The organism is Pseudomonas sp. GD03903, from assembly GCF_029840045.1.
Classification (GTDB): Bacteria; Pseudomonadota; Gammaproteobacteria; order Pseudomonadales; family Pseudomonadaceae; genus Pseudomonas; species Pseudomonas pseudonitroreducens.
In genome coordinates, this window is record NZ_JAOCBT010000010.1 from 169,115 (window position 1) to 226,323 (window position 57,209).

At 63.5% G+C, this 57,209-nt stretch carries 50 protein-coding genes and 1 tRNA gene (1 of these 51 cut by a window edge); 25 read left to right on the forward strand and 26 right to left on the reverse strand.

Annotation, left to right across the window (positions count from 1 at the left end; all coding sequences use genetic code 11):
• Positions 1-75 precede the first annotated feature (75 nt).
• A complete protein-coding gene (locus N5C91_RS18010; protein ID WP_236175606.1) occupies positions 76-1,659 on the forward strand; it encodes a peptide chain release factor 3 in 1,584 nt (527 codons plus the stop codon).
• Between the two features lie 143 nt (positions 1,660-1,802).
• Here N5C91_RS18010 and N5C91_RS18015 read toward each other — a convergent pair whose 3' ends face one another.
• Complete coding sequence (locus N5C91_RS18015; protein WP_279830984.1) at positions 1,803-2,816, reverse strand: succinylglutamate desuccinylase/aspartoacylase family protein; 1,014 nt, start codon at positions 2,814-2,816, stop codon at positions 1,803-1,805.
• A 105-nt stretch (positions 2,817-2,921) separates the two neighbouring features.
• Here N5C91_RS18015 and N5C91_RS18020 point away from each other — a divergent pair, with 105 nt between their 5' ends.
• Positions 2,922-3,545, forward strand: a complete 624-nt coding sequence (locus N5C91_RS18020) for a TetR family transcriptional regulator C-terminal domain-containing protein (RefSeq protein ID WP_279830985.1) — start codon at positions 2,922-2,924, stop codon at positions 3,543-3,545.
• Between the two features lie 136 nt (positions 3,546-3,681).
• Here the strand turns inward: N5C91_RS18020 and N5C91_RS18025 are convergent, their stop codons facing one another.
• The 4 genes from N5C91_RS18025 to N5C91_RS18040 all read right to left on the reverse strand — a co-directional run bounded on the left by N5C91_RS18025 (position 3,682) and on the right by N5C91_RS18040 (position 8,161).
• Entirely contained in the window at positions 3,682-4,431 is a 750-nt protein-coding gene (locus N5C91_RS18025; protein WP_279830986.1) for an ABC transporter permease subunit, read from the reverse strand.
• Between the two features lie 13 nt (positions 4,432-4,444).
• A complete protein-coding gene (locus N5C91_RS18030) occupies positions 4,445-5,155 on the reverse strand; it encodes an ABC transporter permease subunit (RefSeq protein WP_236175601.1) in 711 nt (236 codons plus the stop codon).
• A gap of 81 nt (positions 5,156-5,236) precedes the next feature.
• A complete protein-coding gene (locus N5C91_RS18035) occupies positions 5,237-6,022 on the reverse strand; it encodes a transporter substrate-binding domain-containing protein (protein WP_279830988.1) in 786 nt (261 codons plus the stop codon).
• A gap of 69 nt (positions 6,023-6,091) precedes the next feature.
• Positions 6,092-8,161 carry an aminotransferase class I/II-fold pyridoxal phosphate-dependent enzyme gene (locus N5C91_RS18040; RefSeq protein WP_279830989.1) on the reverse strand — a complete coding sequence of 690 codons (2,070 nt, stop codon included), beginning with the start codon at positions 8,159-8,161 and terminating at the stop codon, positions 6,092-6,094.
• A gap of 279 nt (positions 8,162-8,440) precedes the next feature.
• On the opposite strand from N5C91_RS18040, the gene arnB reads away from it, so the two are divergent.
• From arnB to N5C91_RS18080, 8 genes are read left to right on the forward strand one after another with little or no spacing between them, the layout of a single operon-like run.
• Complete coding sequence (gene arnB, locus N5C91_RS18045; RefSeq protein WP_236175599.1) at positions 8,441-9,580, forward strand: UDP-4-amino-4-deoxy-L-arabinose aminotransferase; 1,140 nt, start codon at positions 8,441-8,443, stop codon at positions 9,578-9,580.
• A gap of 7 nt (positions 9,581-9,587) precedes the next feature.
• On the forward strand, positions 9,588-10,592 hold the full coding sequence (gene arnC / locus N5C91_RS18050; RefSeq protein WP_279830992.1) for an undecaprenyl-phosphate 4-deoxy-4-formamido-L-arabinose transferase: 1,005 nt from the start codon (positions 9,588-9,590) through the stop codon (positions 10,590-10,592).
• Positions 10,589-12,610 (forward strand): bifunctional UDP-4-amino-4-deoxy-L-arabinose formyltransferase/UDP-glucuronic acid oxidase ArnA, encoded by a 2,022-nt coding sequence (gene arnA / locus N5C91_RS18055; protein ID WP_279830993.1) that lies wholly within the window; start codon positions 10,589-10,591, stop codon positions 12,608-12,610. The genes arnC and arnA overlap by 4 nt, the downstream gene beginning before the upstream one ends.
• The gene (arnD, locus tag N5C91_RS18060; RefSeq protein WP_279831052.1) at positions 12,607-13,494 is read left to right on the forward strand and encodes a 4-deoxy-4-formamido-L-arabinose-phosphoundecaprenol deformylase; all 888 of its coding nucleotides are present in this window, start codon (positions 12,607-12,609) and stop codon (positions 13,492-13,494) included. Before arnA ends, arnD begins: the two co-directional genes overlap by 4 nt.
• Entirely contained in the window at positions 13,491-15,137 is a 1,647-nt protein-coding gene (gene arnT / locus N5C91_RS18065; protein ID WP_279830994.1) for a lipid IV(A) 4-amino-4-deoxy-L-arabinosyltransferase, read from the forward strand. Before arnD ends, arnT begins: the two co-directional genes overlap by 4 nt.
• The gene (gene arnE, locus N5C91_RS18070; protein ID WP_279830996.1) at positions 15,134-15,478 is read left to right on the forward strand and encodes a 4-amino-4-deoxy-L-arabinose-phosphoundecaprenol flippase subunit ArnE; all 345 of its coding nucleotides are present in this window, start codon (positions 15,134-15,136) and stop codon (positions 15,476-15,478) included. The genes arnT and arnE overlap by 4 nt, the downstream gene beginning before the upstream one ends.
• Positions 15,475-15,903, forward strand: a complete 429-nt coding sequence (gene arnF, locus N5C91_RS18075) for a 4-amino-4-deoxy-L-arabinose-phosphoundecaprenol flippase subunit ArnF (protein ID WP_279830998.1) — start codon at positions 15,475-15,477, stop codon at positions 15,901-15,903. The genes arnE and arnF overlap by 4 nt, the downstream gene beginning before the upstream one ends.
• A gap of 40 nt (positions 15,904-15,943) precedes the next feature.
• Complete coding sequence (locus tag N5C91_RS18080) at positions 15,944-17,326, forward strand: UDP-glucose/GDP-mannose dehydrogenase family protein (protein ID WP_279831000.1); 1,383 nt, start codon at positions 15,944-15,946, stop codon at positions 17,324-17,326.
• Between the two features lie 118 nt (positions 17,327-17,444).
• On the opposite strand, the gene N5C91_RS18085 is transcribed toward N5C91_RS18080, so the two are convergent.
• The 3 genes from N5C91_RS18085 to ptsP are packed head-to-tail and all read right to left on the reverse strand — an operon-like array spanning position 17,445 to position 23,067.
• Entirely contained in the window at positions 17,445-19,199 is a 1,755-nt protein-coding gene (locus tag N5C91_RS18085) for a PTS fructose-like transporter subunit IIB (RefSeq protein ID WP_279831001.1), read from the reverse strand.
• 26 nt (positions 19,200-19,225) lie between these two features.
• A complete protein-coding gene (pfkB, locus tag N5C91_RS18090; RefSeq protein WP_279831002.1) occupies positions 19,226-20,173 on the reverse strand; it encodes a 1-phosphofructokinase in 948 nt (315 codons plus the stop codon).
• Positions 20,173-23,067 (reverse strand): phosphoenolpyruvate--protein phosphotransferase, encoded by a 2,895-nt coding sequence (gene ptsP, locus N5C91_RS18095; RefSeq protein ID WP_279831003.1) that lies wholly within the window; start codon positions 23,065-23,067, stop codon positions 20,173-20,175. Before ptsP ends, pfkB begins: the two co-directional genes overlap by 1 nt.
• Positions 23,068-23,270: 203 nt before the next feature.
• On the opposite strand from ptsP, the gene cra reads away from it, so the two are divergent.
• Both cra and N5C91_RS18105 read left to right on the forward strand, forming a co-directional pair.
• The gene (gene cra / locus N5C91_RS18100; RefSeq protein WP_236175590.1) at positions 23,271-24,263 is read left to right on the forward strand and encodes a catabolite repressor/activator; all 993 of its coding nucleotides are present in this window, start codon (positions 23,271-23,273) and stop codon (positions 24,261-24,263) included.
• A gap of 4 nt (positions 24,264-24,267) precedes the next feature.
• Positions 24,268-25,047, forward strand: a complete 780-nt coding sequence (locus N5C91_RS18105; RefSeq protein WP_279831006.1) for a TatD family hydrolase — start codon at positions 24,268-24,270, stop codon at positions 25,045-25,047.
• Between the two features lie 227 nt (positions 25,048-25,274).
• Here the strand turns inward: N5C91_RS18105 and N5C91_RS18110 are convergent, their stop codons facing one another.
• The 4 genes from N5C91_RS18110 to N5C91_RS18125 all read right to left on the reverse strand — a co-directional run bounded on the left by N5C91_RS18110 (position 25,275) and on the right by N5C91_RS18125 (position 31,301).
• Positions 25,275-27,305, reverse strand: a complete 2,031-nt coding sequence (locus N5C91_RS18110) for a methyl-accepting chemotaxis protein (RefSeq protein ID WP_279831008.1) — start codon at positions 27,303-27,305, stop codon at positions 25,275-25,277.
• A gap of 226 nt (positions 27,306-27,531) precedes the next feature.
• Positions 27,532-28,374 carry a regulatory signaling modulator protein AmpE gene (gene ampE / locus N5C91_RS18115; RefSeq protein ID WP_279831010.1) on the reverse strand — a complete coding sequence of 281 codons (843 nt, stop codon included), beginning with the start codon at positions 28,372-28,374 and terminating at the stop codon, positions 27,532-27,534.
• On the reverse strand, positions 28,371-28,937 hold the full coding sequence (gene ampD / locus N5C91_RS18120) for a 1,6-anhydro-N-acetylmuramyl-L-alanine amidase AmpD (RefSeq protein ID WP_279831012.1): 567 nt from the start codon (positions 28,935-28,937) through the stop codon (positions 28,371-28,373). Before ampD ends, ampE begins: the two co-directional genes overlap by 4 nt.
• A gap of 75 nt (positions 28,938-29,012) precedes the next feature.
• Entirely contained in the window at positions 29,013-31,301 is a 2,289-nt protein-coding gene (locus N5C91_RS18125) for a DUF1631 domain-containing protein (protein ID WP_279831013.1), read from the reverse strand.
• A 278-nt stretch (positions 31,302-31,579) separates the two neighbouring features.
• Between N5C91_RS18125 and nadC the strand changes: the two genes are divergently transcribed.
• Both nadC and galE read left to right on the forward strand, forming a co-directional pair.
• Positions 31,580-32,428 carry a carboxylating nicotinate-nucleotide diphosphorylase gene (gene nadC / locus N5C91_RS18130; RefSeq protein WP_279831015.1) on the forward strand — a complete coding sequence of 283 codons (849 nt, stop codon included), beginning with the start codon at positions 31,580-31,582 and terminating at the stop codon, positions 32,426-32,428.
• A gap of 126 nt (positions 32,429-32,554) precedes the next feature.
• Positions 32,555-33,571, forward strand: coding sequence for a UDP-glucose 4-epimerase GalE (gene galE, locus N5C91_RS18135; protein WP_279831016.1), 1,017 nt, complete (start codon positions 32,555-32,557; stop codon positions 33,569-33,571).
• Positions 33,572-33,629: 58 nt separating this feature from the next.
• Here the strand turns inward: galE and N5C91_RS18140 are convergent.
• Positions 33,630-33,705: transfer RNA gene (locus N5C91_RS18140), tRNA-Thr, on the reverse strand.
• 180 nt (positions 33,706-33,885) lie between these two features.
• Here N5C91_RS18140 and N5C91_RS18145 point away from each other — a divergent pair.
• Genes N5C91_RS18145 through N5C91_RS18155 form a run of 3 tightly spaced genes read left to right on the forward strand, consistent with a single transcriptional unit; the run spans position 33,886 to position 35,797 of the window.
• Positions 33,886-34,818, forward strand: coding sequence for a glycosyltransferase family 2 protein (locus N5C91_RS18145; protein WP_279831017.1), 933 nt, complete (start codon positions 33,886-33,888; stop codon positions 34,816-34,818).
• Positions 34,819-34,828: 10 nt separating this feature from the next.
• Positions 34,829-35,392 carry an acyltransferase gene (locus N5C91_RS18150; protein WP_279831019.1) on the forward strand — a complete coding sequence of 188 codons (564 nt, stop codon included), beginning with the start codon at positions 34,829-34,831 and terminating at the stop codon, positions 35,390-35,392.
• Positions 35,393-35,413: 21 nt separating this feature from the next.
• The gene (locus tag N5C91_RS18155) at positions 35,414-35,797 is read left to right on the forward strand and encodes a GtrA family protein (protein WP_279831020.1); all 384 of its coding nucleotides are present in this window, start codon (positions 35,414-35,416) and stop codon (positions 35,795-35,797) included.
• Here N5C91_RS18155 and N5C91_RS18160 read toward each other — a convergent pair.
• The 4 genes from N5C91_RS18160 to N5C91_RS18175 form a co-directional block, all read right to left on the reverse strand.
• Entirely contained in the window at positions 35,794-37,269 is a 1,476-nt protein-coding gene (locus N5C91_RS18160; RefSeq protein WP_279831023.1) for a hypothetical protein, read from the reverse strand. The two genes, N5C91_RS18155 and N5C91_RS18160, sit on opposite strands and share 4 nt — an antisense overlap.
• Positions 37,270-37,293: 24 nt before the next feature.
• Positions 37,294-38,442 carry a dTDP-4-amino-4,6-dideoxygalactose transaminase gene (gene rffA / locus N5C91_RS18165; protein ID WP_279831024.1) on the reverse strand — a complete coding sequence of 383 codons (1,149 nt, stop codon included), beginning with the start codon at positions 38,440-38,442 and terminating at the stop codon, positions 37,294-37,296.
• A gap of 35 nt (positions 38,443-38,477) precedes the next feature.
• The gene (locus tag N5C91_RS18170; RefSeq protein ID WP_279831025.1) at positions 38,478-40,358 is read right to left on the reverse strand and encodes a hypothetical protein; all 1,881 of its coding nucleotides are present in this window, start codon (positions 40,356-40,358) and stop codon (positions 38,478-38,480) included.
• Positions 40,359-40,443: 85 nt separating this feature from the next.
• A complete protein-coding gene (locus N5C91_RS18175; RefSeq protein ID WP_279831027.1) occupies positions 40,444-40,869 on the reverse strand; it encodes a pilin in 426 nt (141 codons plus the stop codon).
• A gap of 226 nt (positions 40,870-41,095) precedes the next feature.
• Here N5C91_RS18175 and pilB point away from each other — a divergent pair, with 226 nt between their 5' ends.
• From pilB to yacG, 5 genes are all read left to right on the forward strand, one after another.
• Positions 41,096-42,799, forward strand: a complete 1,704-nt coding sequence (pilB, locus tag N5C91_RS18180) for a type IV-A pilus assembly ATPase PilB (RefSeq protein ID WP_279831028.1) — start codon at positions 41,096-41,098, stop codon at positions 42,797-42,799.
• A gap of 3 nt (positions 42,800-42,802) precedes the next feature.
• The gene (locus tag N5C91_RS18185) at positions 42,803-44,020 is read left to right on the forward strand and encodes a type II secretion system F family protein (RefSeq protein WP_279831030.1); all 1,218 of its coding nucleotides are present in this window, start codon (positions 42,803-42,805) and stop codon (positions 44,018-44,020) included.
• A 3-nt stretch (positions 44,021-44,023) separates the two neighbouring features.
• Positions 44,024-44,896 (forward strand): A24 family peptidase, encoded by an 873-nt coding sequence (locus N5C91_RS18190; RefSeq protein ID WP_279831031.1) that lies wholly within the window; start codon positions 44,024-44,026, stop codon positions 44,894-44,896.
• Positions 44,897-44,961: 65 nt separating this feature from the next.
• Positions 44,962-45,570: a dephospho-CoA kinase gene (coaE, locus tag N5C91_RS18195; RefSeq protein ID WP_236175757.1), complete on the forward strand. Its 609-nt coding sequence runs from the start codon at positions 44,962-44,964 to the stop codon at positions 45,568-45,570.
• Positions 45,567-45,773: a DNA gyrase inhibitor YacG gene (gene yacG / locus N5C91_RS18200; protein ID WP_279831032.1), complete on the forward strand. Its 207-nt coding sequence runs from the start codon at positions 45,567-45,569 to the stop codon at positions 45,771-45,773. Before coaE ends, yacG begins: the two co-directional genes overlap by 4 nt.
• A 186-nt stretch (positions 45,774-45,959) precedes the next feature.
• Here yacG and N5C91_RS18205 read toward each other — a convergent pair whose 3' ends face one another.
• The 3 genes from N5C91_RS18205 to N5C91_RS18215 form a co-directional block, all read right to left on the reverse strand.
• The gene (locus N5C91_RS18205; RefSeq protein WP_279831033.1) at positions 45,960-46,175 is read right to left on the reverse strand and encodes a hypothetical protein; all 216 of its coding nucleotides are present in this window, start codon (positions 46,173-46,175) and stop codon (positions 45,960-45,962) included.
• A 107-nt stretch (positions 46,176-46,282) separates the two neighbouring features.
• A complete protein-coding gene (locus tag N5C91_RS18210; protein ID WP_279831034.1) occupies positions 46,283-46,972 on the reverse strand; it encodes an energy-coupling factor ABC transporter permease in 690 nt (229 codons plus the stop codon).
• Positions 46,969-47,403 carry an FAD/FMN-containing dehydrogenase gene (locus N5C91_RS18215; RefSeq protein WP_236200630.1) on the reverse strand — a complete coding sequence of 145 codons (435 nt, stop codon included), beginning with the start codon at positions 47,401-47,403 and terminating at the stop codon, positions 46,969-46,971. The genes N5C91_RS18210 and N5C91_RS18215 overlap by 4 nt, the downstream gene beginning before the upstream one ends.
• 121 nt (positions 47,404-47,524) lie before the next feature.
• On the opposite strand from N5C91_RS18215, the gene N5C91_RS18220 reads away from it, so the two are divergent.
• From N5C91_RS18220 to N5C91_RS18230, 3 genes are all read left to right on the forward strand, one after another.
• On the forward strand, positions 47,525-48,154 hold the full coding sequence (locus tag N5C91_RS18220) for a DUF1780 domain-containing protein (RefSeq protein ID WP_169941845.1): 630 nt from the start codon (positions 47,525-47,527) through the stop codon (positions 48,152-48,154).
• Positions 48,155-48,248: 94 nt separating this feature from the next.
• Positions 48,249-48,419: a DUF3094 domain-containing protein gene (locus tag N5C91_RS18225; protein ID WP_017516731.1), complete on the forward strand. Its 171-nt coding sequence runs from the start codon at positions 48,249-48,251 to the stop codon at positions 48,417-48,419.
• A gap of 53 nt (positions 48,420-48,472) precedes the next feature.
• Positions 48,473-49,771: an NAD(P)/FAD-dependent oxidoreductase gene (locus tag N5C91_RS18230; protein WP_279831036.1), complete on the forward strand. Its 1,299-nt coding sequence runs from the start codon at positions 48,473-48,475 to the stop codon at positions 49,769-49,771.
• A 446-nt stretch (positions 49,772-50,217) separates the two neighbouring features.
• Here the strand turns inward: N5C91_RS18230 and cyoE are convergent, their stop codons facing one another.
• The 6 genes from cyoE to N5C91_RS18260 form a co-directional block, all read right to left on the reverse strand.
• A complete protein-coding gene (gene cyoE / locus N5C91_RS18235; RefSeq protein ID WP_081517366.1) occupies positions 50,218-51,105 on the reverse strand; it encodes a heme o synthase in 888 nt (295 codons plus the stop codon).
• 11 nt (positions 51,106-51,116) lie between these two features.
• On the reverse strand, positions 51,117-51,482 hold the full coding sequence (gene cyoD, locus N5C91_RS18240) for a cytochrome o ubiquinol oxidase subunit IV (protein WP_024765643.1): 366 nt from the start codon (positions 51,480-51,482) through the stop codon (positions 51,117-51,119).
• Entirely contained in the window at positions 51,482-52,111 is a 630-nt protein-coding gene (gene cyoC / locus N5C91_RS18245) for a cytochrome o ubiquinol oxidase subunit III (protein WP_015475724.1), read from the reverse strand. The genes cyoD and cyoC overlap by 1 nt, the downstream gene beginning before the upstream one ends.
• Positions 52,112-52,115: 4 nt before the next feature.
• Positions 52,116-54,098, reverse strand: coding sequence for a cytochrome o ubiquinol oxidase subunit I (gene cyoB, locus N5C91_RS18250; protein ID WP_236175762.1), 1,983 nt, complete (start codon positions 54,096-54,098; stop codon positions 52,116-52,118).
• Between the two features lie 6 nt (positions 54,099-54,104).
• Entirely contained in the window at positions 54,105-55,097 is a 993-nt protein-coding gene (gene cyoA / locus N5C91_RS18255) for a ubiquinol oxidase subunit II (RefSeq protein WP_236175763.1), read from the reverse strand.
• Positions 55,098-56,022: 925 nt separating this feature from the next.
• Positions 56,023-57,209: the 3' portion of a TolC family protein gene (locus N5C91_RS18260; protein WP_279831039.1), read on the reverse strand. Its footprint extends 358 nt past the window's final position; only the last 1,187 of its 1,545 coding nucleotides appear in the window; its start codon lies off the right edge, out of view; its stop codon occupies positions 56,023-56,025.

The following is a 57,209-nucleotide window of genomic DNA, read 5'->3' on the forward strand; positions in this document are numbered from 1 at the left end:
TCGATTCAGGCTATAATCCCGCGCTTTTCGGGCCGCTTGCCGCCCGTCTTCACCGAATCGACCAGGCACCCATCCATGAGCATCCAAGCCGCCGAAGTCGCGAAGCGCCGCACGTTCGCGATCATTTCCCACCCCGACGCCGGTAAGACCACCATTACCGAGAAGCTCCTGCTGATGGGCAAGGCGATTGCCGTCGCCGGTACCGTGAAGTCGCGCAAGTCCGACCGCCACGCCACCTCCGACTGGATGGAGATGGAGAAGCAGCGCGGCATCTCCATCACCACCTCGGTGATGCAGTTCCCCTACCGCGAGCACATGATCAACCTGCTCGATACCCCCGGCCACGAAGACTTCTCCGAAGACACCTACCGCACCCTGACCGCGGTGGACTCGGCGCTGATGGTCCTCGACGGCGGCAAGGGTGTCGAACCGCGCACCATCGCCCTGATGGAAGTCTGCCGGCTGCGCGACACGCCCATCGTCAGCTTCATCAACAAACTCGACCGCGACATCCGCGACCCCATCGAGCTGCTCGACGAGATCGAAGCGGTGCTGAAGATCAAGGCCGCGCCGATCACCTGGCCGATCGGCTGCTACAAGGACTTCAAGGGCGTGTACCACCTCGCCCAGGACAAGATCATCGTCTACGTGCCGGGCCACGGCCACGAGCGCATCGAGACCAGGGTCATCGACAAGCTCGACTCGGACGAAGCCCGCGCGCACCTGGGCGACCTCTACGACAACTTCCTCGAAGAGCTGGAACTGGTGCAGGGTGCCTGCCACGAGTTCGACAAGGACGCCTTCCTCAAGGGCGAAATGACCCCGGTGTTCTTCGGTACCGCGCTGGGCAACTTCGGTGTCGACCAGGTTCTGGACTGCATCGTCGACTGGGCCCCGCAACCGCTGGAGCGTGGCGCCCACGAGCGCACCGTGGCGCCGACCGAGGAGAAGTTCTCCGGCTTCGTGTTCAAGATCCAGGCGAACATGGACCCGAAACACCGCGACCGCATCGCCTTCATGCGCATCTGCTCGGGCAAGTACGAGAAGGGCATGAAGATGCGCCACGTGCGCCTGGGCAAGGACGTGAAGATCGCTGACGCGCTGACCTTCTTCTCCAGCGAGCGTGAGCAGCTGGAAGAAGCCTTCGCCGGCGACATCATCGGCCTGCACAACCACGGCACCATCCAGATCGGCGACACCTTCACCGAAGGCGAGGCGCTGGGCTTCACCGGCATCCCGCACTTCGCCCCGGAACTGTTCCGCCGCGTACGCCTGAAGGACCCGCTGAAATCCAAGCAGCTGCGCCAGGGCCTGCAGGAACTGGCCGAGGAAGGTGCCACTCAGGTGTTCTTCCCCGAGCGCAACAACGACATCATCCTCGGCGCCGTCGGTGTGCTGCAGTTCGACGTCGTCGCCAGCCGCCTGAAGGAGGAATACAAGGTCGAGTGCGCCTACGAGCAGATCAACGTCTGGTCCGCGCGCTGGATCGAGTGCAAGGACGAGAAGAAGCTCAAGGAGTTCAAGGACAAGGCCTTCGAGAACCTCTCCGTGGACGGCGGCGGCCACCTAACCTACCTGGCCCCGACCCGCGTCAACCTGAGCCTGATGGAAGAGCGCTGGCCGGACGTCACCTTCCGCGCCACCCGCGAACACCACTGAGTTCGCCGCTCACGAAAACGCCCGCCTTGCGCGGGCGTTTTTGTTTTTGCCGTTTGTTTTCTGTAGGAGCGAGCTTGCTCGCGAACCCAGGACCCGCAGCGGGGTTCGTTCGCGAGCAAGCTCGCTCCTACGAAGAGCAGCCCTTACGGGTCGAGCGCCCCGGAGCTCCAGGTGCTGGACGGCGCGGTACCGGTGAACTTGCCCGCGATGGCGCCCAGGGGAATCAGGCGGTCACGGTAACGGGTGGCGAACAGTCCGCTCTGCGGCGCCCGCAGGATATGTTCGCTACTGGCATCGCCGGGGCGCGAAATGATGCGCGCGAAGCGCTCGCCCGCCTCGATGAACTCGCCCAGTTCACGCTCGAAAACCAGCACCCCAGCGGCCGGTGCAAACACCGTTTCCATGAAGCCCATAGGCGTCGCGACGCCCTTCCATTCCGGCAACGGACCTGCATCGCCCAGCACACCGCGCGCGCCGAGGAAACGGTAGATTCCCTCGGCATCCTGCCGCGCCAGCGCGTCGCTGACGTCGCCCTGGCCACGCAGTTCGACGGTTGCAACCAGCCGCCCCGCGAAGCGCTGTTCAGCCAGCCAGGGTGCGATCACTACCTCTTCGAAAGCACCGTCGCCATCGCCTTCCCAGATGATCGCCAGCTCCGCGCGCAACGCCGCAGCGAGGTCGTGCGCGGCGGGCCAGAAGCACTCGTGGACATACACATACTGCAGCGCCTCGTCGTCGGTGTGCAGGTCGAGCACGATGTCCGCCGGCGCGGCCAGTTCGGCCAGGCGCTTCTGCCACAGCGTGAGGTTGTCCAGGGTCCCGCTGGCCGCTGCCGAGGCGATGAAGCCGCGGTTGAAATTGCGCGAGGTCGCGTCATGGTTGCGACCGAGAATTCGCCCCTGGCGGAACTGCCCGATGCCGATGGGATTGGCTTGCGGCACGACCGTCACGCTGCCGTTGAGCACACCGCGCTCGGCCGCCTCGCGCAGGCGCGGCAACAGTTCGTGAAGCACCAGCATCCCGGCGATCTCATCGGCGTGCACGCCGGCCTGCAGGTGCACCCTGGGGCCCGGCCTGCTGCCATCGATACGCCACGCCAGAACGCGCAACTCCGCGCCCGAGTCCCCTGCCACGCTGAAGGACACATCCTCGATCATCAAGCCCTCTCCTCTGTCCGAATCGCCCATGGAAATCTTCGGCGGCGCCTCCTAGTATCGGAACCACTTGCCGATTTCAGCGACGCCGCAAAAGGACGCCAGCCCTTGGATATCCCCCGCCAGAAAGCCCAGCGCGTCACACCCGAGGAACGCCGCGACCATCTCGTCCGCGCCTGCCTCAAGTGCCTGGTCGCCGATGGCCACGCGGGCATCTCGGTGCGCCGCATCGCCAGGGAAGCCGGGGTCGCCGTGGGTCTGGTCAATCACCACTTCGGCAGCATCGATGCGCTGGTCGCCCAGGCTTATGAAACCCTCGCCAGCGAGGTTACCCAGGCGCTCTACCAGCAGGTCGACGCCGTCGGTGGCGACCCCGCTGCGCGCATGGAAGCCTTCCTCACCGGCTCCTTCTCACCGCAAGTGCTGGACCCCAACCTGCTCAGCCCCTGGGTGGTGTTCTGGAGCCTGATCCGCCACTCGCCGCCAGTGAACGAGGCGCACGAGCGCGGCTATCAGAGCTACCTTGCCATCCTCGAAACACTCATCAGCGAGCTCGCCCACGCCGAAAACTTCAGCGTGGCGCGCCCGCGCCTGGCCGCCATCGGCCTTTCTGCCATGCTCGACGGATTGTGGCTGGAGTGGTGCCTGAACCCGACCAACTTCAGCGCCGCCGATGGCCTCGAACTCAGCCGCTGCTGGGTAGAGGGCCTGCGTCGCGGCGCCTATGCCTGACGATCTGCTGCGCGTCGGCTGGATGTCGCTGGGCGCCGCCCTCGGATACTCATTTACTGGCGCAGACTCCGCTCTTCGAGCGCTGCCCGCCTGATCCAGCGCTAGCTCGCAAGATCGTCAGGCGAGCCGTGAATGCTCAAACCGCCGTTCTTGCACGACGCTTGCCCAACCAGGAGCGCTGCGCCGGCTTCTGGGTTTCGCGGCGGACCGGCGTGGTGCGCTCCAGCACGGCAAACAACGCCTCGATGATGAACGTCAGGCAGACGTAGATCGCCGCCACCAGCAGCAGCGGCTCATACACCTGGAAGGTTTGCGCGCGCACCACGTTGGCCGCGCCGAGCAGGTCGACCACGGCGATGGTGGACGCCAGCGCGGTGGACTTGAGCAGCATCACGCTCTCCCCCGCCAGCGTCGGCAGCAGCAGGCGGATCGCCCGTGGCAGCCAGACGCGATAGAGCACCAGCGAGCGGTTCATGCCAAACGCCGAAGCGGCCTCCAGCTCGCCGCGCGGCACCGCCTTCAGGCCGCCGCGCACCACCTCACCGACGTAGGCGCCGACCGAGAGGATCAGCGCGATCACGATGTACCAGAAGCCGTCGCGCAGGTAGGGCCAGAGGAAACTGCCGCGGATCAGCGGGAACTGCGCGAACAGGCTGCCCAGGCCGTAGTAGAAGATGTAGATCTGCACCAGCAGCGGCGTGCCACGGATCACGCTGGTGTAGGCCAGCGCTAGGCGCGAGACCAGGAAGTTGCGCGACATCCGCGCCAGCGCCACGACCAGCGCCAGGGCGAAGCCGAGAATGGCGGAGATCAGCAGGATCACCAGGGTGGTGCCCAGGCCCTTGAGCAGCAGGGCACCGTAGACGAATAGCCAGTGTTCGTTCATCGCCGCGCCTCGCTCAGACCGCCGGAATCCAGCGACGGAAACGTCGCTCCAGGTAGCCCGCGAACAGGTTGGAAAGCACAGTGAGCACGTAGTACAGCGCCGCCGCGGTTAGGTAGAAGGTCAGGTAATGGCGGGTCGAGCCGGCGGCCTGCTTGGCCGTGTAGAGCAGCTCGTTGGTGCCCACCACGCTGATCAGCGCACTGTCCTTGATCAGGTTGACCCACAGGTTGGCCATGCCGGCCAGCGCGTTGGGCGCCATCATCGGCAGGGTCACCCGGCGGAACAGGCCGAAGCCGTGCATGCCATAGGCGCGCGCCGCTTCGATCTGGCCGAATGGAATCGACTGGATGGCGCCACGGAAGATTTCCGAGGCGTAGGCGCCCTGCACCAGGCCGAGCACGACGATGGCCACCATCATGCCGTTGAGTTTCACCTGGCCGTAGCCGAGCCACTCGAAGAACTGGTTCAGGCCCATGGAGCCGACGTAGAACAGCAGCAGGATCAGCAGCAGCTCCGGCACCGCCCGGCACAGTGTGGTGTAGCCGCGCGCGAGTATCGCCAGCGGGCGCGGGCCGCCGATCTTGGCGCTGGCCGCGGCCAGGCCGATGAGCAGGCCGACCAGGAAGGCGCCGACGGAAATCTGCAGGGTGACCAGCAACCCCTTGAGCAGGGCCGGGCCCCAGCCGCTGGGACCAAAGCCGATCAGGTCGAAGATGCTTTGCATGGCCGTCTCCAAGGGGGGAGGCTCAGGTTCGTGCCCGCGCGCCGGATCGGTGCGCGGGCGCGGAAGCGGCTCGCGCCGCGGTCACTGCTTGGGCGCGACGCTCATGCCGAAGTACTTGTCCGACAGCGCCTTGTAGTCGTCGCTGGCGAGCAGTTTGCCGATGGCCTCGTCCATCTTCGACTTCAGCTCGGTATCGCCCTTGCGCATGCCCGCGCCCACGCCACGGCCGAACAGCGGGTCGTACTTCACCTCGCCCTTGTTGACGATGCCGGCGGCCTGGGCGTCCGGCGATTTGACGAAGGACGCCACGGCAATGCCATCGGCCATCATCAGGTCGATGCGCCCGGCCACCAGGTCGGCGTTCACCGAGTCCTGGGTGTCGTAGTAGCGCACGTCGGCGATCTTCTCGTAGTACTTCTTCAGGTAGTTGGAGCTGACCGTGGAAATCTGCACGCCGATGGCCTTGCCCTTCAGGCCCTCGGGGCTGACCTGCACGTCCACCGCCTGGGGCGCTGCGACGGCCACCGGGGTGTCGTAGTAGGGACGGCTGAAGGCGATCTGCTTCTCACGCTCCTCGGTGATCGACAGCGAGTTGAAGATCACGTCGATCTTCTTCGCCAGCAGCGCCGGGATGATGCCGTCCCAGGCCACTTCGTCGATCTCGCAGGTGGCCTTCATCTCGGCGCAGACCTTGTGGATCAGGTCCGGCTCGAAGCCGACCCAGCTGCCATCGGGCTGCTTCTGCGAGAACGGCGGATAGGGTTCGGCGGCCAGGGCGAAGCGGATCGTCTCGGCCTGGGCGCTCGCCACGCCGGCCACCAGCATCGCCGCACCCACCATCAGATTGCACAGACCTTTCTTGTTCATCGTGATCCCCTGCATTGTTGTACTTAGTGTTGGGTCACGCTCATCGATGCGCCGACAGCGCGGCATCGGTCAGCGATTCTGGTGCGCGTTGACGAACTGCCGGCAGCGCTCGCTGCCCGGGCGCGAGAAGACTTCCTCGGGCGTGCCCTGCTCCTCGATCAGGCCCTTGTGCAGGAACGCCACATGGCTCGACACGTCGCGGGCGAAGGCCATCTCGTGGGTGACCAGGATCATGGTGCGCCCCTCCTCGGCCAGCGAGCGGATCACCCGCAGCACTTCACCCACCAGCTCCGGGTCCAGCGCCGAGGTCGGTTCGTCGAACAGCATCACTTTCGGCCGCACGGCCAGCGCGCGGGCGATGGCCACGCGCTGCTGCTGGCCGCCGGAAAGGAAGGCCGGGTATTCGTGGCGCTTCTCCGCCAGGCCAACACGTTCCAGCAACGCCTCGGCACGCTCGCGGGCCTCGGCCTTGCTCTCGTGGAGGACGAAGGTCGGTGCTTCGATCAGATTCTCCAGCACGGTGCGGTGCGGCCACAGGTTGAAGCTCTGGAACACCATGCCCAGTTGCGAGCGGATGCGCGTGAGCTGCTTCTGATCGGCCACCTGCGGCTCGCCGTGGCGGTTCTGTGTCAGGCTGATGGTCTCGCCGTTGACGGTGACCGAGCCCTGGTTGGGAATCTCCAGCATGTTGATGCAGCGCAGCAGGGTGCTCTTGCCCGAGCCGCTGGCGCCGATCAGCGAGATCACCTCGCCTTCGCGGGCCGACAGCGATACGCCCTTGAGCACCTCGAAGTCGCCGAAGCGCTTGTGGATATCGCGCACTTCGATCACCGGCTTCGCCGTTGACGGACCTGCTTTCTGTAGGAGCGAGCTTGCTCGCGAACCAGCCACATCCGCAGAAGCATCAGGAGCGTTCGCGAGCAATAACGATGGCGTCCCCCTCGCTCCTACAGTTGATTCGGCACGTGCGGGAAGGGATTCGACGAAGCGGATGATCCGCGCACAGGCCTCAGCCATGCTCTCGTCGCTCAAGCCGAAGGACAGCCGCACGAAGCCCTCCGCCTGCGGACCGAAGGCCGCCGCGTCGAGCACCGAAACGCCCGTGGCGTGGAACAGCTGCCAGGAGAAATCCAGCGAGCTGAGGCCGGTGTCGCGCACGTCGACCATGACGAACATCCCGGCCTCGGGCGACAGCACCTTCAGCCGCGGGCAATCGCTCAACGCGGCGACTACCAGGTCGCGGCGGCGGCGGTAGATCTCGCGCATCGCCGATACCACCTCGTCGTGGCGCTGCACTGCCACCAGCGCGGCCTCCTGCACGAAGCCCGGCAGGCCGTAGAACATGTTCAGCGCGAGGTTTTCCAGGTGCCCGACCAGGACCTCGTTGGCGACTATCCAGCCGGCGCGCCAGCCAGTCATGGCGTGGGACTTCGACAGGCTGCCGATGCTCAGGGTGCGCTCGGCCATGCCGGGTAGCGCGGCGAAGCTCTGGTGCTCGCGTTCGAAGGTCAACCCTTCGTAGACCTCGTCCACCACCACCCAGAGGTCGTGAGCCTCGGCCAGTTCGGCGATCGCCAGCAGCTCGTTGCGGTCCAGCACGACGCCGGTGGGGTTGCTCGGGTTGGCGAGGAAGATCGCCTTGGTGCGCGGCGTGATCGCTGTGGCGATATCCGCAGCCAGCGGGCGGAAGCCGTTTTCCGGGCGGGTCGGCACCCCCACCAGCACGGCACCGGTGGACTTCAGCGTGGCCTCGTAGGTGACGTAGACCGGATCGAAGGTGATGACCTCGTCGCCCGCTTCCAGCAGGCACATCGCGGCGGCGAACAGGCCGTTCTGCGCGCCGGCGACCACGATGATGTTCTCGGCGGCCACTGTTTGGCCGAATCGCCGTCCATGTAGTTCGGCAATCGCCTGGCGAAGTGCCGGGCGGCCAGCTACATCACTGTAATGGGTGTCGCCGTCGCGCAAGGCGGAAACGGCGGCATCGGTGATGAAGTCCGGGGTAGCGAAATCGGGGTCGCCGACGCTGAGCACTATCACGTCGCGGCCGGCTCGCTGGGCAGCGATGGCGGCGTAATGAATGTCCCAGGCGGCTACGCCGGGTCCGACCATCCTGTCCACAAGCGACGAATAACGCATGCAAGGGCCTCATCCGAATGACGGAATGTCCTGCGGGAGGGTCCGCAGGAGCGTTGGGCCACCATAGCCAAGGATGAACGAGTGTTCAACAGCGTTTTCCGACATCAGATATGTCGTTTTCAGACCGTTCACTCCCCTCCCTTCCAATCTTCGGGTGCTGCTTATCGCAAGTTCGACCGACGAACGGAATAACGACATCCACTTAACGGCTTCTTAACGATCTCCCCCGTAGCGTTCTCTCACCCCCTGACAGAGCCGTCGCGGCCTTTGGAACACCACATGGAAACGCCCTTCCTCCCCTTCTCGCGCCCCAGCATCGGCGAAGAAGAGATCCAGGCAGTCAACGAAGTCCTGCGCTCGGGCTGGATCACCACCGGGCCGAAGAACCAGGAACTGGAACAACGCTTCGCCGACTCCATCGGCTGCCGCCATGCCGTGGCACTCTCCTCGGCCACCGGCGGCATGCACCTGGCCCTGCTGGCCCTGGGCATCGGCCCGGGCGATGAGGTGATCACCCCGTCGCAGACCTGGGTGTCCACTGCCAACATGATCTGCCTGCTGGGCGCCACCCCCGTCTTCGTCGATGTCGACCGCGACACCCTGATGACCGACGCCGCACGCATCGAAGCGGCGATCACCCCGCGCACCCGCGCCATCATCCCGGTGCACTACGCCGGCGCGGCCTGCGACATGGACCCGATCAACGAATTGGCCCTGCGCCACGCGATTCCGGTGATCGAGGATGCTGCCCATGCCGCCGGCACCTTCTACCGTGGCCGGCCGGTGGGTCAGCGCGGCACCGCGATCTTCTCCTTCCACGCGATCAAGAACCTGACCTGCGCCGAGGGCGCCATGTTCGTCACCGACGACGAGGCCCTGGCCAACCGCGTGCGCACCCTGAAGTTCCACGGCCTGGGCGTCGACGCCTACGACCGCCTGACCCACGGCCGCAAGCCGCAGGCGCAGGTGGTGGAGCCGGGCTTCAAGTACAACCTCACCGACATCAACGCCGCCATCGCCCTGGTGCAACTGCCCAGGCTCGAAGCGATCAACGCCCGCCGCGCCGAACTGGCCGCCGGCTACGCCGAGCGCCTGGCGCACCTGCCCGTGCAACCGCTGGCGCTGCCGGACTACCCGCAGCAGCACGCCTGGCACCTGTATGTCCTGCGCATCGACCAGGAGCGCTGCGGCATCGACCGCGACGCCTTCATGCAGGGCCTGCAGCAGCGCGGCATCGGCAGCGGCATCCACTTCATCGGCAGTCACCTGCACAGCTACTACCGCCAGCGCTACCCGCACGTGCAGTTGCCCAACACCGAATGGAACTCCTCGCGGATCGTCTCCATTCCGCTGTTCCCCGACATGACCCAAGCCGACCAGGACCGCGTGGTCGACGCCATCGAAACCCTGCTCCGGTAACGCCACCGTGAAAGCCTATCCGATCAACCGTGTGTCCATCGTCATCCCGGTGTACAACGAAGAGGCCAGCCTGCCCGAGCTGCTGCGCCGCACCACTGCCGCCTGCGAACAGCTGGGCCGCGACTACGAGATCGTGCTGATCGACGACGGCAGTCGCGACAGCTCCGCCGATCTGCTCCAGGAAGCCGCCGAGGCTCCCGGCAGCCATGTGGTGGCGGTGATCCTCAACCGCAATTACGGCCAGCACGCGGCGATCATGGCCGGCTTCGAGCAGTGCCAGGGCGACCTGGTGATCACCCTCGACGCCGACCTGCAGAACCCGCCGGAAGAAATCCCGCGCCTGGTCGCAGAAGCCGCCAAGGGCTACGACGTGGTCGGCAGCGTGCGCCAGCAACGCCAGGACTCCGCCCTGCGCCGCTGGCCGTCGAAGCTGATCAACCTCGCCGTGCAGCGCTCCACCGGCGTGGCAATGAACGACTACGGCTGCATGCTGCGCGCCTACCGCGCGAGCATCGTCAAGGCGATGCTCGCCTGCCGCGAACGCAGCACCTTCATCCCGATCCTGGCCAACAGCTTCGCCCGCCAGACCAGCGAAATCCACGTCGCCCACGCCGAGCGCGAGCACGGCGAATCGAAGTACGACTTCCTGCGCCTGATCAACCTGATGTTCGACCTGGTCACCTGCATGACCACCTCGCCGCTGCGCCTGCTGTCCTTCGTCGGCGGCGGCATGGCGGTGGCCGGCTTCGCCTTCGCCCTGCTGCTGCTGGTGCTGCGCCTGCTGTTCGGCGCCGCCTGGGCCGGCCACGGTGTGTTCGTGCTGTTCGCCGTGCTGTTCATGTTCACCGGCGTGCAGCTGGTCGGCATGGGCCTGCTCGGCGAGTACCTGGGCCGCATGTACAACGACGTGCGGGCACGCCCGCGCTTCTTCATCGAACGCATCGTCCGCGCCGACGCGCCGCGTGCCCAGATGTCCACTTCCTCCCCTTCTTTCGAGTCCATCCAGCCATGACCCAGCAGACCATCGTCTTCGCCTATCACGACTTCGGCTGCGCCGGCATCGAGGCGCTGCTCGCCGCCGGTTACCAGATCGACGCCGTCTTCACCCACGCCGACGATCCCAAGGAGAATCGCTTCTACGGATCGGTGGCCCAGCTCTGCGCACGCCTGGGCATCCCGGTACATGCCCCGGAAGACGTCAACCACCCGCTGTGGATCGCGCGCATCCGCGAACTGCAACCGCAATACATCTTCTCCTTCTACTATCGCCACCTGCTCAGCGAAGAGCTGCTGGCCTGCGCCAGCAAGGGCGCCTACAACCTGCATGGTTCGCTGCTGCCGCGCTACCGCGGCCGCGCCCCGGCCAACTGGGTGCTGGTCAACGGCGAGAGCGAGACCGGCGTGACCCTGCACCGCATGGTCAAGCGCGCCGACGCCGGCGGCATCCTCGCCCAGCAGAGCGTCGCCATCGGTCCGGATGACACCGCACTGGTGCTGCACGGCAAGCTGCGCGAAGCCACCCGCGAGCTGCTCGCCTCCGCGCTGCCGCGCCTGGCTCGCGGTGAGTTGCAGGAAGTCGCCCAGGACGAATCCCGCGCCAGCTACTTCGGTCGCCGCACCCCGGCGGACGGCCAGCTCGACTGGCAGCGCCCGGCTCGCGAACTGCACAACCTGGTACGCGCCGTGACCCAGCCCTACCCCGGCGCCTTCGCCCCGGTGGGCGATCGCAAGCTGATCGTCTGGAGCTCGCGCGTGGTCGCCGGCAACAACGGCAAGGCGCCCGGTTCGGTGCTGGCGGTCGATCCGCTGCGTATCGCCTGTGGCGAAGACTCGCTGGAAATCCTCTCCGGCCAGCAGGGCGACAGCGGCCTGTTCCTCGCCGGCCCGCAGCTGGCCCGCGAAATGGGCCTGGTGGATGGCTCGCGCCTGCACGGCGCGGCCGGCAAGCCCAAGCGCAAGACCCGCGTGCTGATCCTCGGGGTCAACGGTTTCATCGGCAACCACCTCTCCGAGCGGCTGTTGCGTGATGGCAACTACGAGGTCTACGGCCTGGACATCGGCTCCGACGCCATCGAGCGCCTGAAGGGCAACCCGGACTTCCACTTCGTCGAAGGCGACATCAGCATCCACACCGAGTGGATCGAGTACCACATCAAGAAGTGCGACGTGGTCCTGCCGCTGGTGGCCATCGCCACGCCCATCGAATACACCCGCAACCCGCTGCGCGTGTTCGAGCTGGACTTCGAGGAAAACCTCAAGCTGGTCCGCTACTGCGTGAAGTACAACAAGCGCGTGATCTTCCCGTCCACCTCCGAGGTGTACGGCATGTGCACCGACGCCAACTTCGACGAGGACAAGTCCAACCTGATCGTCGGCCCGATCAACAAGCAGCGCTGGATCTACTCGGTCTCCAAGCAGTTGCTCGACCGCGTCATCTGGGCTTACGGCCAGAAGGGCCTGAAGTTCACCCTGTTCCGTCCGTTCAACTGGATGGGCCCGCGCCTGGACCGCCTGGATTCGGCACGCATCGGCAGCTCCCGCGCCATCACCCAGCTGATCCTGCACCTGGTGGAAGGCACGCCGATCCGCCTGGTCGACGGCGGCGAGCAGAAGCGCTGCTTCACCGATGTCGACGACGGCATCGAGGCGCTGGCGCGGATCATCGACAACGAGGGCAGCCGCTGCGACGGGCAGATCGTCAACATCGGCAACCCGGACAACGAAGCGAGCATCCGCCAGCTGGGTGAAGAGCTGCTGCGGCAGTTCGAGGCGCACCCGCTGCGCGACCAGTTCCCGCCGTTTGCCGGCTTCCGCGAAGTGGAAAGCCGCAGCTTCTACGGCGACGGCTACCAGGACGTGTCGCACCGCAAGCCGAGCATCGAGAATGCCCGTCGCCTGCTGAACTGGCAGCCAAGCGTGGAGCTGGCCGAGACCATCGGCAAGACTCTGGACTTCTTCCTCCGTGAGGCCCTGGCCGAACGTGCGGGCGGCTTGCCGCATGCCTTTCCGCTGAAGAAAAGCATCGCCTGATGAGAGCGGGACTGCGTATCGACGTCGACACCTACCGCGGCACCCGTGACGGCGTGCCGCGGTTGCTGGACATGCTCGACGAGGCCGAGGTGAAGGCGACCTTCTTCTTCAGCGTCGGCCCGGACAACATGGGCCGGCATCTGTGGCGCCTGATCCGCCCGCAGTTCCTCTGGAAGATGCTGCGCTCCAACGCCGCCGGCCTCTACGGCTGGGACATCCTCCTGGCCGGCACCGCCTGGCCCGGCAAGCAGATCGGTCGCGACCTCGGTCACCTGATGCGGCGCGCCCAGGACGCCGGCCATGAGGTCGGCCTGCACGCCTGGGACCACCACGGCTGGCAGGCCAATGCCGGCCGCTGGAGCGCTGAGCAGCTGGAACAACATATCCGTCGTGGCGTCGACACCCTCGCCGACATCCTCGGCAACCCGGTGGAATGCTCGGCGGTGGCCGGCTGGCGCGCCGACGAGCGCACCGTGGAAGCCAAGGAGCGCTTCGGCTTCCGCTACAACAGCGATTGCCGGGGCCGCTCGCTGTTCCGCCCGCGCCTGGCCGACGGCCGTGCGGGCATCCCGCAGATCCCGGTGGACATGCCCACCTTCGACGAGGTCGTTGGCCCGCAGGTGGCGCCGTCCGCCTTCAACGACTTCATCCTTTCCCGCTTCGACATGGACGCCTTGAACGTGTACACCATTCACGCCGAGGTCGAGGGCATTCTCATGGCCCACGACTTCCGCCGCTTGCTGGCCCAGGCACGGGCCGGCGGCATCCGCTTCGTTCCGCTGGGCCGGCTGCTGCCGGACGACCCGACTACCCTGCCCGTCGCCAGCCTGGTGCGCGGCGAACTGGCCGGCCGTGAAGGCTGGCTGGGGGTGCAGCACGCATGAAGCGCCTGGCCTACCCGGCACTGCTCGCCGCCTTCGTCCTGTGCATCCTGCTGCCGATGGCGTTCCACGGCCTGTGGATCCCCGATGAATCGCGCAACGCGCAGATCACCCAGGCCATGCTGCAGAGCGGCGACTGGGTTTCCCCGCACCTGCTCGGCCTGCGCTACTTCGAGAAGCCCACCGGCGGCTACTGGCTGATCGCGGCCAGCCAGGCGGTGTTCGGACAGAACCTGTTCGGCGTGCGCTTCGCTTCGGCGCTGGTCACCGCGCTGAGTACCCTGCTGGTGATACTGGTCGCCCGCCGACTGTGGAACGACCCGCGCCGCACCTGGGCTGCGGGCCTGCTGTACCTGAGCTTCGGACTGATCGCCGGGCAGGCTGGCTACGCCAACCTCGACCCGCAGTTCACCCTCTGCGTGAACCTCAGCATCGGCGCCCTGTGGTTCGCCTTCGACGCGACCAGCAGCCGTGGGCGCTTCGCCGCCTGGAGCCTGCTGGGCGCCGCCTGCGCCTTCGGCTTCATGACCAAGGGCTTCCTTGCCTTCCTGCTGCCGGTGATCGTCGGCCTGCCCTACGCCGTGCTGCAGAAACGCTTCGGCGAGATGCTGCGCTACGGGCCGCTGGCCGTGCTGGTGGCCGCGCTGGTCTGCGCCCCCTGGGTGCTGATGATCCACGCCCGCGAGCCGGACTTCTGGAACTTCTTCTTCTGGCACGAGCATATCCGCCGTTTCGCCGGCGACGACGCCCAGCACGGCCGCCCGTTCTGGTTCTTCGTCCCGCTGCTGTTCGCCAGCGCACTACCCTGGGCACTGCTGATCTTCCCGGCCCTGCGCAACGGACTCAAAGGCTGGCGCGACTCCAGGCTGCTGTTCCTGCTGCTGTGGTTCGCCATGCCCTTCCTGTTCTTCAGCCTGGCCAAGGGCAAACTGCCGACCTACATCATGCCCTGCTTCGCCCCGCTGGCCCTGCTGATGGCCGACGCCGTCGGGCGCGCCCTGCAGCAGCGCAGCCTGCTCGTGCTGAAACTCAACGGCGCGCTCAACCTGCTGCTGGGCAGCAGCGCCCTGGCCGGCCTGCTGTTCATGCAGGCCCGCCATCCGCAGTATCACGACGAACTGCCCAGCGTGCTGATGATCGTCCTGGTCTGCGCCGCCTGGCTGCTGTCCGGCCTGCTGCAACTGCTGCGCCCCAATCGCCTCTGGGCAGCGCCGGCGTTCGCGACCTGGCTGCTGGTGGCGCTGGTGCCCAACGCCATGCCGAACAAACTGGTCAACAGCAAGATGCCGGACCAGTTCATCGCCGAACACCTCGATCAGCTCCAGGGCGCCCGCAGCCTGCTGAGCAACGACCTGGGGGCGGCGACCTCGCTGGCCTGGCGCGCCCGGCGCAGCGACATCACCCTGTTCAATACCGAGGGCGAGCTGAAGTACGGCCTGGCCTACCCCGAAGGCCAGGGCCGCAGCATCGCGCCCAAGGACATACGCGCCTGGATCGACCGCGCCCGTGCCGAGGGTTCCATCGGCGTGGTCATGCGGGTCAACGACGACGCCGACGAAAAGGACCTGGCGCTGCTGCCCAGCGACGCCATCAGCTACCGGCAGAACCACCTGGTGGTGCTGCTGATTCCGCAGGCCAGCCCATGACGGCCCTGCTGCTGGCCTGCGTCTGCCTGCTGACCTGCATGGGCCAGCTGGCGCAGAAACTCGCCGTGGAAAGCTGGCGCGATGCACCGCTGGGCATCGCGGCAAAACTCTTCTCGCCCTGGCTGCTGCTGGCCGTCGCCTGCCTCGGCGGCAGCCTGCTGCTCTGGCTGCTGGTGCTGCAGCGCCTGGACGTGGGCGTCGCCTATCCGATGCTGAGCCTCAACTTCGTCCTGGTGACGCTGCTGGCTGGCCGTCTGTTCGGTGAGCGTATCGACGCGCGCCACTGGTTCGGCGTGGCACTGATCGTCGCCGGCGTCGCCCTGCTGGGGATGCATTCGTGAAGCGCGGCATCGCTTTCGCCCTGGGCAGCGTCCTGCTGGTGAGCGGCGCGCAGCTCGGCATGCGCTGGAGCGTGACGCGCCTGCCGTCGCACTGGCCGTTCGACCTGGCGCAACTCGACCTCGCCGCCCTGCTGGCGCTTGGCGGCGCGGTATTGGCCTACGCGCTGTCGATGCTCTGCTGGCTGCTCGCGCTGAAACACCTGCCACTGAGCCGCGCCTATTCGTGGCTGAGCCTGAGCTACGCCCTGGTCTACCTCGGCGCCGCCTTGTTGCCGGGGCTGGGCGAACCCCTGAGCCTGCCGCGCACCCTGGGCGTCGGCCTGGTGATTGCCGGCGTGATCGCGATCAACGCACCACGCCGGCCTGACAGAACAACCGTCATCAAACCTAGCGACGCTCGCTCCGAGCACGCGCAGTTCGACTGACCTCAATCCCGCTTCGAGTCCCTTTTCGGGAGAGCACATCATGAAAATCAGCGTATTCGGAATCGGTTATGTGGGCCTGGTGCAGGCCGCGGTCATGGCCGAAGTGGGCCACGACGTCCTGTGCATGGACATCGACGAGGACAAGATCGCCAAGCTCAAGCGCGGCCAGATCAGCATCTTCGAGCCGGGCCTGGCCGAGCTGGTGAAAGACAACCTGGAAGCCGGACGCCTGCGCTTCACCAGCGACGTCGCCGAAGCCGCCGCCCACGGTCGCGTACAGTTCATTGCCGTCGGCACCCCGCCGCTGCCCGATGGCTCGGCCGACCTGCGCGCCGTGCTGGCGGTGGCCGAAGGCATCGCCCGCCATCGCACCCAACCGGTGATCATCGTCGAGAAATCCACCGTGCCGGTGGGCACGGGTGACCGGGTGAAAGCCCAGGTGCTCGCGGTGCTCGCCGAGCAGGGTCGCAGCCTGGACTTCGAGATCGTCTCCAACCCCGAGTTCCTCAAGGAAGGCTCGGCGCTGGCCGACTGCCGCAAACCCGACCGCATCGTCATCGGCTGCGAAAGCCCCGAGGTGCTGGACGTGATGCGCGAGATCTACGAACCGTTCAACCGCAACCACGACCGCATCCTCAGCATGAACCTGCGCAGCGCGGAGCTGACCAAGTACGCCGCCAACTGCATGCTCGCCACCAAGATCAGCTTCATCAACCAGATGGCCGAGCTGGCCGAGCACCTGGGCGCCGACATCGAAGCCGTGCGCCAGGGCATGGGCGCCGACCCGCGCATCGGCTACCACTTCATCTACCCGGGCTGCGGCTACGGCGGCTCGTGTTTCCCCAAGGACGTCCAGGCACTGATCCACAGCGCCGATGAAGCACACTGCTCCAGCGACCTGCTGCGCGCGGTGGAAGCGGTGAACCAGCGGCAGAAGAGCAAGCTTTTCGAGCGCATCCGCAGCTACTACGGCGGCAAGCTCAAGGGCCGTACGTTCGCGCTCTGGGGCCTGTCGTTCAAGCCCAACACCGACGATATGCGCGACGCCCCCAGCCGCACCCTGATGGAAGCCCTGTGGGCCGCCGGTGCCAAGGTCCGCGCCTTCGACCCCGAAGCCATGCCCGAGGCGCAACGCCTGTACGGCCACGATGAACGCCTGACCCTGATGGGCACCCCGGAAGCCACCCTGGGCGGCGCCGACGCCCTGGTGATCTGCACCGAGTGGCGGCAGTTCAAGGCACCGGACTTCGACCTGGTGGCCAGCCGCCTGAAGGCACCGGTGATCTTCGACGGCCGCAACCTGTTCGACCCCGAGCGCGTGGCGCGCTACGGCTTCGAGTACTTCCCCATGGGCCGTGGCGACTCGCACCGCCTGCCGGTACCGGCGCAGGTCGTCGAACAACGCCCACGCCGTAGCGCCTGACCTGACGTAGGAGCGGACTCCGTCCGCGATGTCTCATCGGGCGCTCCGCGGGTTAGCCTGGCGCGTGGATAAGCCTATCGCGGACGGAGTCCGCTCCTACGCGCCCGCAAGTTCCGGTTCAACCCCGCCCCGGCGCCTGCTCGCCCATCACCATCATCGGCGCCGCCTCGCCACGCTTGAGCAGCGCATAGAGCACCCCGGTCACCACGCTGCCGATGGCAATTGCCAGCAGGTAGAGCAGCGCATGGTTCATCGCATTGGGAATCAGCAGCACGAATAGCCCGCCGTGGGGCGCCAGCAGCTTGCAGCCGAACAGCATCGACAGCGCACCGGTCAGCGCACCGCCGGCGATGCTCGCCGGGATCACCCGCAGCGGGTCCTTGGCGGCGAACGGAATCGCGCCCTCGGAGATGAAGCACAAGCCCAGTACCAGCGCCGCCTTGCCGGCCTCGCGCTCGCTTTGCGCGAACTTGCGCCGCGCCAGCAGCGTGGCGATGCCCATGCCGATCGGCGGGACCATGCCGCCGGCCATCACCGCCGCCATCGGTGCATAGCTCTGCGACGCGAGCAGGCCAACGGAGAAGGCGTAGGCGGCCTTGTTGATCGGCCCACCCAGGTCCACGCACATCATCCCGCCCAGCAGCAGGCCGAGCAGGATGGCATTGGTGGTGCCCATGCCGGCGAGGAAGTCGGTCAGCGCGCCCATCATCGCCGCCACCGGCGAGCCCACCACGTAGATCATCACCAGCCCGGTGAACAGGCTGGCCAGCAGCGGGATGATCAGGATCGGCTTGAGCGCCGCGACACTGGCCGGCAGCGGAATCCACTGGGCAATCGCCCGTGCCGAATAGCCGGCAAGCAGACCGGCGACGATGCCACCGAGAAAACCGGCACCCAGCGTGCTCGCCAGCAGCCCGCCGATCATCCCCGGCGCCAGCCCCGGACGGTCGGCGATGGACCAGGCGATGTAGCCGGCGAGCATCGGCACCATCAGCTTGAATGCTGCGTCGCCACCGATCTGCATCAGCGCCGCCGCCAGCGTGCCCTGCTCCTTGAACGCCTCGATGCCGAAGACGAACGACAGCGCGATCAACAGGCCGCCAGCCACCACCATCGGCAGCATGAAGGACACGCCGGTGAGCAGGTGCTTGTAGACGCCGCGCGCTTCACTTTTCGTCGGCGCCACGCTGCCGCCGGCAGACGAAACGGACTCCGCCGTCGCTTCCTGCAACGCGCGCTCGATAGTCGCTTGCGGCTGCTTCAACGCAACGCCCGTACCACAACGGAAGATGCGCTTGCCGGCAAAGCGCTCGGGGTTCACCTCGATGTCCGCCGCCAGCAGGACCACGTCGGCAGCAGCGATTTCCTCCGCACTCAACGGATTGCGCGCGCCCACCGAGCCCTGGGTTTCCACCCGCAACTCGATACCCATCTGCTGCGCTGTCTGCTGCAACGCCTCGGCCGCCATGAAGGTGTGCGCCACACCGGTCGGGCAGGCGGTCACCGCGACGACTTTCGCCGCGCGCTGCACGGCGGCAGGTGCGCTTGAGGACTCACCGGGCTGCCAGACCTGCGCCTCTTCCTGCGCGCGCTGAAGGAAGGCGGCAGGCTCGGCCAGCGCTTCGGCAGGCCGTGCCTGAACCAGCCGCTTGCCGACGAAGCGCGAGAGATCCTGCGGCTGCGCGCTGACCACCAGCACCCAGTCAGCTGCGGCAATCTGCCCTTCACTCAACTGACGTTCGGGATGCTGCGGGTCGCGCTGCTCGACACACACCGACCAGCCCAGGCGTTCGGCCGCCGCACGCAGCAGGCGGGCGCTGAGTACACTGGCTATCTGGCCGTTGGGGCAGGCTGTGATCAGGGCAAGGTTCATCGTCATACCTCTTGTTGTTCTATCGCTCAGGGCTGGCACGGCGCCAACGCCTGAACCTGCACCGCGTCCTCGATGCGCTTGAGTCGCTGCGCATCGCCGATGCCGAACTGGAACTGGGTGACCGCCAGCGCGGCCACCGCCGTCGCCTGGCGCAACACGCGCTCGGCCGGCCAACCGGCGAGCAGGCCGTGGACCATGCCGGCCAGCAGCGAATCGCCAGCGCCTACGGTGCTGGCCACCTCCACCTTCGGCGGAACCGCTTGCCAGGCACCTTGCGGGCCGAACCAGCGCACGCCCTCGGCGCCCTGGGAAAGCACTACGTGCTGGATGCCGCGCGCGCGCAGCGACTCGACCTGGGCAAGCCGCTGCGCCTCGCTGTCGGCGGGTTTTCCACAGGCCTCGCCCAGCTCCTGGTCGTTGGGCTTGATCAGCCAGGGCGCGGCCTCGATGCCGGCCCGCAGGGCCGCACCGCTGCAATCGAAGGCGACCTTCAGCCGGTGTCCTTGCAGGCGCAGCAACAACTCGCGCAACCACTGCGGATCGATGCCGCGCGGAAGGCTGCCGGCAACGATGGCGATGTCGAAATCGGCGGCGATCAGGTCCAGGCGATCCAGCAGCGCATCCTGCTGGCTCGGGCTGACCTCCGGGCCAGGACCGTTGATATCGGTGATACGGCCGCTGCCTTCGGCGATCTTGATGTTGCGCCGCGTCTCGCCCGGCACGCGAACAAAGGCATCGACGAACCTGCGCCGACGGAACAGCGCCTCGAACGGCAGCGCATTGTCAGCGCCGAGGAAACCGCTGACGGTCAGCGAATGGCCCAGGTCGGCGAGCACCTGGGCGACGTTCAGGCCCTTGCCGGCCGCCTGGCTGAGTGCCGATTCGCTGCGGTTCACCTCGCCGGGCTCCATCTGCGGCAGGCGCACGGTGAGGTCCAGCGCCGGGTTCAGGGTCAGGGTGAGAATCCGGGTCATCAGTGCACCTCCGGCAGTGCGAGGGTCACGCTCTGGCGCACGTCCGCCGCTGAGCACAGGGTCAGTGCCGCTTGCGCCAGCTCGCGGGAAGTCGGCAGGTCCAGTTCGCGTACCCGCGCTTTCACCAGCGGAATGCTGCGCGCCGAGACGCTCAGCTCGTCCACGCCCAGGCCGACCAGCAAGGGCACCGCCAGCGGGTCGGCGGCCAGCTCGCCGCACACGCCCACCCACTTGCCGTGGGCATGCGCCGCGCGCACCGTCATGTCGATCAGTTGCAGCACCGCCGGGTGCAGGCCGTCGGCCTGGGCGGACAGGCTCGGATGGCCACGGTCGATGGCCAAGGCATACTGGGTCAGGTCGTTGGTGCCAATGCTGAAGAAATCCACCTCGCGCGCCAGCACCGGCGCCAGCAGCGCGGCGGACGGCACCTCGACCATGATGCCGAGTTGCAGATCATGCTCGCCGCCCAGCTCCGCACAGAGTTCGTGGGTCAGGTCGCGGGCCTGACGCCACTCCTCCACCTGCCCGACCATGGGAAACATGATGCGCAGCGGGCGGCCGGCGGCGGCGCCCAGCAAGGCACGCAGCTGGGTACGGAAAATCTGCGGACGCTGCAGCGTCAGACGCACGCCACGGATACCCAGGTAAGGGTTGCTTTCCTCGGGAATCGGCCAGTAGGGCAGCGGTTTGTCGCCCCCCACATCGAGGGTACGGGCCACCAGCGGACGCCCCTCCAGGGCATCGAGGACGCGACGGTATTCGATCTCCTGGGTCACCTGGTCCGGCGCCTGGGGGCTGTCCATGAAGACGAACTCGGTGCGCAGCAGGCCCACGCCTTCCGCGCCCAGCTCCACGGCTTTCACCGCCCCGGCAGTGTCGCCAAGGTTGGCGCAGACCTCCACGGCATGGCCGTCGCGGGTCACCGCCGGTTCATGACGGCGAGCCTCGGCCTGCGCAGCGCGGCGCTCGCGCAAGTCGCGCCGGGCGGCAGCGCCGTGCAGCGTTTGTGCATCGGGGGCGACTGTCAGCTCGCCCTTCTCGCCGTCCACCAGCAAGGCCGTTCCGGACTCCAACGCCAGCACGCGCTCTCCGGCGCCCACCAGCGCGGGAATACCCAATGCCCGGGCAATGATCGCGCTGTGCGAGGTGGCACCGCCGCGCGCGGTAACGATACCGGCGACCCGCTCCGGGTCGAGCCGCGCCACGTCCGACGGGCCGACTTCATCCATCACCAGGATGTAGGCTTCGCCAGGCTCCAGCGCGCTTTCCACGCCACACAGGCGCGCCAGCACACGCCGCCCCACATCGCGCAGGTCCGCCGCACGCTCGGCCAGCAGCGCATCGCGCAGGGCCTCCTGCTCGCCGGCCACACGCTCGATCACCTGGCTCCAGGCCGCTTCGGCGCTGGCACCTTCGACCAATCGCGCCTGCACCTCGTCGAGCAGTTCGGGGTCGTCCAGCAAGGCCTGGTGGGTGACGAAGATGTCGCGGATCGCCTTGACCTGGCTGCGTTCCACCAGGCTGTCGATCTCCTCGCTGATAGCAGCACGCGCCGCATCCAGTCGCTGCCGCTCGGCTTCCGCGGACTCGCCGCGGGCAGCGAACTCGAAAGCACGAACCACCTGTACGTAGGCCGGCCCATGGGCAATGCCCGGCGAGGCCGGGATAGCCTGGAGCTGCGCGCCAGCTTCGGGAGCTCGCACGGCCTGCGCCTCCGGCTCGTCCGGCTGCACGCTTTCGACGCTCGGCTCGATGCTTTCCGGCAGCGGCTCGACCTCTTCGCCCAGGCCCTGTTCCACGGCCGTGCGCACAGCGGCCAGTGCGGCTTCGGCAATCTCCGGCTCGGCAAAGAACTCCAGCATCTGTCCGCGTCGTGCGCCAAGGCTGAGCAGCTTGCTCAGGCTGCGGATCGACACCGCAGCGCTTTCGCCCTCGGCGAGGCGCACGCGGATTTCCCCGCTGAAGTCCCGCGCCAGCAGCATCAGCACCTGCGCCGGGCGCGCGTGCAATCCATGCGGGTTGGCCAGCGGCACGCGGATGCTCGGCCAGTCCACCGGCAACTCCCCGCCCAGCGCTTCCAGCATCGGGCGAACAGAGGTAGCGCTCGCCAGCTCGGCAGCCCGGCCATCCACCAGCAGGTCGCACAGACGCGCGAACACTACCTCGTGGGCGTCGCCCTGGCGGGCCAGGCAGAACAGGCCACGCACCGGCTGGCCGGCGTGGCTGAGCTCGCGCACCGGGGTGACGAAGACCAGCCCGGGGCGAGTGACGCATTGCTCGCTGTCCTGCCACCAGAGCCCACCGCCCAGCGGCAGGGCTTCCTGGTCATGCAGCGCGGCGGCGAAGCCGGGCACGACGCAGCCGGCCTTCTTCAGGCGGCGGGCGCCAACCAGCGCCAGCTCGTCGAAGTCCTCGGCGGCAACGCCCAGCCCGACCAGGTGCTCATCGAACAACAGCGGCTGCGGCGCTCCGCCTTGCAGCAACTGGATCAGGTCATCCGGCTGCTGCGCCGCGCGCAATGCCGCGCCCACTTCGCCGTCGCCCAGCGCACGGGTCAGCAGCTGCAGCAGGCGCAGGTGTTCGTCGGATTTGGCCGCGATGGCAATCGCCAGGTGCACGGTCTGCCCATCGCCCCACTGCACCCCCTCGGGGAAGTGCATCAGGCGTACGCCGGTGCGTTGCACCAGGTGACGGGTTTCCGGGGTGCCGTGGGGGATGGCGATGCCCTGCCCAAGGTAGGTGGAGCCTTGTGCCTCGCGGGCCTGCAAGCCAGCCAGATAGCCTTCGGCGACCAACCCATCGTCTTCGAGGACAGCGCCAAGCATGACCAGGGCGGCCTGCTTGTCGGCAGCGCGCTGGCCCATGCGGACCTGCTGCGCGTTGAATTCGAGCATCGCATTCTCCTCACCGGCGTTCGCGCACGCCGGCGCTGGGGCGGTTATCCGCTTGTACGGTGATCAGCTTAGAGGTTGCGGCGCAGGAACAGGGTTCAGGCAATACTGCGTGCGCAATGCTGAATCGTTTCACCTATTGAGACTGGCACGTTACTCGATAATGCGTGATCCTTGAAGCCCCCAATTGTCGGCAGCATCCCGCGTTGAAACTCAGTGATATCGCCCGCCTGGCCGGTGTATCGGTCACCACCGCCAGCTATGTGATCAATGGCAAGGCCATCCAGCGCCGCATCAGCGCCGCCACGGTGGAACGCGTGCGCGCGGTGATCGAGGAACACGGCTACCACCCGGACCAGCAGGCCGCCAGCCTGCGCCGCGGGCAGACCCGGACCCTGGGCTTCGTCCTCCCGGACCTGGAAAACCCCAGCTACGCCAAGCTCGCCAAGCTGCTCGAACAAGGCGCGCGCGCACGTGGCTACCAGTTGTTGATCGCCTGCTCGGACGACGAGCCGGACACCGAGCGTCAGGTGCTCAACCTGTTCCGCGCGCGACGCTGCGACGCACTGATCGTCGCCAGTTGTCTGCCTGCAGGTGATGACAGCCACGCGCGCCTGCAAGCCGACGGCGTGCCGATCATCGCGGTGGATCGCCAGCTCGACCCGCAACGCTTCTGCTCGGTAGTCAGCGACGACCGCGACGCCAGCCAGCGCCTCACCGCCAGCCTGCTGAAACCGGCGCCGCGCAGCATCGCGCTGCTCGGCGCCAGACCGGAACTGATCATCTCCCAGGAGCGCGCCGCCGGCTTCCGCAGCGCCCTGCGCGACTACCAGGGCCAGGTGTTGATCGAGCACGGCGAGACCTTCAGCCGCCCCTGCGGCCGTCGCCTGATGGAAGAACTGCTGGCCGGCCAAGGGCAGTTGCCCGACGCGCTGATCACCACCTCCTACGTACTGCTCGAAGGCGTCTTCGATGTGCTCCAGGCGCTACCCAGCGGCTGGCCGGCGAACCTGCGCATCGCCACCTTCGGCGACACCCAGTTGCTGGACTTCGTACCATTGAAGGTCAACGCCATCTCCCAGCAGCACGCGCTGATCGCCGAGCGCGCGCTGGACCTGGCGCTGGCCGCCATCGAGCAGAACAGCTACACCCCCGGCGTACACCCGATCCCGCGCAACCTCAAACTGCGCACGGAGTAAGCCGATGCGCCTGATCGACACCCACAACCATCTCGACTGCCCGGACTTCGAGCAGGATCGTGCCGCGGTTCTGCAACGCAGCCGCGAACTGGGTGTGGAGCGACAGGTGCTGCTGGGGGTGTTCCGCGAGAACTGGGAAGACGTCTGGGCACTAGTGGAAAATGAACCGGACCTTTATGCCGCCCTGGGCCTGCACCCGATCTACCTGGCGCGACACCGACCGGAGCATCTCGCTGCGCTGCGCGAATGGCTCGAACGCCTGGTCGGCCATCCGAAGCTCTGCGCGGTGGGCGAGATCGGCCTGGACTATTACCTCGAAGACCTCGACCGCGACGGCCAGCAGGCGATCTTCGAGGAACAGCTGCGCCTCGCCATCGACTTCGAACTGCCGGTGCTGCTGCACGTGCGCCGCGCCCATGCGGCAATGATTGCCACGCTCAAACGCTATAAGCCCAAACGCCAGGGAATCATCCACGCCTTCGCCGGCAGCCGCGAAGAAGCCCGCGAATACCTCAAGCTGGGCTTCCGCCTGGGCCTGGGTGGCGCGCCGACCTGGCCGCAGGCCAATCGCCTGCGCAAGGTGGTGCCGGAGATTCCGCTGGAGTCCATCGTGCTGGAGACCGACTCGCCGGACATGGCGCCGTCGATGTACCCCGGCGTGCGCAACAGCCCGGAGCATCTGCCGGATATCTGCGTGGCACTGGCGGAGTTGAAGGGCATCAGCGCAGAGGATCTGGCCAACGCCAGCACACGCAACGCAATGGAGTTGTTCGGCTGGCGCTGAACCGCCCTACTTGTAAGAGCAAGCTTGCTCGCGAACCGCCCAACAATGAAGTGACCGGCTGACTCCGTTCGCGAGCAAGCTCGCTGCTACAGAAAGCCGCATGTCGAATTCACCGACAAACCGATGCCCGTGAGATGGGGTGCATCCGTGCGACCCACGGACATCGGTCTGCTGGCGAAAACCCTGTCACGAGACGGGCCACCGGGCCCGTCCCGAATCCTTGCAGATCAGACGCGGAACGCGCCGATCAGTCGCTTGAGCTCCACCACCTGCCCGGCCAGTTCGCGGCTGGCGCGCTCGGTCTCGCTGGCGCCTTCGGAGGTGCGCTCGCCGGCCTGGTTGATCTCGACGATGTTCTGATCGATGTCGTGGGCCACAGCCGTCTGCTGCTCGGCCGCGGCGGCGATCTGCTGGTTCTGGTCGACGATGGCGCCGACCGCGCTGAGGATATTCTCCAGCGCCTGCTGCACCTGGGCCGACTGGCTGACGGTGCCGTCGGCGGTCTGGTGGCTGCTGCCCATCGCCTTCACGGCGGCGCCCACGCCGTTCTGCAGGCGCGCGATCATCTGCTCGATCTCTTCGGTGGACTGCTGGGTGCGCTTGGCCAGGGTGCGCACTTCGTCGGCGACCACGGCGAAGCCCCTGCCCTGCTCGCCGGCGCGCGCGGCCTCGATGGCGGCGTTGAGCGCCAGCAGGTTGGTCTGTTCGGCGATGCCCTTGATCACGTCCAGCACGCGGCTGATGGAGGCGCTGTCGGCGGCCAGCTGGTTGATCACTGCCACCGATTCGTCGATCTCCCCCGCCAGGCGCTGGATGCTGCCCACCTGGGACTCCACCAGAGCACGGCCGCTGGTGGTTTCCTGATTCACGTTGTGCGCGCTACCCACCGCCACGGCAGCGCTGCGCGCGACTTCCTGGGCGGTTGCGGCCATCTGGTTCATCGCCGTGGCGACCTGTTCGATCTGGTTGCGCTGGCCAGCCACCGCCTGATTGCTTTCGGCGGACACCGACTCCACGCGCACGGTCTGCCGCTCCACTTCACTGACGGTGCGGCCGACCTGCTCGATCAGGTCGTGGATCTTCGACACGGTCTGGTTGAAGGCATCGCCCAGTTCGCCCAGTTCGTCGCGGCTCTGGGCCTGGAAGTTGACGGTCATGTCGCCGGAAGCGACGCGTTCCATCATCTTGCCCAGGCTCTTCAGGGTGGTGCGGGTGGAGACGTAGAAGCCACCGTAGAGGTAGACGATGGAGACGAACACCACCAGCAGCGCGACAACCAGCAGCAGCATCTGCCGCTGCTTGCTGGCCAGGCGCGCCTGCAGCGCACCATCGACGTACTGCAGCACCTGGTCGTCGAGGCGGTAGGTCTGCTCGATCGCCTTGCTGACCTGCTCGTAGAACTCCGGCCACGGCGTGTCGAGGGTGTCGGCCATGACGACCTTGTCCTCGAACAGCTTGCCCATGCTCTTGATGGTTTCACGGCTGGCCTGGGCATCCGCAGACAACGCGCTCTGCGCCGCCGTGCTGGCACCCAGGGCGTCCTGCAGCTTGAGGCCGTACTCGGCGTGGAGCTTTTCCAGTTCCTGCAGCAGGTCATCCAGCTTGCTGCTGGTGGAGGAATTGAGGAACCCCTGCCCCAGCGCCCCGGCCCCCATGGTGCGGCCCTGGCTGAGGGTCTCGGTGACTTGCGGAGTGCCGGAGGTGATCAGTTCGGCAAGCTGACGCAGGTCGCGGGCGTCATCCTGGCTCAGGCCAGCCTGGGACACCAGCAGTTTGTTGAACACCTGTACTTCGCTGAGCAGGCGCGACGCCATGGCCGACTTGCTCTGCAGCGAGCCTTCGGCGTCGACGCCCTTCAGGCTGGCCAGCAGCTCATCGCGCTTGGCGTTGAACTCGGTGATCTGCTCGGCATCCTGGGTGACCGGTTGCAGGGCGCTGATCTGCGCCTGCAGGTCCTTGTGCAACTGGCTGATGCGCGCGTCGAGGCCGGCGGTCTTGCTGGACTGGCCGAGAATCCCGTTGATCTGCAACAGATCGTTGTAGGACTCCAGGTGGCGGCGCACCTGCAGACCGTTGCCGATCAACTGGAGGCTCTCCAGTTCGGCGCGGGTACTGACGAACTGCCCGTAGGAGTCGCGCACCAGGTAGAAGTTGGTAATCAGCATCGGCAGGAAAAACAGCACACTGATCAGGCTGAACTTCATGCCGAAGCTCAGACGGTTCATCAGCGCGATGGCCGGATAGAGCACGGTCCTCACGAAAGACGTCTCCTGTTCCCGTTATTGTTATGTCGCTTGTCGGGGATGGTGCGGCGCGCCCCTGGACGGGTTGTCGCCACGTGCGCTCGGCAGCGCGGCCACTGTCATGCAGCGGCCGTCATCTCGCGCTCTGGAATCGATGTGTACCTGATATCGGCGGGGAGTTCTGTAACTTAAGGTTAAAATGCCATCATCGGACCGGCGGCAGCCGGCCCGACTCGCGGGATCAGAGCAGCAATGTCCAGATGGCGAAGGCCGCGTACCAGAGCACCGCAGAGCGCACCAGCAACTGCCAGAGCGCATCCAGGCTGGCGACGCCCTTGGCACCCAGGCCGCCCTCGTTGAAGTCTTCGGCCACGTAGCCGGCACGCGCCAGCAGACGAGCGGCAGGCACGTCCCAGGCCAGCAGGTCGTGCAGCAGGGTGCGGGTCACCGCGACGAAGTTGCCGACCAGGGCAAAACTCAGCACCAGTGCCCGTGCTGGCAGCCAGTCGAAGGCATGGCGCAACTGTGCGGCGCGCTCGCGCAGCACCGGCTGGCGCCCCTGTTCGGCGGCAATGGCGAGCAGCCGATAGGCCAGTGCAGCCACCGGGCCGAGCAGCGCGTACCAGAAGATCACTGCAAAGAAGGCCTGGTAGGCCTCCCAGACCAACGTGCCCTGCACCACGGCGAACAGATCGTCGTCACCATCGGCCTGGACCTGCACACCCAGGTCACGCTCGGCGACGTGGTAGGCAGCCTGGGCATCTTCACGGCGCCAGGCATCGCGGAACGGCCCGATGGCACGCAGCACATCGCCGCGCCCCAGGCTCCAGACCACCACCAGCAGCTGTACCGGGAGCGCCAGCAGGCCGTAGGCCACCGGCTCGAGGACAGTCAGCAGCAGCGCCAGCAACAGCAGCGGCGGCAGGATCGCCACCAGCAGGCCGAGCCAGGCCTGCGCCAGCAGCGACTTGACGCCACCCACGGTATCCAGCCAGCCGAGCCACCAGCCGTCACGCTGCACCCGCGCACGCCAGTTGGAAAACTTCTCGACCAGCAGCACCAGCAACAGCACCAGGAAACTCATGTCGACTCCTTCTTCGCACCGATATCCGCCAGGAAGCGCGCCCAGTCGAACGCCTCGCCGGGGTCGGTCTTGCGCTCCGGCGCGATGTCGCAATGCCCCTGGATGCGTTCTGCAGTGATCGCGGGGTAAACCTTGCGCAGCTGCCGTGTCAGCTCGGCCAGCACTTCGTACTGGCGGTCACTGTAGGGCTCGATGTCGGTGCCTTCCAGTTCGATGCCGATGGAGAAATCGTTGCAGTTCTCCCGCCCGTCAAAGGTCGACACGCCGGCATGCCAGGCGCGCGAGTTGCAGGAAACGAACTGGAACAGCGAGCCGTCGCGTTCGATGAGGAAATGCGCGGAGACCGTCAGGCTGCAGATGCTGGCAAAGTACGGATGCTCATCGGCGTCCAGGCGGTTCTGGAAGAATTCCTGCACCTTGCAGGTGCCGAACTGGCCGGGCGGCAGGCTGATGTTGTGGATGACCAGCAACGAGACTTCCTCGCCTTCGGGGCGGGCGTTGAAGTTCGGCGAGGGGCAATGCTGGGCTTCGCGGCACCAGCCGGATTCGGGGTCGATCTGCATGGAGACTCCTTGGCAGAGCCCCACTCTAAAGCAGGCGACGGGGGAAATGCACTCGCTGGCGCGGGGCCAGCGGGCTCAGGCGTTCTTCAGACGGCGCAGGTTACCGATCACGGACTCCAGGGCACGGTCGAACAGCAGCGCATCGTCGAGCAGGCGCACGGCGTTGCGGCGGAACTCGACGGCCAGGCTCATGCGGGTCTTCTCCAGCACCTTCATGCCGGTGCGGTTGACGAAGATGTAGCGACCGCTCGGGCGAATCACCGCCGCCAGCTTGCAACGCAGCTTGTGCTCTTCGTCTTCCTGGATCTCCACCCAACTGCCGACACGCAGGTCATCGACCTTGCGCAGCGACTCGTCGTCATCGGCGAAGGCTTCTTCGGGCTCCACCGCACGTGCAGGCTCCGGCGAAGCGAGGACGATCTCCTCCACGACCGCGACCATGGCCGGCTGCGCCGCAGCGGGTGCGATGGCTGCCGGCGCATCCAGCGGATCATCGAGCAACGGCAGGTCGTCGTCGAGGTCGAGCAGCGGTGCTTCCTCGACCTGCTTGTAGCGCTGGAAGGCCTGCACATGCAGCCCTTCCAGGCGGCTGAAGAATTCGCCGGTGGAGAACGGATCGAAGGCGGCCGATGCCAGGCCTTCACGCAGCGACTTGAGCAACTGCGGCACCATCTCCAGCAGGCGCAGACGGGAGTCCGGATCCTCGTGGGGCTCCACGCTCCAGATCAGGTCGTCCATGGTTGCCAGGGCGGCTTCCCACTCAGCGGAATGGGTGCCGTGTTTCAGGCAGGTCAACAACAGGACCTGACTCCAGGCCTCCTGCAGCAGGCGTACCACCACCTCGGGCAGGGTGCGACCCAGCAGGCGCTCGTTAAGCACCCCTTCCACATCCTGGCGAGCCAGTTCGGCGCGAGCACGGCCTTCCTCGGCATCACGGGTGCGCTGCTCCAGCAGGTCGCTGCGGCGGCGCTCGTCGCCGGTAAAGGAGATGAACTCGTCGAGCAGCTCGGAAAAGATCGCCGGGTCGTCGACGAAGTCGTTCAGCAGGCGCATCACCACCTGCTCGATCTTCTGGTACAGGTGGTCGCGCTGGCCGTCCGACTGCTCGGCCCAGCCCAGGGCGGCCGAAGCGATCTCGTTGAGCAGGCGACGCGCCGGGTGACTGCCCCGGCTGAAGAAGTTCTTGTCGAGCACCGCAACCTTGAGCATCGGAATCTGCATGCGGCCGATCAGGGCCTTGAGCGAATCCGGCAGGGTGCGGTCGTCGAGGATGAATTCGAAGAGCATGGAGACGAGGTTGATGACGTCCTCGTCCACCTGGCCGACCACACGGGAACGGCCGCTCTTGCTGCTGACGCGGGTCAGCAGGTGGTCCAGGTGCTGGCGCACATCGATCTCATCGATGCTCTGCGCCGGCAGGTGCGACTGCAGGTGGGACAGCAGGCGCATCAGGTCGTTGCTGGAAATCGGCACCGCGTCGGCCGGCATCGGACGTGCCGGGGATGCGCTGCCACGCACTTGCGAGAGCAGGTCGCGCAGGGCGGCGAAGGCGGCCTGGCTGTCGGCGTCCATTTGCTGGCCGGCAGCCTGCTCGCCTGCTTCGGCGGCAGCGGCGGGCGCTGCGCCCTGAGTGCTGGGCACGGTACGTTGCGGCGGGCGACGCAGCGGCACGGATTTCAGCTCGGGCAGCACGCCCAGGGCGATCAGCGTCTGGTTGGCTTCCGCGTAGAGGTGCTCGGCATCGGCCAGCACGTACTTCTCGAAGAGCTTGAGGATGATCAGCTTGACCTTGATCTCCACGCCCAGGCCGCGGCAGGCCTCGAGGAAGGCCTCGCAGAGCTGGCGCGGACCGAGCGGGTTGCTCTTGTCCTCGACCTTCTTGCTGACCAGGGTGTTGAAGCGGGTGGTGAGGTGCGTGAGAGCGACGCCGTCGCGGCTCATCACCTTGGCGACCATGGCGTCGAGGGCGACGGACTCTTCCAGTTCGTCGTTCTGCACCAGGGTGAGATTCTCGTAGGAAACCGTATCCAGCACCGGCGCACGGCCGATTTCATACTGGTTCAGGTTGGCGAAATTCTCGAAAACCTTCTGCAGGAAGCCACGCTCGATCCCCTTGCGCTTGAGGCGCAGGTCGCGCATGGCTTCGAAATAGGCACTCTGTTCGGCGTTGTTGGCGGCGCGATCGGCCATCTCGAACAGGGTGTCGTCGGCATTGTCGAACAGGGCCTGCATGGCGTGACGCAACTGAACGGCGACCTTATCGCGGACAACGACGAGCCCCGCCGGAACGCGTCCAGCGAAGGAAGTCTGCGAGGGTTCCGTGGCCGGCTTGTTCAGCGGCACTACGTTCGCGTCGTTCTGCATCGCAAGTCTCCTGCCGTCAGACTCTTCTGGCGGCACCAACAGTCATCGAGGCGTCATCCGTAACGTCAAATTCGTGGCGTCAAAAAGCGGAAATCTTCAACGTCATTATAGGGAAGCTTCTTACACAACCAAGAGACATTTCACGCATTCTTGAAGAAATTCACAGTAGGAAAGCCGCCGTCCGTCAGACAAATCGAGCGGCGACGCAAAAAGATCGGAGCACTGCCCGCCAGCCGGCCTCCTCCGTATAATCGCGCCACTGCGAACAGGAGTCCTCCATGCCGAACCTCACCCTCGCCGAGCTTTCCGCGGAAATCCAGGCCAACGTCCGCGCCGCACTGGCCGAAGACATCGGCAGCGGCGACATCACCGCCCAGCTGATCCCTGCCGAGCGCGATGCCAGTGCCCGCATCATCACCCGCGAGAACGCCACCGTCGCCGGCACCGCCTGGGTCGACGAGGTCTTCCGCCAGGTTGACCCGCGCGTGCAGGTGCGATGGCAGGTCCGCGATGGCGAACAGGTCAGCGCCGACCAGACCCTGTTCACCCTGGAGGGCCCGGCCCGTGCACTGCTGACCGGCGAGCGCAGCGCACTGAACTTCCTCCAGCTACTATCCGGCACCGCCAGCCGCGCCCGCCACTATGCCAACCTGGTAGACGGCACCGGCGTGAAACTGCTCGACACCCGCAAGACCCTGCCCGGCCTGCGCCTGGCGCAGAAGTACGCGGTCACCTGCGGCGGCTGCCATAACCACCGTATCGGCCTGTTCGACGCTTTCCTGATCAAGGAAAACCACATCGCCGCCTGCGGCGGGATCGCCCAGGCCATCGCAACGGCCCACCGTATCGCCCCGGGCAAGCCGGTAGAGATCGAAGTGGAAGACCTCGCCGAGCTGCGTCAGGCCCTCGACGCGGGCGCCGATATCATCATGCTCGACGAGCTGAGCCAGGACGACATGCGCACCGCCGTCGCGCTCACCGCCGGCCGCGCCAAGCTCGAGGCCTCCGGCGGCATCACCGAAAGCACCCTGCGCAGCATTGCCGAGACCGGCGTGGACTACATCTCCATCGGCACCCTGACCAAGGACATCAAGGCCCTGGACCTGTCGATGCGTCTGAGCCTGTAGGTTTTCGTACGACTTTCCAGACCTGCCGAAACGGTCACGTCGCCCTCGATAGTGCCGACTCACGAGCCTCTGACATACTCAGACGCTCACGAATCGGCGAACAGCGAAGGGAGCAAGAGCGCGATCATGACCAAAAGGATTCTGCTGACCGGGGGCTGTGGCTACATCGGCTCCCATATCTGCCTGGAGCTGATCGAGCAGGGCTTCCACCCGATTGTCCTCGACAATCTCAGCAACAGCTCGCCTATCCCGCTGCAGCGCATCGGCGAGCTGGCCGGCCAGGACATTCCGTTCATAGAAGGCGATGTCCGTGACGAGGCCGTACTCGACCGCCTGTTCCGCGAGCACCCGATCGCCGCCACCATTCACCTCGCGGGCCTGAAGTCCGTCGCCGAATCGGTGGCCGATCCGATCGCCTACTACCAGACCAACTTCACCGGCACCGTCACCCTCTGCCAGGTCATGCAGCGCCATGGAGTGAAGCGCTTCATCTATAGCTCCTCGGCGACGGTCTACGGCCTGGCTGCCGAAAGCCCGATCCGCGAAGACGCCCCCACCGGCCCCGCCAGCCCCTATGGCCAGTCCAAGCTGATGGCGGAAATCGCCCTGCGCGATATCGCCAACGCCGATCCCGACTGGAAAATGGCCATCCTGCGCTACTTCAACCCGGTCGGCGCCCACACCAGCGGCCGCATCGGCGAAGACCCCAACGGCATCCCCAACAACCTGATGCCCTATGTGTCCCAGGTCGCCACCGGCAAGCAGCCCTTCATCCGCGTATTCGGCAACGACTACCCCACTCCCGATGGCACCGGCGTGCGCGACTACCTGCACGTCGCCGACCTGGCCAGCGCACACCTCAGCGCCCTGCGCTGGCTGGACGGCGCCAGCGGCGCAAAGACCTTCAACATCGGCACCGGCCGCGGCTACAGCGTGCTGGAAATCATCCGCGCCTATGAAAAAGCCTGCGGCCGCGAACTACCGTTCCAGTTCCTGCCCCGCCGCGACGGCGACATCGCCAGCTACCACGCCGACCCTGCCCTGGCAGGCAACGAACTGCGCTGGAGTGCCACCCGCGATATCGAAGACATGTGCCGCGACGCCTGGAACTGGCAGAGCCGGAACCCCAACGGCTACGCCTGACTTTTCAGCCGCCGGAAAACAAAAAGCCCCGCTCGAAAGCGGGGCTTTTTGCTGAAGATGGTGCCGGTAAGAGGAATCGAACCCCCGACCTTCTCATTACGAATGAGCTGCTCTACCGACTGAGCTACACCGGCGCGGTGGCGCGAAAGATAGCACCCGGCCGGAAGGCCATTCAATACCCGCGCGAAATGACCACAATCTCCCGCCAATCAATGGCATGAGGAAGGTGCCGGCTGATCTTTTTGTGTAATCATCTTGCGATTTTCCAGATACATCCGGATAGGATTCGTCAGAATTTCCCAGAGCGCTTGTGCATGAAACTTTCCATCGTTGCCACGATGTATCAGTCCGCCCCTCATTTACTCGAGTTTCACCACCGCGCCAGTGAAGCTGCACGTCAACTGGTCGGGGATGAATATGAAATCGTACTGGTCAACGACGGATCGCCTGATGAAAGCTTGAGAATCGCACGCGAGCTGGTAGCACGTGACGTTCATGTCGTCGTAGTCGACCTCTCTCGAAACTTCGGCCACCACAAAGCGATGATGACCGGACTGGCGCACGCACGGGGCGAGCGAATCTTCTTGATCGATAGCGATCTTGAAGAGGCGCCGGAGTGGCTCTCGACTTTCGCCGAAATCATGGCGGAAAAACGATGCGATGTTGTTTACGGTGTACAGGAAACTCGCAAGGGCGGCTGGTTTGAACGCATTAGTGGACGCCTCTTCTACTGGCTGCTCAATCGCCTGAGTGGCGACGCACTGCCGCAGAATGTCGTGACTGCACGGCTGATGAGCCGCCGCTACGTCAATGCGCTGCTGCAACACAGGGAAAGGGAGGTATTCATTGTCGGCCTCTGGCACCTTACCGGCTTCGACCAGGTAGCCGAAGTCGTCGGCAAGAAAAGCAGCAGCCAGACCAGTTACACGCTGAGGAAAAAACTATCCCTGATGGTGAATGCCATCACCTCATTCAGCAACGCACCCTTGGTCTGGGTATTCAATATCGGCGCCATGATCTCCTCTGCTGCTCTGCTTTATACCCTTTATCTGATCGTCAACTGGTTGTTCTTCACAACACCACTACTGGGCTGGACCTCTGTCATGGCATCCATCTGGCTGGTAGGCGGCATGATCATTTGCTTCATCGGTGTCGTTGGCATCTATCTTTCAAAGATATTCAGCGAAATCAAGCAGCGCCCCTACACCATCGTCAGGGACATCCATCGGCACGAGCCAGAATCCTGAGGAAATCCAGATGGCATTTTATTCCGATGAAGAAATGGCAAACCTCGGCTTCAAAAGCCTGGGCAGGAACGTTCGGCTCAGCAAGCTTGCCAGCATTTACAACCATGACCAGATAGAGATTGGCGATCATTCCAGGATCGATGATTTCTGCGTCCTTTCAGGCAAGGTCAGTATCGGGCGCAACGTACACATCGCCGTATTCTGCAATCTCGCCGGCGGTGAATTGGGAATTACCATGGAAGACTTCTCCGGTCTCGCCTACGGCTGCAACGTTTTCACACAGAGCGATGATTATTCCGGTCGAACGCTGACCAACCCGACGGTACCGGATCAGTACAAGAAGGAAATCAAGGCAGCAATCACGATCGGGCGCCACTCCATCGTCGGCACTCAGTCGATTATTTTTCCTGGAGTACACCTGGCCGAAGGCACCTCCGTAGGCGCCATGACCATGATGACGCGAAGCTCCGAAGCCTGGTCCGTGTACTTCGGCTGTCCTGGGCGGAAGCTGAAGGATCGCAAGCGCGACCTTCTGGAACTGGAAGCCGCGTACTTGTCTTCGCCACATGCCTGAAGAGGGCGGCTAGTTCGCCGAATGAGCATTTCCCGACAGTTCACGACATATTTGGCAGTTGGCCTACTGACTAACCTCACCGGCTACATTGCCTATCTGCTGATTACCCACTGGGGCGTCAGGCCTGAAATGGCGGTGACGTTGATCTATGCCGTTTGCGCCACGGCAGCCTTCATCGGGAACAGGAGGTTCACCTTTCAGCATGGAGGCCGCCTGACTCGGGCAGGCGGCCGCTATGCCCTGGCTCAACTGGCCGGTTACCTACTCAACCTCGCACTCATCGAAGTGCTCAGCAATCGACTGGGGTTCGCACACCAACTGGTACAGGCCGGCAGCATTCCCGTCATCGCGGTATTTCTATTCCTGGTGTCGAAGTTCTACGTCTTCAACGAAAAGGCTGGCTAGCCTTTCTTGTGGCCATACAACCACCAGCCACCGCCTGACTGCATGAGCGATAGTCCGCAACGGGGGTCGTCGAAATACATCTCCCCCAGATCGATTTCAGCCTTGACCAGTACATAGCCAAACTCCTTCACATAGGGAGCGTCGCATCTGAACTGGTTTGGGAACCACTCAATGTTGGGGGGCGCCAGCGCGCCTGCCGGAGGCTGGTACACCACTGGCAAACCATAGAAGGACGCGAAGTTGAACTCCACAAACCCCTTCTTCTGTGCCCCATACCACTGTGCAAAATGCAAATAGGAAGGCGCGCTGTACCAGAGTGTCTGGGGATCGAATGCCAGATACAGAACCCGCTGTCGCTCGGGAATAGCCTTGAGTATCGGCGTGAATCCGGCCGATTCACGATCGAATTGATAGGCCTTGGCCCCTTGTATGGACAGCACCAGCGCAACCAGCAGGCCGGCGATCAAGCCACCTAATGTGCCCCCGGGCGATGCCGCCTCAGCAGCAGGCAGTTGCCGAGGCTGCAGCGCCAGCAATAGCAGCGGAAGTATGAATATCGAGAATCGCTGATAGGTGAAGTACGTCCCCATGACCCGGTTGGGCAACACAAAATAGGCCGCCACGACAATCAGAACCGGCAGCAATCGCCAGGGGCTTCTCGACAACCTGGAGCCACCCACGCCGAGACAGATCAGGGCAATGATCGCGAACCCCAGCAACTGCTCAGCACCGCCGAAGTCCACCCCAAGCAGATCGCGCATCAATTGCCCGATGCGACCCCAACCCAGATCCCAGAGGACAGGCTGCTTTGCCTGGGCAGGACCTTGCGCTGCCCAGGCCAGCCAGGCCAGCGCGAGAATACCGGATGGCAACGCCACCAGCACGGCGCGCAGCGCTCTGGAGCAGGTAAGCCAACGCACGCCATAAATGACCATGAACAGACCGTAGGCATAGGCGTGCAGGAAAAAAAGCAGAATGCTATAGGCCGCAATGGCTGCCGTCCCTTGGCGAGCACCGCTCTCGAAATAGCGCTCGATAGCATCGATCCCCAGCACCAGCGCCGAACAGGCGACCATGAAGCTGACGAAGCCCCACTGGAAGGCGAAGCCGTACAGACCGGGCACCACCAGCAATGCCAGCCAGGGAGAAAGAGCCCGCCTGCGCAAGACCACCGCGACGGCGGCGGGAATGGACAGCATCGAGACAGCAGCGACGACCTTCGCCGCCGTAACGGACGAAAGGAAGAGACTCAGCACGAACGCCGGTAGATAGAAACCGTAGTACGGCGTAAACCACTGATTCTGTACCAGCTTCTGCCAATCAGAAGCGCCAAGAATCAGTTGCCGTGCCAGTTCCAGGTTGGCGGCATGCTGGGGAAGGTCCACCAGAGGAGGGAAATCAGGCAACCAGATCGGGACTGAAATCAGAAATGCTGCAGTCAGAGCAGCCAGCCAGCCAATAGCCAATCGCATCAAGAGTTATCCAGAAATCAAGGTTCAGGCAGAGCGTCCATAGAAGTCATGGAGCACACTCAGGACGCGATCCTGATCGGCCTCGGAAAGATCGAAATAGAACGGCAAACGAATCAATGTATCGCTCACCCGTTCGGTTACAGGCAGATCACCTTCGCGCCAACCAAGCTCCTGCCCCATCGGCGAGGTGTGCAGCGGCACGTAGTGGAAAACCGCGTGAATTCGAGCTTCCCGGAACTTCTGTAGCAAGTCGCTGCGGGTTTCCGCATCGCGGGTGCGGATGTGGAACATGTGATAGTTCGAGTCACACTCCGCTGGCACGTACGGAAGCTGCAAACACTCACGCTTGGCCAAGTCTCCAAGTTGTTCGGCGTAGCGATCGTAAATAGCTCTTCTTCGCTCGGTGATCTCCTCATGACGCTCCAGCTGAGCGAAGAGATAAGCAGCAAGTATATCGGAGCTCAACGCCGAACTGCCCTGGTCGACCCAGGTATACTTGTCCACTTCACCACGGAAGAACTTGGATCGATTGGTCCCTTTCTCCCGCAGAATTTCCGCGCGCTCAACATAGGCGGGGTCGTTGACTATGAGCGCACCACCCTCGCCGCAAATGAAGTTCTTCGTCTCATGGAAACTGTACGCGCCCAACACCCCCAGCCCTCCGAGGTAACGCCCCTTATAACGAGAGCTGACTGCCTGAGCAGCATCTTCAACCAGAGGGATACCATGGCGCTTGGCAATGGCGAGCAACGTATCCATCTCACAGGCCACTCCAGCGTAATGGACAACGCAGATTGCCTTGGTTCGCGATGTAATCGCTGCCGCCACCTTGCTTTCATCAATATTCAACGTGTCGGGGCGAATATCAACGAAGATGGGCTTCGCCCCTCTCAGCACAAAAGCGTTGGCAGTGGAGACGAAGGTGTAGGACGGCAATATGACTTCATCACCCGGCTGGATATTAAGCAGCAAGGCTGCGAGCTCGAGCGCTGTGGTGCAGGACGTGGTCAACAGCGCAGTAGGTAGCTGGAAATGATCCTGGAGAAACTCTCGGCACTGGCTGGTAAACGGGCCGTCTCCCGCCGCGTGCTGATTGATCATGATGCTCTGCGCGATGTAGTAGAGCTCACGACCGACAATAGCGGGCTTATTAAATGGAATAAAATCTGCCATACCACCATCTCCATTCATAATTCGAGACCTACGCCTCACCCACCATGAGAAGAAAGGATGCTTTCTCTCTCTCGACACATCAACAGGCTAGATCGTGTCTCGCAGAACCGATTAAAGAAATCGACACGAACACCGTATGCGGACTCTCCCACAGGCTTCGAAAACTTCGAAATAGACTCTGCAAAGAGGCGATCACCTAATGCAATATCACCCTGCGCATAAGCACCAAAAGCGCGATACATAGGAATCACAGCATAGCTTGAGTCATAGAAATTCATAATATCCAAACTCTTATTCAGCTCGTCGTAATCCTCTAGATACAGATATGCCTCCGCTTTTGCACCATATACAAATCGAAGATACCAAGAACTGGCATAACCATTAACAACGATTTCAGTCTTATTAATATCAATTCCTTTACGAATGATATCTTCATGCGGCTTATACTCGCCTACCAATCCGGCATCCAGCAGAGCCAAACCTTCTTGGTAACGCTTTTTGCGAACAAGCATCTGCCCCTTCAAAGCCTTCAATCGATTAGACAAACCACTAGCGCCCTTCTCAAACTCCTCGAGCATTCGCTCAGCCTGCTCCTCTCTCTGATAGAAAAGCAAAGAAGCAACGTAGTTGAATCGCACATAATCTGACTCTGGAACCTTCTCGTACGCCCAAGCCCATAGAGACTCTTCGCTCCCCCATAACGGAGCATTCAAGTGGACATTCAAAGCACCGAGTGCAACCCAAATACAGACAAGAGCACTCACGAGCCAAGGCAAAGCTCTCTGCATCGCATCTGATAATTTTTTCGAAACAATATTCAGTTGAGTTAAAGCCAGTGCCAGGAATGCAACAGGCAATGTAAGAAATCGCTCCTGACCAATATTTCCGCTAATCAGCAATGGAGCAATATTGAGAACGGGCGCGAGGGAAATCAGGCCGCACAGTAAAATCAAAGCGACCCGACCACCTCTAAGAGCCATTAGTGCCAGCGTGCCGATGAATATCAGCAAAATCGACACCCCCATGGCACGCTGGGTCGTTGTCATGAGATTCGGATCAAATGGATGGATCGGACTCAGATCAGAAAATGGCCAGATGGCCATGTGAACATAAAACCAGATTGTTTGGCCAACAAACGCGGAACGTGCAACGATGTCCCCGCCCAATGAACTATCACTGTTATATAGCCCATCAAAAATCCAGAGCCGCATTGCCAAGTAAGAACAGAAGGCGGCCGCAAGGCAGAAAAGAACGCTACGATTCTCACTCACCCAGAGAGCGTTAAATCGCGCCCACCCCCTTTTATCGGGCGTCTGTTCCAACCAGAGCCAAATAACAACCAAGACAGGGAAGGTGATTGCCATTTCCTTGGAGCAAACTGCAAGGAGAAATACCGCTGAAACAATAATATTTCGCACAACCCCATGAAAGCAAGAAAGACTCAACAGTCCCAGCAGGACGAATGCGGTAACCAATAAATCAAATCGCCCTGACACCCAGGCTGCCGATTCAAGCAACACCGGATTACAACCGTAAAGCAAGCCAGCAAGAGTTGCCCTGAGCATCCGAGCTCGCGCACCCCGTGCTCGCCCCACTCGCCACGCAAGCAAGAAAACTAAAACACAGTTGACGAGAAAAATCCCGTAATTAATACCATGTGAGACATCCGGACGAACACCGAATATCTTGAACTCCAAAATAAATGTCAGCAAAACTACAGGGCGAAAATACGTTGTCCCGGGAAGTAGTTGTGTACTTAGAGAGACCCAGATATTTTCCGGGTTGCGCAACAGCGGGCTATCCAGAAATAGTGTTGTGTCGTCCCAAACATATCCAAGCGAGTTGATTGGCCAATATAGAAGCGCTACCCCAAGCAGGGCAAGACAGGGGACACCCCACCACCAGTATTTCTGCATTTGCTGCTAACCCTTACCAGAGACGGAAAGGCCCTCCTAAGAGGGCCTTTCATTACCATTTACGTAGTTGCGTCAATAACAGCTATCAACGGCACTCGGCAGGTACGTATTTGGTATCAGAAGTAGTGGAGCACTTCCAAGTAATGGCGTTAGTCGGGACGGTGCCTGCGCTCAACGCCGAGCCACCCGAAGACGGGGTCAGTTTCAGCACCACACTGCCCGCAGCAGCCATGTAGTTGACGGTAATTTCACCGTTAGTACCGCTGACAGAAACGCTGGAAACGTTTTTGGTCTGGGAGGGAGCGGTCCACCCAGCACTCAGCGGAGAACTGCCGTTTGCAGCGTTTTCCGCTACGGTGGTCTTGGCAGCAGAAGCCAGAACCAGGCCCTCGCTCACGCGAGCACGAATGGTGTAGTCCTGATAGGCCGGCAGAGCGATGGCGGCCAGAATGCCGATGATCGCAACAACGATCATCAATTCGATCAGAGTAAAGCCTTTTTGAGCTTTCATATTTCTCTCCAGGTTTTTAGACGAGGTCGTAGGACCTGTCTTCCGGAAAGCAGCTTCCATGCCAAACACTCAAACCGCCAAAAATCGAGCGTCAGAACAGAAATCACATACAAACAAAAACGAAATTACGCAGGAAGTGACATTTTTTGGCAGAAGCCACTTCCACATTTGGCACCCAAGAGCATCTACGATATAAGGCACACAACTCCTCGTGTGGCCACTTGCAATGAACGATCAAGTCGTACTGTCCGGGCTCGCTCGCCAACTGGTGATTGCCGAGCTGCTTGATGAGAAAAGCGCCCAACAGGCACAAACGCAGGCGCAGCGCAACAAACTGTCGCTGGTCACCTACCTCGTGCAGAACAAGCTGGTCAAGAGCAAGCCGCTGACGGAGCTGGCCGCCGACCAGTTCGGCGTGGCCTTCTGCGACCTCAGTGCCATCGATAAGGACAGCATCCCCAAGGAGCTGATCAGCGAGAAGCTGGTCCGCCAGCACCGCGTCATACCGCTCTGGCGGCGGGGCAACAAGCTTTTCGTGGGACTATCGGACCCGACCAATCACCAGGCCATCACCGACGTGCAGTTCAGCACCGGCCTGACCACGGAAGCCATTCTCGTCGAGGACGATAAGCTCGGAGACGCCATCGATAAACTCTTCGAAAGCGTGACTGGTGGCCTGGATGACCTGGGCGATGTCGACCTTGATGGCCTGGACATCGAGCAAGGCGGTGGCGAACAGAAGGAGGAGGCGATCGGCGGCGATGCCGACGACGCCCCGGTGGTTCGCTTCGTCAACAAGATGCTGTTGGACGCCATCAAGGGCGGCTCTTCCGACCTGCACTTCGAGCCCTACGAAAAAATCTACCGGGTACGCTTCCGAACCGACGGCATGCTACATGAGACGGCCAAACCGCCGATCCAGTTGGCCAGCCGAATTTCCGCGCGCCTGAAGGTCATGGCCGGCCTGGACATCTCCGAACGGCGCAAGCCGCAGGACGGGCGCATCAAGATGCGCGTGTCGAAGAGCAAGTCCATCGATTTTCGCGTCAACACGCTGCCCACCTTGTGGGGCGAAAAGATCGTGATGCGGATTCTCGACTCCGCCAGCGCGCAGATGGGCATCGATGCGCTGGGTTACGAGGAAGCGCAGAAACAACTTTACCTGGACGCGCTAAAGCAGCCGCAAGGCATGATCCTTGTGACCGGCCCCACCGGCTCGGGCAAGACCGTATCCCTCTATACCGGCCTGAACATCCTCAACACACCGGACATCAACATCTCCACGGCCGAAGACCCTGTGGAAATCAACCTGGAGGGCATCAACCAGGTCAACGTCAACCCGCGCCAAGGCATGGACTTCGCCCAGGCTCTACGGGCCTTCCTGCGCCAGGACCCTGACGTGATCATGGTGGGCGAGATTCGCGACCTGGAAACCGCCGAGATTGCCATCAAGGCCGCCCAGACCGGCCATATGGTGATGTCGACCCTGCACACCAACAGTGCCGCCGAGACGCTGACTCGCCTGCTCAACATGGGAGTTGCTTCGTTCAACCTGGCAACCTCCACTAACCTCATCATTGCTCAGCGACTGGCACGCAAACTCTGCGCACACTGCAAAAAAGAGCATGATGTCCCGCAGGAAGCGCTGCTTCACGAAGGCTTCCCGGCAGAAAAAATCGGCACCTTCAAACTCTACGCCCCGGTAGGGTGTGAAAATTGCAAGAATGGTTACAAAGGGCGTTTAGGTATTTATGAAGTGGTTAAAATCACTCCGGCCCTGCAGCGCATTATCATGGAGGAGGGCAACTCCATTCAGATCGCCGAGCAAGCCCGCAAAGAAGGCTTCAACGATCTGCGCACCTCGGGCCTGCTGAAAGCCATGCAAGGCATTACCAGCCTCGAGGAAGTCAACCGCGTGACCAAGGATTAATCCATGGCGGAAAAAGCATTGAAGAACAGTGTCTTTACCTGGGAAGGCACTGATCGCAAGGGCGGCAAGGTCAAAGGGGAGCTCTCCGGGGTCAACACTGCGCTGATCAAGGCCCAGTTGCGTAAGCAGGGGATAAACCCGATCAAGGTGCGCAAGAAGGGCATCTCCCTGCTGGGCGCCGGCAAGAAGATCAAGCCCATGGACATCGCGCTCTTCACCCGGCAAATGGCGACCATGATGGGCTCTGGCGTTCCGTTGCTGCAGTCTTTCGACATCATTGGCGAAGGCTTCGATAACCCGAACATGCGCAAACTGGTAGATGAGATCAAACAGGAGGTTGCCGCAGGTAACAGCCTGGCCAACTCGCTGCGCAAGAAGCCTATGTATTTCGATGACCTGTACTGCAACCTTGTCGATGCCGGTGAACAATCCGGTGCCCTGGAAACGTTGCTGGACCGGGTCGCCACCTACAAGGAAAAAACCGAATCGCTCAAGGCCAAGATCAAGAAAGCCATGACCTACCCAATTGCGGTAGTCGTCGTGGCGGTGATCGTTTCGTCCATTCTGTTGATCAAGGTGGTTCCGCAGTTCCAAAGCGTTTTCTCCAGTTTCGGAGCAGAACTTCCAGCCTTTACGCAAATGGTAATCGCTCTTTCTGAAGTTCTTCAGGCCTGGTGGTTTGTCTTCCTGATAGGAATATTCGTCATTGCATTCGTTCTGCGAGAAGTCCACCGCCGCTCGGAAAAATTCAGGGACGGGACAGACCGCACCATCCTCAAACTGCCGATCGTCGGCGATATCCTGTACAAGTCCGCCGTAGCGCGTTACGCCCGGACGCTGTCAACAACCTTTGCTGCCGGCGTTCCACTGGTCGAGGCGCTTGACTCGGTTTCCGGCGCAACCGGCAACGTGGTGTTCCGCAACGCAGTGAACAAGATCAAGCAGGACGTCTCCTCAGGCACGCAGCTCAACTTCTCGATGCGCACGACTGGTGTGTTCCCGAGCATGGCCATCCAGATGGCATCGATCGGTGAAGAGTCGGGCTCGCTGGACGCCATGCTCGATAAAGTGGCCAGCTATTACGAGGAAGAGGTCGATAATGCCGTCGACAATCTGACCACCCTTATGGAGCCTATGATCATGGCTGTCCTGGGCGTTCTGGTCGGAGGCCTGATCATCGCCATGTACCTGCCGATCTTCCAACTGGGCGCTGTCGTCTAATCCATGCCTGTTCTCGAGTTCCTGGCCAGCACTCCGCTGGCCTTTGTTTTGTGCGCCACCCTCCTCGGTCTGCTGGTCGGCAGCTTCCTCAATGTGGTGATCCACCGTCTGCCGCGGATGATGGAGCTGGACTGGCAGCAGCAGGCGCGGGAGACCCTGGGCCTGCCGGAGGACGAGAAGCGTCCGACCTACAACCTGGTCCTTCCCAACTCCCAGTGCCCGCACTGCGCCCACGAGATCAAGCCCTGGGAGAACATCCCGGTGGTGAGCTGGCTGGTTCTGGGTGGCAAGTGTTCGTCCTGCAAGGCACCGATCAGCAAGCGTTATCCGCTGATCGAGCTGGCCTGTGGCGCACTCTCGGCCTTCATCGCCTGGCACTACGGCTTCGGCTGGCAGGCCGGGGCGATGCTGCTGCTGAGCTGGGGCCTGCTGGCGATGAGCATGATCGACGTCGACCACCAGTTGCTGCCGGACGCCCTGGTGCTGCCGCTGTTGTGGCTGGGCCTGATCGTCAATTACTTCGGTCTGCTCACCAACCTGAGCGATGCACTCTGGGGGGCGGTGTTCGGCTATCTGAGCCTGTGGTCGGTGTACTGGCTGTTCAAGCTGCTCACCGGCAAGGAAGGCATGGGCTACGGCGACTTCAAGCTGTTGGCCATGCTCGGCGCCTGGGGGGGCTGGCAGGTGCTGCCGCTGACCATCCTGCTGTCGTCGCTGGTGGGTGCTGTGCTGGGAGTGATCATGCTGCGCCTGCGCAACGCCGAAACCAGTACGCCGATCCCCTTTGGTCCCTACCTGGCCATCGCCGGCTGGATTGCGCTGCTCTGGGGTGATCAAATAACCGCGACCTATCTGCAGTTCGCCGGTTTCCGCTAGCCTTCTCCCGCGCCGAGTTTCGTCGGCGCATCTGGACGGCCACCGGGCCGGCTGAAAGGAGAAGCATGAAACCCTGGATCCTCGGTCTCACCGGCGGTATTGGCAGCGGCAAGAGCGCCGCCGCCGAGCATTTCGCCGCGCTGGGTATACACATGGTCGATGCCGACCACGCCGCGCGCTGGGTGGTCGAGCCTGGCCGCCCTGCCCTGGCGAAGATCGTCGAACGCTTTGGCGAAGCCGTGCTGTTGCCGGACGGCCAGCTCAACCGTGCCGCCCTGCGCGAGCGCATCTTCAAGGCGGAAGACGAACGTCGCTGGCTGGAGCAACTGCTGCACCCGCTGATTGGCCAGGAGATCGCCAGCAACCTGGCGCAGGCGCAATCGCCCTACGCCATCCTGGTGTCGCCGCTACTGGTGGAGTCCGGGCAGTACCGCATGACCCAGCGCGTGCTGGTCGTGGATACCCCCGAACACCTGCAACTGGAGCGCACGATGCGCCGCGATCAGGTGTCCGAAGAACAGGTCCGTGCGATTCTGAAGGCCCAGGCCTTGCGCGATGACCGACTCAAGCACGCCGACGACGTGCTGCTTAACGATGGCGACCTCAGCCACCTGCATCAGCAGGTCGAGCGTCTGCATCAGTTCTATCTAGGCCTGCGTGGAGGACAACCATGAGCCAACCCCTGAACGTGGAATGCCCCACCTGTGGCGCCCCTGTTGAATGGAACGCCAAGAACGAGTTCCGCCCCTTCTGCTCGCACCGCTGCAAGCTGATCGACCTCGGCGCCTGGGCCGCGGAAGAACACGCCATTCCCGGCGATAACCAGGAGGACGAGCTGTTCTCCGGCGATCTGGAAAAACCGCCGCGCGGGCATTGAGCCGTAAGGAAAAAGCCGCCTCGAAAGGCGGCTTTTTTGTGGGCGAACCTTTGCTCCAGGCCACAGGGTTCTTTGTAGGAGCGAGCTTGCTCGCGAACTCTCTCCCGGCAACCGATGAGCGTGGGCTGTTCGCGAGCAAGCTCGCTCCTACAGAAAAGCAAAAGCCCGCGGGTGCGGGGTTTTCAATCAGGGACGCATGAAGGCGTAATCCCGCTCGTCATCCAGGTTGTCGGCGAGGAACTGCAACTCGTGCGCCAGATCCTCCTGAGTGCGCACCTGGGCATTGGCGCGCACCACGGCGCTGAGCATGGCGCGCAAGGCCATTTGCGGGTCCTGGCCCGCCGCTTCGGCTTCGATCAGCAGTTCGTGGAGGCGTTGTTCGGCCCAGCTGTGAATGCTCATCGGCAATCTCCTTGCGAATGGGGGGCCAAGCTTCCCTGATCGTAGGAGGTTCCCGAACTGACCTGGATCAAATCACGCGGACGATGCGGGCGGTCGATGGTCGCGCATCAGCGCGACTCATCATCATCCTTCCACGGAGCCTGCAGGTAGCGTGTGCGGTTGAAGGTTTCCAGCCAGTCCGGATAGAAGACCACCAGCCCGGTGACGATGGTGCCGTTGATGAAGGCCTCGGGGAACATGATCAGCCACAGGTAGCCGATGAAATCCTCGATCCACGCCGGCATCGGGAACAACCCGTCCATCCACAGCAGGCCGAGCCCCAGCAACAGACTGCAGACCGCCGCCAGTGCCGCCGGGAAAAAACCCGAGCAGAAGATGTAGACGAACAGGTTCCGCGGCTGCCGGCGCTCGACGAGGATCGCCGCCACTTCAGTGATCAGCACCGGAATCAGGATCAGCAGGATGCCGTTGACACCGATGGCGGCCCAATCCTGTCGGTCGATCAGGCACAGGCCGATCTGCGCGACCAGCCCGACGATGATTGCCAGCGGCCAATCCAGCAACAGGGTCACGGCGGTCATGCCAATGAAATGGAAAGACACCCCGGAAGCAAAGTCCCGCCGCACCAGCCAGAGCAGGAATAGTCCGAGCATGGTGCCGAACACCAGGTGCTGGCGGCGAAAATCGCTGACCAGTTCCAGCCACGGCGCGCGCCAGATGGCCCAGGCGACGACGGGCAAGTAGATCGCCCAGCCGAGCTCGAGGGTTTCTTCGGACAGCAGCTGTGCGGCGATCACGGCGTGCCCCGCTCCAGCGCCTGGCGCAGTGCATCTGCCGAGCCGAAGCTGTGGCTGGCGACGACCTTGCCCTGTTCCAGCTGCAACCAGGTCACCGCATCTGCCGTGGCCGGGAAGCGACTGGCCACGCGCGGCTCGCGGTCGAGCAGCACGCGATAGGAGTAGTCACGCATGGCGGGGATGGCGAACATGCTCGAGATCGGTGCCGGCATGCGACTGATGTCAGCGACGAAAGCGGCGCCACGCGACTCCAGGTAACCCTGCGGACGATCCGCCAGAGCCGCTTTTACCAGCTTCGAACCGGCCATGTCGTGGGCGACCAGCAATACCTTCAGATCGGCGTTCGCCGTGTAGGGTTTGTCGAACTGGTCCAACAGCGTCCAGCCGATGGCTGGCGACTCCTGCGCCGTCGCCAGGCTCGCCAGCACCATCAACAGCAACCCGCTCAACAGTCGTTTCACGCTTCCCCCTCAGCCCTTGCATCAACGATTGGCAACAGTCTACACGCGCCTCTGCCACCCGCCCGCGCTTCGCAGCAACTATGCTTGAGGCATGAACGAGTCCGACTATCTGCGCCTGCTGACGCGCCAGGCGGAACAAGCCAACGACTTCCTCTCCAATGCCCGCAAGTGGGAACGGGAGTGCTGGGCCTGCCAGCGACTGCTGCAGGCATTGAAGGTGCCGTATCGCCAGGAAGATTTCGTTGCGCCAACCCAGCAGCCACCGGACGTGCTGTTTCGTGATGCAACCTTCGAGGTGTTCTTCGTTCTCGACCAGGGCCGCCGGCTCAACGAGGAGTGGAAGGAAGAACTGTTGCGCCGACGCATGGCCCAGAGCATCAACCAATTGATCCGCCGTGAGCAGCGGCCGCGGCGGATTCCCTGCGCGGAGCTGCAGGCGCGGCTGGCACCGACGCTGCGCAAGAAAGCACACAACTACACCGAGCGCGGCATCGACCCGCGCGAACTGGACCTGCTCGCCTTCGTCAGCCTCAAGCGCGAGACGCCGGACTTCAACACACCCTTTCCGCCGCCTACCGAGTACCTGCGCCAGGGTTGGCGCTCACTGTCGGTGGTCGGCCCGACCTTCGCCCGTGTGCTGTTCGCCCACAGTGACGCCCCGGATTTCCTGCGCGGTAGCCTGGGCCGAAGCATCCTTTTCGACATGGGCGTCGGCCTGTAAATAGGCGCTCATGCAATGCTGCATTGATCGGCGGCGCATTGAGAGGCCGCGCAAGCCCTACTAGAATGCTCGACATTATAAACGGAGGCCGCCCATGCCCAGTCGCCTGAGCCCCGAAGACCAGCAGAAGGTCGATCAGTACCTCAGCTCCCCCGTACACCAGGTCCAGCGTGCGCCATTCAAGCCCTGGCTGATGATGGGGGCCTTGCTTGCTGTGGTCATCGCCCTGGGTTTGCTGAGCCGCCTCCTGGCCTACCTTGCGTGAGCGCCGTGCCGCCACGGGCCGATACAGGATTCCTTAAGCTATGAGAATGCACCATGTCCCATCGTATCGTGATCGTCGGCGGCGGCGCCGGCGGGCTGGAGCTCGCGACCCGTCTCGGCCGCACCCTGGGTAAAAAGGGCAAGGCGCGCATTACGCTCGTCGACGCCAACCTCACCCACATCTGGAAACCCCTGCTGCACGAAGTCGCCGCTGGCTCGCTCAACTCCTCGGAGGATGAGCTGAACTATGTCGCCCAGGCGAAATGGAACCACTTCGAATTCCAGCTCGGCCGCCTCGATGGCCTGGATCGCGCGAGCAAGCGCATTCAGCTCGCCGCCACGCTCGATGAGCAGGGCGAGGAGCTGGTGCCGGCGCGCAGCCTGGAATACGACACGCTGGTCGTGTCCATCGGCAGCACCACCAACGACTTCGGCACCACAGGCGCCGCGGACCACTGCATCTTCCTGGATACCCGCGAGCAGGCCGAGCGCTTCCACAAGCAGTTGCTCACCCATTACCTGCGCGCCCACGCCGGGCAGGACAAGGACGACCAGATCAGCGTTGCCATCGTCGGTGCCGGCGCCACCGGTGTCGAGCTGTCCGCCGAGCTGCACCACGCGGCGCAGGAACTGGCGGCCTACGGGCTGACCGGCATCCAGCCGCAGAACATGCGCATCACTCTGATCGAAGCCGGCCCACGTGTGCTGCCGGCGCTGCCCGAACGCATCAGCCAGCCGGTGCACCAGACGCTGGAGATGCTCGGCGTACGCGTAGCCACTGGTTCGGCGGTACAGGAAGTGACGGCCGACGGCTTGCGCACGGCAGCAGGCGAGTTCATTCCGGCGAGCCTGAAGGTCTGGGCAGCAGGCATCCGCGCACCAAGCCTGCTCAAGGACATCGACGGCCTGGAGACCAATCGCATCAACCAGTTGGTGGTGCGCCCTACCCTGCAAACCACCCGCGACGACAACATCTTCGCCTTCGGTGACTGCGCCGCCTGCCCGCTGGGCGATGGCAGCGAGCGCACCGTGCCGCCGCGCGCCCAGGCCGCTCACCAGCAGGCTTCGCTGTTGGCCAAGGCACTGGTCGCGAAGCTCGATGGCAAGCCGCTGCCGGAGTACCGCTACACCGACTACGGCTCGCTGATCTCGCTGTCGCGCTTCAGCGCGGTGGGCAACCTGATGGGTAACCTGATGGGCAGCGTGAAGCTGGAAGGCTGGCTGGCGCGGATGTTCTATGTATCGCTCTACCGCATGCACCAGATGGCGCTGTACGGGCCGTTCCGCACGGCGTTGCTGATGATTGCCGATCGGATCGGGCGCAGTACGGAGCCGCGCTTGAAGCTGCATTGATCCAGCGGGATAGAGAGAGGCGGCCACCGCATGGTGGCCGCCTTTTTTCATTGGGCCGTTTACACCAGCATCGCGGACGGGGCCCGCTCCTGCGAGATACCTCTGCGCTTGGGCCGTCCCTCACCCTAGCCCTATCCCAAGGGGAAAGGGGAACGTTCGGTGCAGGATGAATCCTGGGTGTCAGCCGGTACGGACTGCTCTCTCTCCCCCGGGAGAGGGCTGGGGAGAGGGGAAAGCATCGGCACGGGCTTCCCGAGAAAGTCAGTTGCTGCTACGAGGGAGCCACCCCATTGTAGGAGCGAGCTTGCTCGCGAACGCTCTTCCGGCAGCTCCAACGCTGGGGCGGTTCGCGAGCAAGCTCGCTCCTACAAAAAACCGTCGCTGAGAAATCCCAGGCACAAAAAAGCCGCCCCGAGGGGCGGCTTTTTCGTTGCAGCAGAGCAGCCTTACAGCGCCGCCAGCATCGACTGGGCCGGGATGGCCTGGAAGTCGATGGACATCATCAGGCTCAGCACGCTGATCGCGATGATGGAGAAGGCAAACAACTGGCGGGCCCAGCGGCGATCGTCTTCGGCACTGAAGCCTTTCACCGCGATGAACAGCCACCAGGCGCTGACGGCCAGCGCCACCACCAGGTAACCGTAGCCGGCGAAGCCGGTCACGGTCAGCAGCAGGGTCGCCAGGCCGAAGGCCACGACGTAGTAGAGGATCTGCTTCTTGGTCGCTTCGATGCCCCGCTCCACCGGCAGCACGGGAATCCCGGCGGCGCGGTAGTCGTTGAGGCGGAAGATCGCGATGGCGTAGCTGTGCGGCATCTGCCAGAGGCAGAAGATCAGCAGCAGCACCGCCGCGCCCATGTCGAAGTGACCGCTGGCGGCGCAGTAGCCCACCACCGGCGGCATGGCTCCGGAGAGACTGCCGACCAGCGTGCCGTAGACCGAACTGCGCTTGAGCCAGAGGCTGTAGAGCACGACGTAGACGAAGAAGCCGAACGCAGCGAGCAGGGTCGCCTGCACGTTGGTCTTCCACGCCAGCAGGCCGAAGCCCGCCGCGCCGAGGACCACACCGTGGGCCAGGGCGGCCTTCAGCGAGATCTGCCCGGTCACGGTGACACGGCTGCGGGTACGCTCCATGAAGCGATCGATGTCGCGGTCGATGCAGTTGTTGAACACACAACCGCTGGCAACGACCAGGGACAGGCCGATCACGGTGGCCAGCAGCAGCATCGGGTCAACGCTGCCGCGAGCGGCGAGGAAGTATCCCCCCGCCACCGCGATCAGGTTTCCGAAGATGATGCCCGGCTTGGCGACCAGGAGATAACGCTTGAGTTTCACGGCATCGGCCCTCAGGGCATCGGCATCATCAGGGTGTCTGCGGTGTAGATGATCCACAGCGACAGACCGACCACCAGCAGGATGATGATGGCGGTGAAGATGAATGCCATGACGTTCCAGCGGCCTTCGGAGCTGAAGTTCATGTGCAGGAAGCAGATCAGGTGCACGACGACCTGAACCAGACCCAGGATCACCATGGTCAGCAGGGTGGCGTGACGCGAGAAGCCACCGTCGATGACCATGTAGAACGGGATCGCGGTGAGGATCACCGAGAGCACGAAGCCGATGGCGTACGAGCCCAGGCTGCCGTGGCCGGCACCGTGGGAATCGTGGCCGTGGGCGCCGTGGGAGTCGTGATGATGTGCAGCAGCGGACATTACAGAGCCCCCATCAGGTAGACGACGGTGAAGACGCAGATCCAGACGATGTCCAGGAAGTGCCAGAACAGGCTCAGGCACATCATGCGGGTGTTGTTCTGCGCGGTCAGGCCACGGGTGCCGATCTGCGCCATCAGCACCAGCATCCACAGCAGGCCAGCCGATACGTGCAGGCCATGCATGCCGACCAGGGTGAAGAAGGACGACAGGAAGGCGCTGCGGCTCGGGCCGAAGCCTTCGACGATCAGGTGATGGAACTCGTTGAGTTCCATGCCGATGAACGCGGCGCCGCAGAGGAAGGTCACGCCCAGCCAGGCGATGGCCTTGCCCTTGGCACCCTTGTGCGCGGCCAGCATGGCCAGGCCGTAGGTGCAGGAGGAGATCAGCAGGATCGCGGTTTCGACGGCCACGTAGGGCAGTTCGAAGATGTCCTTGCCGCTCGGGCCGCCAGCCGTGTGGTTGACCAGCACGGCGTAGGTGGCGAAGACGCTCGCGAACAGGATGCAGTCGGTCATCAGGTACAGCCAGAAGCCGAAGACCGTCATGCCGCCGCTGTCGTGGGCGTGGTCGTGGTCGTGCGCCGCTTCGTGCGTATCGACCAGGTGTTGATTCAGTACTGCCGTCGACATGGTTTTATACCTGCTGCGCGGTGGCGAGTTTCTGGAAGTTGGCGTTCTCGATGCGCTCGATCTCATCCGGCTGGACGTAGTAGTCCACGTCGGTGATGTAGCTGCGCACGATGACCGAAGCGATCATGCCGACGAAGCCAACACCCACCAGCCACCAGATGTGCCAGATGGCGGCGAAGCCGAAGAGGAAGGCGAACACGGCGATGGAGAAGCCAGCGGCAGTGTTCTTCGGCATGTGGATCGGTGCATAGGCCGGCAGCTTGCGGTACGCGGTACCGGTCTGCTTCATCTCGTGGAACGCGTCGATGTCGTTGACCTTCGGCAGTTCGGCGAAGTTGTAGTACGGCGGCGGCGAGGAAGTGGACCACTCCAGGGTACGGCCACCCCACGGGTCGCCAGTCTCGTCGGCCAGGGCCTTGCGGTTCTTGATCGACACCAGCAGCTGGATCAGCTGGCAGGCGATACCGAAGAAGATCAGCACGGCGCCGCAGAAAGCCACCACCATGTACGGCTGCCACATCGGGTTTTCATAGTGGTTCAGGCGACGGGTCATGCCCATGAAGCCGAGGACGTACAGCGGCATGAAGGCCATGTAGAAGCCGACCAGCCAGCACCAGAAGGAACGCTTGCCCCACTTCTCGTCCAGCTTGAAGCCGAAGGCTTTCGGGAACCAGAAGACGAAGCCGGCCAGGTAGCCGAACACCGCACCACCGATGATGGTGTTATGGAAGTGGGCGATCAGGAACAGGCTGTTGTGCAGCAGGTAGTCAGCACCCGGAATGGCCAGCAGAACGCCGGTCATGCCACCGATGGTGAAGGTGATGATGAAGCCCAGGGTCCACAGGATCGGGGTATCGAAGCGCAGGCGGCCACGGTAGATGGTGAACAGCCAGTTGAACAGTTTCACCCCGGTCGGAATGGAGATCAGCATGGTCGCAACGCCGAAGAAGCCGTTGACGTCGCCGCCCGAACCCATGGTGAAGAAGTGGTGCAGCCACACGGTGAAGCCGAGGAAAGTGATCGCGGCGCTCGCCCACACCATCGAGGTGTAGCCGAACATGCGCTTGCCGGCGAAGGTCGCGGTGACTTCGGAGAAGATACCGAAAGCCGGCAGGATCAGGATGTACACCTCAGGATGGCCCCAGGCCCAGAAGAGGTTGATGTACATCATGGCGTTGCCGCCCAGCTCGTTGGTGAAGAAGTGCATGTCGAAGTAGCGGTCCAGCGACAGCAGGCCCAGGGCCGCGGTCAGGATCGGGAACGACGCAACGATCAGGATGTTGGCGAAGGTGCAGGTCCAGGTGAAGATCGGCATCTGCATCAGCTTCATGCCGGGGGTGCGCATCTTGAACACGGTCACCAGGAAGTTGATACCCGTGAGCAAGGTACCCATACCCGATATCTGTAGAGCCCAGATGTAGTAGTCCACACCCACGCCCGGGCTGTAGGCCAGCTCGGACAGCGGCGGGTAGGCGACCCAGCCGGTACGGGCGAATTCGCCCAGGCCCAGGGATACGTTCACCAGCATGGCGCTGACGACCAGCAGCCAGAAGCTCAGCGAGTTCAGGAACGGGAACGCCACGTCGCGTGCGCCGATCTGCAGCGGCACGGCCAGGTTCATCAGACCGGTCATGAAGGGCATGGCCATGAAGATGATCATGATCACGCCGTGAGCGGTGAAGATCTGGTCGTAGTGTTCCGGCGGCAGGTAGCCGTGGTTGGCGCCTTCAGCCAGCGCGAGCTGGCCGCGCATCATGATGGCGTCGGCGAAGCCGCGCAGCAGCATGACCAGGGCGACGATGATGTACATCACGCCGATTTTCTTGTGGTCGATGGACGTCAGCCACTCGGTCCACAGGTAGGTCCACTTGCGGTAGTAGGTGATCGCGCCGAACACACCGAGGCCCAACAGGGCGACGACTGCCAGCGTGATGACGATGATCGGCTCGTGATACGGCACGGCCGACAGTGTCAGTTTCCCGAACATCTGCGGTTACTCCTGGCTCGGATTCATTTGCATGCCCTGCATGCCTTGCATGTTGCTCATGTCGTGGCCCGCCATGGCGGCCTCTTCATGCGCTTCGCCGTGCTCGCCCTTCTCGGCCTGTTCTTTGGCTTCGTGGGCCTTGGCCATCGCGTGGCCAGCGTGTTCCCACTTGTTCAGCACATGGGAGAACAGCTCGGGGCTGACGGTTGCGAAGTAGGTCGCAGGGACGTTCTCGGTCGGCTTCACCAGCTCCGGGTACTGATCCAGGTTCAGGGTCTGCTGCGAGGCCTTGACCTTCGCGACCCAATCCTGGAAGCCCTGCTCGGAGGTGGAGATGGCCTTGAACTTCATGCCCGAGAAGCCGCCGCCGCTGTAGTTCGCGGAGATACCGTCGAACACGCCTTCTTCGTTGGCGATCAGGTGCAGCTTGGTCATCATTCCGGCCATGGAGTAGATCTGGCTACCCAGCTGCGGGATGAAGAACGAGTTCATCACCGAATCCGAGGTGATCTGGAAGTTCACCGGAGTGTCTTTCGGGAAGGCGATTTCGTTGACGGTGGCGATACCCTGTTCCGGGTAGATGAACAGCCACTTCCAGTCCAGCGAGATGGCCTGGATGGTCACCGGCTTGACCTCGGAGTCCAGCGGACGGTACGGGTCCAGCTTGTGGGTGCTCTCCCAGGTGATCCAGCCGAGCACGGCGATGATCAGGCAGGGAACCAGCCATACCACCAGCTCGATCTTGGTCGAGTGAGACCAGTCCGGCATGTAGGTGGCCTTGGTGTTCGAAGCCCGGTATTTCCAGGCGAACCCGAGGGTCATCAGGATGACCGGCACCACCACGATCAGCATCAGCAGGGTTGCCGTGATGATCAGGGACTTCTCGTCAGCGCCGACCTGCCCTTTCGGGTCGAACAGCGCCATGTTGCAACCACCGAGCATCAGCATCGGCAGCCACGCAAGTCTCTTCAAAATTCCTGTGTACTGCTCTTTTTTCATCTTGCGGCCTTAGTGGATGAAAATCGCTTCACCGCCCATGAGCCTTCGCCACGCATGCTCGACGACTCGTTACCCGCGACTTTTCCAAGCCGCCTGCCAGGGCTGTCATGGATTCACGAACGCGGCCGCAAGGATTCCAGGCAAAGGGAGGTCGCCCGGTCTTCGCGATGCGAAACCGATTTCGTCAGCTGATTCGTTCCGTGTTATTCAGCGTGTGGTGTCTGGACTGGCGGCCCGTTAGAGCGCGCACGTCGCACACCGGATGCACGAGCGGATTGCCCGACTCGTCTTATGACAGGAGCCCACCGATGGCAGCCCCCTGTTGTTATGCCGCTGCACCGAAGGGTGAACACTGGCAATGATCTGCGTCAGTGCGACTCAGCGATTTGGGGGTAGGAAATGGACGGCGGGTATTACAAAGCATTTCAGAAACGCCTTTCAAGGCCCATTCCACTCATTTTTAACAAGATATTTTCTCAGACAGAGAAACAGTCCCGGGCAGAATCGCTCAGAAAACAACCAATTCACAGGAGTTGTGCAGGGTTATTCCCTCCCTGCCAGGGGCTTGCGCGGGCATGCCATGGAAGTGTGTCAAATCCATGAAGAACGGGGCTTGCAGCAGACTTTCAACGGCTGCGCATGAGGGCCAGGAACCGTCGGCAAAGACCTTGCCATGATGACGATCAAGAACCTTTGCGAAAGTCGAGAAATCCCCCTGCGCACCCTGCGACACATCGACGCACAGCGACTTTAGCAAGGGGCAAAGTCATTCAAATTGTGACGATCGTACTTGCAACGATCAGGGGAAATGCCCCGGCATGAGCACCTCGAGGAAGGACGAGGCAGGCCTCCATGACCACCGAAGCGGACATGCCGGGAGAGCAGAGATATCTCAAGGGGGAACGATCGTCGGCCGACCGTGAAATCAGTGGCTGGCCGGAGCCAGCCAGGCCATCAGGCCGCTGGTCGCCGCACGGATACGCAGGTCGGAAGCCTTGGCGCTGTAGTAGGTGTCGGACGCCGCGATCTGGTGCGTGTAGTACTCGTTCTCGGCAATCAGCACATCGAGGAGCGTACGCTTGCCCAGGTGGTACCACTGGTCATAGAACATCTTCCGAACACGGTCGGATTCGCCCAGCAACTCCTTGTAGTCGCCTACGCGCTCCATCGACAGGTCCCGCTGCTCGGCCAGGTTGCGGATCAGGTACTCCGACTCGCGACGGGTTGCTTCCATCTTCTGCTCGGCCGCACTGGCTCGCGAATAGGCTGCACGCTGTGCCGCCGAAGCCGAACCACCCGAGAAGGCATTCCACTCCACGGCCAGGCCGGTCGACCAGGGCACGTCGTTGTTCAGCATATTGCCGCCTGCGCTGCGTCCTACCACCCAGTTCAGCTTCGGCATGCGCGAGGACTTCACCGCGTCGGCATTGGCCAGTGCCGCATCCTTCTCCCAGCGAGCCTGGCGAATGGAAGGCGTATCCGACAATTGTGCCAGCGCCTCTTCCAACGGCATGGGTGCCCAGTCCCATTTCGCGTTCGCCGGGACCGTTACATCTTCGCCAACCAGTTTGGCCAGGGTCGTTCTCACTTCCTGCAGCTTGGATTGCACGGTGTCGCGTGCGGTCTCCGCCTGCAGCAGGCGTGAGCGCGCCTGAGTGACCTCGCTTCTGCGCCCCGGGTCAACCTCGGCAATTTGCGAGAGCATGTCTACCAGCTCGCGCATGCGTGCTACATAGCGATCGCTGATCTCCAGCGATTGCTGCTGGTGGGCCAGTTCAACCACGGAGGTAGCCGTGTTATAGGCAACCGTCACCTCCGACTGCGCCATCGCCTCTTCCTGCGCATTCGCCGTCTTCTCACGGCTGTCGATGCTATGGCCGATCGCGCCGAAGTCGTAGATCGGCGTGGTCATCTGCACGGTAGTGCTACCGCTATTGTCGTAATCGTCGGACTTCTTGCTCTGCCAGGACTTCGACGCGGCACTGACCTGGACCTGCGGCCAACGAGCGCCCTTGGCCTGGTCCACATCGCCCTTGGCGGCCTGCCAGTTGGCGTCGGCCTGCTTCATTTCCGGGCTGATCTGCAGCGCGGTCCCCACCATCTGGCGGATGT

Excerpts from the sequence above, each read along its gene's own strand:
- cyoA (WP_236175763.1), bottom strand. The coding sequence starts at position 55,097 with ATGAAAAAAGAGCAGTACACAGGAATTTTGAAGAGACTTGCGTGGCTG.
- rffA (WP_279831024.1), bottom strand. The coding sequence starts at position 38,442 with ATGGCAGATTTTATTCCATTTAATAAGCCCGCTATTGTCGGTCGTGAG.
- arnT (WP_279830994.1), top strand. The coding sequence starts at position 13,491 with ATGAAGCGCCTGGCCTACCCGGCACTGCTCGCCGCCTTCGTCCTGTGC.
- N5C91_RS18010 (WP_236175606.1), top strand. The coding sequence starts at position 76 with ATGAGCATCCAAGCCGCCGAAGTCGCGAAGCGCCGCACGTTCGCGATC.
- N5C91_RS18155 (WP_279831020.1), top strand. The coding sequence starts at position 35,414 with ATGAGCATTTCCCGACAGTTCACGACATATTTGGCAGTTGGCCTACTG.
- N5C91_RS18025 (WP_279830986.1), bottom strand. The coding sequence starts at position 4,431 with ATGAACGAACACTGGCTATTCGTCTACGGTGCCCTGCTGCTCAAGGGC.
- N5C91_RS18125 (WP_279831013.1), bottom strand. The coding sequence starts at position 31,301 with ATGCAGAACGACGCGAACGTAGTGCCGCTGAACAAGCCGGCCACGGAA.
- N5C91_RS18160 (WP_279831023.1), bottom strand. The coding sequence starts at position 37,269 with ATGCGATTGGCTATTGGCTGGCTGGCTGCTCTGACTGCAGCATTTCTG.
- N5C91_RS18170 (WP_279831025.1), bottom strand. The coding sequence starts at position 40,358 with ATGCAGAAATACTGGTGGTGGGGTGTCCCCTGTCTTGCCCTGCTTGGG.
- N5C91_RS18205 (WP_279831033.1), bottom strand. The coding sequence starts at position 46,175 with ATGAGCATTCACAGCTGGGCCGAACAACGCCTCCACGAACTGCTGATC.
- cyoD (WP_024765643.1), bottom strand. The coding sequence starts at position 51,482 with ATGTCCGCTGCTGCACATCATCACGACTCCCACGGCGCCCACGGCCAC.
- N5C91_RS18105 (WP_279831006.1), top strand. The coding sequence starts at position 24,268 with ATGCGCCTGATCGACACCCACAACCATCTCGACTGCCCGGACTTCGAG.
- N5C91_RS18220 (WP_169941845.1), top strand. The coding sequence starts at position 47,525 with ATGAACGAGTCCGACTATCTGCGCCTGCTGACGCGCCAGGCGGAACAA.
- cyoB (WP_236175762.1), bottom strand. The coding sequence starts at position 54,098 with ATGTTCGGGAAACTGACACTGTCGGCCGTGCCGTATCACGAGCCGATC.
- pfkB (WP_279831002.1), bottom strand. The coding sequence starts at position 20,173 with ATGACCCGGATTCTCACCCTGACCCTGAACCCGGCGCTGGACCTCACC.
- N5C91_RS18185 (WP_279831030.1), top strand. The coding sequence starts at position 42,803 with ATGGCGGAAAAAGCATTGAAGAACAGTGTCTTTACCTGGGAAGGCACT.
- N5C91_RS18030 (WP_236175601.1), bottom strand. The coding sequence starts at position 5,155 with ATGCAAAGCATCTTCGACCTGATCGGCTTTGGTCCCAGCGGCTGGGGC.
- N5C91_RS18080 (WP_279831000.1), top strand. The coding sequence starts at position 15,944 with ATGAAAATCAGCGTATTCGGAATCGGTTATGTGGGCCTGGTGCAGGCC.
- cyoC (WP_015475724.1), bottom strand. The coding sequence starts at position 52,111 with ATGTCGACGGCAGTACTGAATCAACACCTGGTCGATACGCACGAAGCG.
- N5C91_RS18145 (WP_279831017.1), top strand. The coding sequence starts at position 33,886 with ATGAAACTTTCCATCGTTGCCACGATGTATCAGTCCGCCCCTCATTTA.
- N5C91_RS18085 (WP_279831001.1), bottom strand. The coding sequence starts at position 19,199 with ATGAACCTTGCCCTGATCACAGCCTGCCCCAACGGCCAGATAGCCAGT.
- N5C91_RS18175 (WP_279831027.1), bottom strand. The coding sequence starts at position 40,869 with ATGAAAGCTCAAAAAGGCTTTACTCTGATCGAATTGATGATCGTTGTT.
- N5C91_RS18150 (WP_279831019.1), top strand. The coding sequence starts at position 34,829 with ATGGCATTTTATTCCGATGAAGAAATGGCAAACCTCGGCTTCAAAAGC.
- galE (WP_279831016.1), top strand. The coding sequence starts at position 32,555 with ATGACCAAAAGGATTCTGCTGACCGGGGGCTGTGGCTACATCGGCTCC.
- arnB (WP_236175599.1), top strand. The coding sequence starts at position 8,441 with ATGGAAACGCCCTTCCTCCCCTTCTCGCGCCCCAGCATCGGCGAAGAA.
- N5C91_RS18035 (WP_279830988.1), bottom strand. The coding sequence starts at position 6,022 with ATGAACAAGAAAGGTCTGTGCAATCTGATGGTGGGTGCGGCGATGCTG.
- nadC (WP_279831015.1), top strand. The coding sequence starts at position 31,580 with ATGCCGAACCTCACCCTCGCCGAGCTTTCCGCGGAAATCCAGGCCAAC.
- N5C91_RS18015 (WP_279830984.1), bottom strand. The coding sequence starts at position 2,816 with ATGATCGAGGATGTGTCCTTCAGCGTGGCAGGGGACTCGGGCGCGGAG.
- arnE (WP_279830996.1), top strand. The coding sequence starts at position 15,134 with ATGACGGCCCTGCTGCTGGCCTGCGTCTGCCTGCTGACCTGCATGGGC.
- coaE (WP_236175757.1), top strand. The coding sequence starts at position 44,962 with ATGAAACCCTGGATCCTCGGTCTCACCGGCGGTATTGGCAGCGGCAAG.
- arnA (WP_279830993.1), top strand. The coding sequence starts at position 10,589 with ATGACCCAGCAGACCATCGTCTTCGCCTATCACGACTTCGGCTGCGCC.
- pilB (WP_279831028.1), top strand. The coding sequence starts at position 41,096 with ATGAACGATCAAGTCGTACTGTCCGGGCTCGCTCGCCAACTGGTGATT.
- ampE (WP_279831010.1), bottom strand. The coding sequence starts at position 28,374 with ATGAGTTTCCTGGTGCTGTTGCTGGTGCTGCTGGTCGAGAAGTTTTCC.
- ampD (WP_279831012.1), bottom strand. The coding sequence starts at position 28,937 with ATGCAGATCGACCCCGAATCCGGCTGGTGCCGCGAAGCCCAGCATTGC.
- N5C91_RS18215 (WP_236200630.1), bottom strand. The coding sequence starts at position 47,403 with ATGGTGCTGGCGAGCCTGGCGACGGCGCAGGAGTCGCCAGCCATCGGC.
- N5C91_RS18225 (WP_017516731.1), top strand. The coding sequence starts at position 48,249 with ATGCCCAGTCGCCTGAGCCCCGAAGACCAGCAGAAGGTCGATCAGTAC.
- N5C91_RS18040 (WP_279830989.1), bottom strand. The coding sequence starts at position 8,161 with ATGCGTTATTCGTCGCTTGTGGACAGGATGGTCGGACCCGGCGTAGCC.
- ptsP (WP_279831003.1), bottom strand. The coding sequence starts at position 23,067 with ATGCTCGAATTCAACGCGCAGCAGGTCCGCATGGGCCAGCGCGCTGCC.
- N5C91_RS18230 (WP_279831036.1), top strand. The coding sequence starts at position 48,473 with ATGTCCCATCGTATCGTGATCGTCGGCGGCGGCGCCGGCGGGCTGGAG.
- yacG (WP_279831032.1), top strand. The coding sequence starts at position 45,567 with ATGAGCCAACCCCTGAACGTGGAATGCCCCACCTGTGGCGCCCCTGTT.
- N5C91_RS18190 (WP_279831031.1), top strand. The coding sequence starts at position 44,024 with ATGCCTGTTCTCGAGTTCCTGGCCAGCACTCCGCTGGCCTTTGTTTTG.